At 70.7% G+C, this 48,982-nt stretch carries 43 protein-coding genes and 1 pseudogene (1 of these 44 cut by a window edge); 24 read left to right on the forward strand and 20 right to left on the reverse strand.

The genetic code is table 11. The features are described 5' to 3' along the window. Window positions 1-873, reverse strand: partial view of an MFS transporter gene (locus JOD52_RS16630; protein ID WP_204411315.1) — the 5' portion only. The gene continues 492 nt to the left of window position 1, outside the view; the window shows 873 of its 1,365 coding nt (coding positions 1-873); it begins with the start codon at window positions 871-873; its stop codon lies beyond the left edge, outside the window. 305 nt (window positions 874-1,178) lie between these two features. Between JOD52_RS16630 and JOD52_RS16635 the strand changes: the two genes are divergently transcribed. The 5 genes from JOD52_RS16635 (at window position 1,179) to JOD52_RS16655 (ending at window position 6,469) form a co-directional block, all read left to right on the forward strand. Then, window positions 1,179-2,018 (forward strand): IclR family transcriptional regulator, encoded by an 840-nt coding sequence (locus tag JOD52_RS16635; RefSeq protein WP_017823407.1) that lies wholly within the window; start codon window positions 1,179-1,181, stop codon window positions 2,016-2,018. Window positions 2,019-2,253: 235 nt separating this feature from the next. After that, window positions 2,254-3,282 (forward strand): siderophore ABC transporter substrate-binding protein, encoded by a 1,029-nt coding sequence (locus tag JOD52_RS16640; RefSeq protein ID WP_204411316.1) that lies wholly within the window; start codon window positions 2,254-2,256, stop codon window positions 3,280-3,282. A gap of 103 nt (window positions 3,283-3,385) precedes the next feature. Next, a complete protein-coding gene (locus JOD52_RS16645) occupies window positions 3,386-4,387 on the forward strand; it encodes an ABC transporter permease (RefSeq protein ID WP_204411318.1) in 1,002 nt (333 codons plus the stop codon). Beyond that, complete coding sequence (locus JOD52_RS16650; RefSeq protein WP_204411320.1) at window positions 4,380-5,708, forward strand: iron chelate uptake ABC transporter family permease subunit; 1,329 nt, start codon at window positions 4,380-4,382, stop codon at window positions 5,706-5,708. The genes JOD52_RS16645 and JOD52_RS16650 overlap by 8 nt, the downstream gene beginning before the upstream one ends. Then, window positions 5,705-6,469: an iron ABC transporter ATP-binding protein gene (locus JOD52_RS16655; RefSeq protein WP_017823403.1), complete on the forward strand. Its 765-nt coding sequence runs from the start codon at window positions 5,705-5,707 to the stop codon at window positions 6,467-6,469. Before JOD52_RS16650 ends, JOD52_RS16655 begins: the two co-directional genes overlap by 4 nt. Before the next feature lie 345 nt (window positions 6,470-6,814). Here the strand turns inward: JOD52_RS16655 and JOD52_RS16660 are convergent. Further along, window positions 6,815-7,363, reverse strand: a pseudogene (locus JOD52_RS16660) (aldo/keto reductase); the annotation flags it as partial. Window positions 7,364-7,487: 124 nt separating this feature from the next. On the opposite strand from JOD52_RS16660, the gene JOD52_RS16665 reads away from it, so the two are divergent. Both JOD52_RS16665 and JOD52_RS17900 read left to right on the forward strand, forming a co-directional pair. Then, window positions 7,488-9,170, forward strand: coding sequence for an LssY C-terminal domain-containing protein (locus tag JOD52_RS16665; protein WP_204411321.1), 1,683 nt, complete (start codon window positions 7,488-7,490; stop codon window positions 9,168-9,170). Between the two features lie 364 nt (window positions 9,171-9,534). Next, on the forward strand, window positions 9,535-9,954 hold the full coding sequence (locus JOD52_RS17900) for a hypothetical protein (RefSeq protein ID WP_204411323.1): 420 nt from the start codon (window positions 9,535-9,537) through the stop codon (window positions 9,952-9,954). Window positions 9,955-9,993: 39 nt separating this feature from the next. Here the strand turns inward: JOD52_RS17900 and JOD52_RS16675 are convergent, their stop codons facing one another. Together JOD52_RS16675 and istA are read right to left on the reverse strand one after the other, a co-directional pair. Further along, window positions 9,994-10,740, reverse strand: coding sequence for an ATP-binding protein (locus JOD52_RS16675; RefSeq protein WP_338124028.1), 747 nt, complete (start codon window positions 10,738-10,740; stop codon window positions 9,994-9,996). After that, on the reverse strand, window positions 10,737-12,299 hold the full coding sequence (gene istA, locus JOD52_RS16680) for an IS21 family transposase (protein WP_204408388.1): 1,563 nt from the start codon (window positions 12,297-12,299) through the stop codon (window positions 10,737-10,739). Before istA ends, JOD52_RS16675 begins: the two co-directional genes overlap by 4 nt. A gap of 170 nt (window positions 12,300-12,469) precedes the next feature. Here istA and JOD52_RS16685 point away from each other — a divergent pair, with 170 nt between their 5' ends. The 7 genes from JOD52_RS16685 to JOD52_RS16715 all read left to right on the forward strand — a co-directional run bounded on the left by JOD52_RS16685 (window position 12,470) and on the right by JOD52_RS16715 (window position 21,003). Continuing rightward, the gene (locus JOD52_RS16685; RefSeq protein WP_338124125.1) at window positions 12,470-14,290 is read left to right on the forward strand and encodes a PhoX family protein; all 1,821 of its coding nucleotides are present in this window, start codon (window positions 12,470-12,472) and stop codon (window positions 14,288-14,290) included. A gap of 494 nt (window positions 14,291-14,784) precedes the next feature. Continuing rightward, the gene (locus JOD52_RS16690) at window positions 14,785-17,874 is read left to right on the forward strand and encodes a DUF4040 family protein (protein WP_239551951.1); all 3,090 of its coding nucleotides are present in this window, start codon (window positions 14,785-14,787) and stop codon (window positions 17,872-17,874) included. Further along, window positions 17,871-18,203, forward strand: coding sequence for a Na+/H+ antiporter subunit C (locus JOD52_RS16695; protein ID WP_017823398.1), 333 nt, complete (start codon window positions 17,871-17,873; stop codon window positions 18,201-18,203). The genes JOD52_RS16690 and JOD52_RS16695 overlap by 4 nt, the downstream gene beginning before the upstream one ends. 34 nt (window positions 18,204-18,237) lie before the next feature. After that, window positions 18,238-19,746 carry a monovalent cation/H+ antiporter subunit D family protein gene (locus JOD52_RS16700; protein WP_204411327.1) on the forward strand — a complete coding sequence of 503 codons (1,509 nt, stop codon included), beginning with the start codon at window positions 18,238-18,240 and terminating at the stop codon, window positions 19,744-19,746. Then, window positions 19,743-20,354: a Na+/H+ antiporter subunit E gene (locus tag JOD52_RS16705; protein ID WP_017823396.1), complete on the forward strand. Its 612-nt coding sequence runs from the start codon at window positions 19,743-19,745 to the stop codon at window positions 20,352-20,354. Before JOD52_RS16700 ends, JOD52_RS16705 begins: the two co-directional genes overlap by 4 nt. After that, on the forward strand, window positions 20,351-20,611 hold the full coding sequence (locus tag JOD52_RS16710) for a monovalent cation/H+ antiporter complex subunit F (RefSeq protein WP_017823395.1): 261 nt from the start codon (window positions 20,351-20,353) through the stop codon (window positions 20,609-20,611). The genes JOD52_RS16705 and JOD52_RS16710 overlap by 4 nt, the downstream gene beginning before the upstream one ends. Continuing rightward, window positions 20,608-21,003 (forward strand): cation:proton antiporter, encoded by a 396-nt coding sequence (locus tag JOD52_RS16715; RefSeq protein WP_017823394.1) that lies wholly within the window; start codon window positions 20,608-20,610, stop codon window positions 21,001-21,003. The genes JOD52_RS16710 and JOD52_RS16715 overlap by 4 nt, the downstream gene beginning before the upstream one ends. Window positions 21,004-21,034: 31 nt before the next feature. On the opposite strand, the gene JOD52_RS17370 is transcribed toward JOD52_RS16715, so the two are convergent. Continuing rightward, window positions 21,035-21,973 (reverse strand): MFS transporter, encoded by a 939-nt coding sequence (locus JOD52_RS17370; protein ID WP_204411329.1) that lies wholly within the window; start codon window positions 21,971-21,973, stop codon window positions 21,035-21,037. Window positions 21,974-22,222: 249 nt separating this feature from the next. After that, window positions 22,223-23,203, reverse strand: coding sequence for an NAD-dependent epimerase/dehydratase family protein (locus tag JOD52_RS16725; RefSeq protein WP_204411331.1), 981 nt, complete (start codon window positions 23,201-23,203; stop codon window positions 22,223-22,225). On the opposite strand from JOD52_RS16725, the gene JOD52_RS17375 reads away from it, so the two are divergent. From JOD52_RS17375 to JOD52_RS16740, 4 genes are all read left to right on the forward strand, one after another. Continuing rightward, a complete protein-coding gene (locus tag JOD52_RS17375) occupies window positions 23,129-23,377 on the forward strand; it encodes a DUF5701 family protein (protein ID WP_239551952.1) in 249 nt (82 codons plus the stop codon). The two genes, JOD52_RS16725 and JOD52_RS17375, sit on opposite strands and share 75 nt — an antisense overlap. Further along, the gene (locus tag JOD52_RS16730) at window positions 23,371-25,551 is read left to right on the forward strand and encodes a dipeptidyl-peptidase 5 (RefSeq protein ID WP_204411333.1); all 2,181 of its coding nucleotides are present in this window, start codon (window positions 23,371-23,373) and stop codon (window positions 25,549-25,551) included. Before JOD52_RS17375 ends, JOD52_RS16730 begins: the two co-directional genes overlap by 7 nt. Further along, on the forward strand, window positions 25,548-26,135 hold the full coding sequence (locus JOD52_RS16735; RefSeq protein WP_204411335.1) for a hypothetical protein: 588 nt from the start codon (window positions 25,548-25,550) through the stop codon (window positions 26,133-26,135). The genes JOD52_RS16730 and JOD52_RS16735 overlap by 4 nt, the downstream gene beginning before the upstream one ends. Before the next feature lie 330 nt (window positions 26,136-26,465). Next, window positions 26,466-28,331, forward strand: a complete 1,866-nt coding sequence (locus tag JOD52_RS16740; protein WP_204411336.1) for a serine hydrolase domain-containing protein — start codon at window positions 26,466-26,468, stop codon at window positions 28,329-28,331. 200 nt (window positions 28,332-28,531) lie between these two features. Here the strand turns inward: JOD52_RS16740 and JOD52_RS16745 are convergent, their stop codons facing one another. Further along, on the reverse strand, window positions 28,532-28,999 hold the full coding sequence (locus tag JOD52_RS16745; RefSeq protein ID WP_204411338.1) for a lamin tail domain-containing protein: 468 nt from the start codon (window positions 28,997-28,999) through the stop codon (window positions 28,532-28,534). A 334-nt stretch (window positions 29,000-29,333) separates the two neighbouring features. Between JOD52_RS16745 and JOD52_RS16750 the strand changes: the two genes are divergently transcribed. Next, window positions 29,334-30,077: an EcsC family protein gene (locus tag JOD52_RS16750; protein ID WP_204411340.1), complete on the forward strand. Its 744-nt coding sequence runs from the start codon at window positions 29,334-29,336 to the stop codon at window positions 30,075-30,077. Window positions 30,078-30,294: 217 nt separating this feature from the next. Here the strand turns inward: JOD52_RS16750 and JOD52_RS16755 are convergent, their stop codons facing one another. The 3 genes from JOD52_RS16755 to JOD52_RS16765 form a co-directional block, all read right to left on the reverse strand. Beyond that, on the reverse strand, window positions 30,295-32,136 hold the full coding sequence (locus JOD52_RS16755) for an ABC transporter ATP-binding protein (RefSeq protein WP_376983425.1): 1,842 nt from the start codon (window positions 32,134-32,136) through the stop codon (window positions 30,295-30,297). Beyond that, entirely contained in the window at window positions 32,133-33,962 is a 1,830-nt protein-coding gene (locus tag JOD52_RS16760; RefSeq protein WP_204411343.1) for an ABC transporter ATP-binding protein, read from the reverse strand. Before JOD52_RS16760 ends, JOD52_RS16755 begins: the two co-directional genes overlap by 4 nt. 264 nt (window positions 33,963-34,226) lie before the next feature. Then, on the reverse strand, window positions 34,227-34,628 hold the full coding sequence (locus tag JOD52_RS16765) for a hypothetical protein (RefSeq protein ID WP_239551953.1): 402 nt from the start codon (window positions 34,626-34,628) through the stop codon (window positions 34,227-34,229). A 76-nt stretch (window positions 34,629-34,704) separates the two neighbouring features. On the opposite strand from JOD52_RS16765, the gene JOD52_RS16770 reads away from it, so the two are divergent. Next, the gene (locus JOD52_RS16770; protein ID WP_204411344.1) at window positions 34,705-35,529 is read left to right on the forward strand and encodes an alpha/beta hydrolase; all 825 of its coding nucleotides are present in this window, start codon (window positions 34,705-34,707) and stop codon (window positions 35,527-35,529) included. A 50-nt stretch (window positions 35,530-35,579) separates the two neighbouring features. Next, window positions 35,580-37,025, forward strand: coding sequence for an AAA family ATPase (locus JOD52_RS16775; protein ID WP_204411346.1), 1,446 nt, complete (start codon window positions 35,580-35,582; stop codon window positions 37,023-37,025). Between the two features lie 14 nt (window positions 37,026-37,039). Here the strand turns inward: JOD52_RS16775 and JOD52_RS16780 are convergent, their stop codons facing one another. From JOD52_RS16780 to JOD52_RS16805, 6 genes are all read right to left on the reverse strand, one after another. Next, window positions 37,040-37,420 (reverse strand): hypothetical protein, encoded by a 381-nt coding sequence (locus JOD52_RS16780; RefSeq protein WP_017823380.1) that lies wholly within the window; start codon window positions 37,418-37,420, stop codon window positions 37,040-37,042. Further along, on the reverse strand, window positions 37,417-38,538 hold the full coding sequence (locus JOD52_RS16785; RefSeq protein ID WP_204411348.1) for a serine hydrolase domain-containing protein: 1,122 nt from the start codon (window positions 38,536-38,538) through the stop codon (window positions 37,417-37,419). Before JOD52_RS16785 ends, JOD52_RS16780 begins: the two co-directional genes overlap by 4 nt. 2 nt (window positions 38,539-38,540) lie before the next feature. Beyond that, a complete protein-coding gene (locus tag JOD52_RS16790) occupies window positions 38,541-39,236 on the reverse strand; it encodes an ArsR family transcriptional regulator (RefSeq protein WP_204411350.1) in 696 nt (231 codons plus the stop codon). Between the two features lie 258 nt (window positions 39,237-39,494). Further along, window positions 39,495-40,085, reverse strand: coding sequence for a TetR/AcrR family transcriptional regulator (locus tag JOD52_RS16795; protein WP_204411352.1), 591 nt, complete (start codon window positions 40,083-40,085; stop codon window positions 39,495-39,497). Between the two features lie 210 nt (window positions 40,086-40,295). After that, window positions 40,296-41,114, reverse strand: a complete 819-nt coding sequence (locus JOD52_RS16800) for an ABC transporter ATP-binding protein (protein ID WP_239551954.1) — start codon at window positions 41,112-41,114, stop codon at window positions 40,296-40,298. Next, window positions 41,111-42,250 (reverse strand): ABC transporter permease, encoded by a 1,140-nt coding sequence (locus JOD52_RS16805; protein WP_204411354.1) that lies wholly within the window; start codon window positions 42,248-42,250, stop codon window positions 41,111-41,113. Before JOD52_RS16805 ends, JOD52_RS16800 begins: the two co-directional genes overlap by 4 nt. Window positions 42,251-42,708: 458 nt before the next feature. On the opposite strand from JOD52_RS16805, the gene JOD52_RS16810 reads away from it, so the two are divergent. Then, the gene (locus tag JOD52_RS16810; RefSeq protein ID WP_017823374.1) at window positions 42,709-42,999 is read left to right on the forward strand and encodes a YciI family protein; all 291 of its coding nucleotides are present in this window, start codon (window positions 42,709-42,711) and stop codon (window positions 42,997-42,999) included. Window positions 43,000-43,058: 59 nt separating this feature from the next. On the opposite strand, the gene JOD52_RS16815 is transcribed toward JOD52_RS16810, so the two are convergent. Genes JOD52_RS16815 through JOD52_RS16825 form a run of 3 tightly spaced genes read right to left on the reverse strand, consistent with a single transcriptional unit; the run spans window position 43,059 to window position 45,470 of the window. Next, window positions 43,059-43,973: a LysR family transcriptional regulator gene (locus tag JOD52_RS16815; protein ID WP_204411357.1), complete on the reverse strand. Its 915-nt coding sequence runs from the start codon at window positions 43,971-43,973 to the stop codon at window positions 43,059-43,061. A gap of 4 nt (window positions 43,974-43,977) precedes the next feature. After that, entirely contained in the window at window positions 43,978-44,697 is a 720-nt protein-coding gene (locus JOD52_RS16820; RefSeq protein WP_204411358.1) for a hypothetical protein, read from the reverse strand. Then, complete coding sequence (locus JOD52_RS16825; protein ID WP_204411360.1) at window positions 44,694-45,470, reverse strand: glycosyltransferase family A protein; 777 nt, start codon at window positions 45,468-45,470, stop codon at window positions 44,694-44,696. The genes JOD52_RS16820 and JOD52_RS16825 overlap by 4 nt, the downstream gene beginning before the upstream one ends. Before the next feature lie 155 nt (window positions 45,471-45,625). Here JOD52_RS16825 and JOD52_RS16830 point away from each other — a divergent pair, with 155 nt between their 5' ends. Beyond that, on the forward strand, window positions 45,626-46,915 hold the full coding sequence (locus tag JOD52_RS16830; protein ID WP_204411362.1) for a thermonuclease family protein: 1,290 nt from the start codon (window positions 45,626-45,628) through the stop codon (window positions 46,913-46,915). Between the two features lie 78 nt (window positions 46,916-46,993). Here JOD52_RS16830 and JOD52_RS16835 read toward each other — a convergent pair whose 3' ends face one another. After that, entirely contained in the window at window positions 46,994-47,890 is an 897-nt protein-coding gene (locus JOD52_RS16835; protein WP_204411363.1) for an ornithine cyclodeaminase, read from the reverse strand. Window positions 47,891-47,985: 95 nt separating this feature from the next. Here JOD52_RS16835 and JOD52_RS16840 point away from each other — a divergent pair. Then, a partial coding sequence (locus tag JOD52_RS16840) for an aminoglycoside phosphotransferase family protein (RefSeq protein ID WP_239551955.1) occupies window positions 47,986-48,982 on the forward strand: 997 nt, incomplete at its 3' end.

Consider the following 48,982-nt stretch of genomic DNA (forward strand, 5'->3'; position numbering starts at 1 on the left):
GAAGGTGCCGATGCACACCATCACCACGATCGCCGGCAGCACTGCCAGCAGCACCCGCTTGATCGACGGGGCGGGTGTGGAGGCCGATACCGGAGCGGGCGTGCGGTGCTCGGCGAAGGGGGCGTCCGAGGGGACGGAGCCGATGGCGGGCATCTCCCCGGTCACGGTGCGGGTGGAGGCACGATGCGGGGCGGTCGCCTCGGTGGTGCCGTCGCCGGTCCGCTCGGTGGCCCCGGCCCCGGCCCCGGCCCCGATCGCGACAGCGTGCTCGCTGCGCGGGGTGGTCAGCGCGAAGGGGATCCCGGCCAGCGCCACCAGCGCCGCGGCGATCGCCAGCGGGGCGGCGGAGAACGCGGTGGAGGCGGCGATGCCCACCAGGGCCGGGCCCAGCACGAAGCTCAGCTCGTCGACCGTGGATTCGTAGGAGAGGGCCGTTCCCAGGTCCTTGGGGTCGCGGGCCAGCTCCACCCAGCGGGCACGGGTGAAGGAGCCCACCGGCACCGCGGTCCCACCGGTGAACAGGCAGATCGCCCACAGCAGGGGGCCGTCCCAGGCCTGCAGGGCCGCCAGCAGCAGCAGGCCCAGGGCGATCGCATTGAGGGGGGTGAGGATCGTCAGCACGCGGCGCTGACCGGAGCGGTCGGCGGCGCGGCCGATGAGCGGGCCCGCCACGGCGCTGGCGGCAGCAACCAGACCGGAGGCCAGGCCACCGGTCGCGATCGAGCCGGTGGAGACGGTGATCGCCGTCATCGTGCCCAGCGGGATCATCGCGTAGGGCGCGCGGGCGGCCATCGCCAGCGCCATCCAGGAGCCGGAAGCGATCGTGGGCAGGGAGCGGTAGCGCGCAATCGCGCTGGAGGAAGAGGAGACCACGGAACCAGGTCTTTCGGAAGTGCCTCCCGCCAGGGACCAGGACGGGCCAGGGCCGATGGCCGCGCAGGCCGCGCGAGGCGGAGCAGCGGAGCCGGGCGGGCCGGTCGTGGTGCAAGCGGGTGCCCGCGTCCGCGCAGGCGGAGGGGCCGGACCACTGTACCGAGCAGCACGCTGCGCGCCCAGGGGGTCGGGGCAGGAGGAAAGCAGCATCACGCCCAGGGTGAGCAGCCGGTCGCGGTGCTGGGCCTGGGGAGACTGCACGGGGCACGGGGCACGGCGCACGGGGCGTGGGGGACGATGGGCGGATGACCATCCCGAACCCTGCACTGTCGGCCCTGGCCACGGCGTCGACCCCGCCCACGCCGTCGGCCCTGGCCTCCAAGGTGCCCGCGGCCGATGCCACCTTGCGGGTGCTGAGCCTGCTGGCCGGGCAGCGCGCCCCTCTGCCCGCCGCACGGATCGCCGCTGAGCTGGACCTGCCTCGCTCGACCACCTACGACCTGCTGAGCGTGCTGGTCGAGCACGGGTACGTGCTGCACCTGGCCCAGGAGCGTCGCTACGCGATCGGCCCCTCGGCCTACGAGGTGGCCGCCGGTTACGCCCGCCACGCACCGCTGGCCCGGGTGGGGCGACGCGTGGTGGAGCGCCTGGTGGATGCGACGGGGGAGTCCGGGCACCTGGCGAGCCTGTCCGGCAGTGACGTGCTCTACATCGTCGAGGAACGCGCGAAGGGACGAACGTCCCTGGTCACCGACATCGGGGTGCGGCTGCCCGCGCACCTGACCGCCACCGGTCGCGCGATGCTGGCCCAGCTCACCCCCGCGCAGCTGCGCACCCTCCACTCCGGGCGCGAGGAGCTGCTGCGCCGCACCGACGCGCCTTCACCGGCGACCCCGCGCCAGCTGCGGGAACTGCTGCGACAGGTGCGGGCCGACGGGGTGGCGTGGGAGTCCGGTGAGGTCACCGAGGGTTTCCGGTCTGTCGCGGCCGCCGTGCTGGACCAGGCCGGGTGGCCCGTCGCCGCTGTGGCGCTGACCTGGGAGGAGCATCGCGTGGACGAGGAGCAGGCGCAGCACCTGGCCGATCGGGTGCGGGAGGCCGCAGGGGAGATCGCGAGGATGGTCTCCGGGCGTCGGGCGGGGTGAGCGGGGGCGGGATCCCTTTTCGCAAGCCGCCCACGGGGCCGTCACCTGGAACTTTTCGTGACGACCGGCAACCGCAGCGATTTACGCAACGGGGGAGTGGCGTAATCGGGGCAGGTGAGGCTAGCCTAAGTACGGCCCGGTCGTGCAGCACGCAGGAGCGGGTGCACCCCAGCACCACCGACTGCATTCCGCCGGAGTGCACTGCCGTCGCTTCCCACCCCGAGAAGGAACCCTCATGACCCCGATCTCCCGCCGCCTGTTCGGTGCGACCTCCGTGGCCGCCACCCTGGGCCTCGCCCTGACCGCCTGCGGTGGCCCCACCGACGGCGCCTCCGGCAATGGCAGCGGCGCAGGAGGCGCAGGCTCCGACGCGGGCGGCGCCGAGGCCGGCACTGTCGAGGTCGAGGACAACAACGGCACCCACACCGTCGAGGTGCCGCCGAAGTCCGTCGTCGCCACCGACAACCGCACCTTCGAGACCCTCGAGGCCTGGGGCGTCACCCTCACCGCCGCCGCACGCACCCTGATGCCCGCCTCCAACAGCTACAAGGACGACGAGTCCATCATCGACCTGGGCAGCCACCGCGAGCCCAAGCTTGAGGCCGTCGTCGCCGCCGAGCCCACCCTGATCATCAACGGCCAGCGCTTCGCCGAGTTCCACTCCGACTTCGAGCGCCTTGCCCCGAACGCCGTGATCCTCGAGCTCGACCCCCGTGAGGACCAGCCCTTCGCCGACGAGCTCAAGCGCCAGACCACCGTGCTGGGCAGCATCTTCGGCAAGGAGACCGAGGCCGAGCAGCTCGGCGCCGACCTCGACTCCGCGATGGAGCGCATCACCACCGCCTACAACGGCTCGGACACCGTGATGGCCGTGAACGTCTCCGGCGGCGAGATCGGCTACATCGCCCCCGGCAAGGGCCGCACCCTGGGCTGGGCCTTCGACGCCTTCGACCTGGTGCCCGCCCTCGAGGTGGACGGCGCGAGCGACGACCACCAGGGCGACGACATCTCCGTGGAGGCCATCGCCGACTCCAACCCCACCTGGATCCTGGTGATGGACCGCGACGCCGCCGTCAATGCCGATGACCCCGCCTACGAACCCGCCTCCGAGGTGCTCGAGGCATCCGAGGCGCTCGCCGGTGTCACCGCGGTGGCCGAGGGCAATATCGTGTACATGCCCGCGGACACGTACACCAACGAGGGCATCCAGACCTACACCGAGTTCTTCGGCACCTTCGCCGATGCGCTCGAGAAGAAGGCCTGATCAGCCTGAGCACCATCCGTACCGTCCGTCACGGCGGCAGGGCCACGCGCCCTGCCGCCGTGCGGTGCGTCCGCCGCCTTGCCTCTCTTCCCCAGGTGCCCTGATGTCCACTGCGATCACCCCGACCGACGCTCCCCCCGGAAGGAGGCGCGGCCGCGAGAAGCTGCTCGACTGGAAGCTGCTGATCGGCATCGCCGCGGTCGCGCTGCTGCTGCTGGCCTCGCTGTTGACCGGGGTGTACGACGTGTTCGGCGCGGAGGACGGCGCCCAGATGTTCGCCATCACCCGCGTGCCGCGCACCATCGCCCTAGTGCTGGCCGGCGCCGCGATGGCCATGTCGGGCCTGATCATGCAGCTGATGACCCAGAACCGCTTCGTGGAGCCCTCCACCACCGGCACCACCGAATGGGCGGGCCTGGGACTGATCCTGGTGATGATCGCGGTGCCGTCCGCCTCGATCCTCACCCGCATGGTGGTCGCGATCATCTTCGCCTTCGTGGGCACCATGGTGTTCTTCATGTTCCTGCGCCGTGTCACCCTGCGCAGCTCCCTGATCGTGCCGATCATCGGGATCATGCTGGGCGCCGTGGTCAGCTCCGTCTCCAGCTTCGTGGCCCTCCAGTTCGACGCCCTGCAGAACCTCGGGGTGTGGTTCGCCGGGTCCTTCACCTCGGTGCTGAGGGGGCAGTACGAGGTGCTGTGGATCGTGCTGGTCGTGGGCATCGCCGTGTTCTTCGTTGCCGACCGGCTCACCGTGGCGGGCCTGGGCGAGGACATCGCCACCAACGTCGGCGTGAACTACCAGCGGGTGGTGCTGCTGGGCACCGGCCTGGTCGCGATCGCCACCGGCGTGGTCACGGTGGTGGTGGGCAACCTGCCCTTCCTGGGGCTGATCGTCCCGAACGTGGTCTCCATGATCCGCGGCGACGACCTGCGCTCGAACCTGCCGTGGGTGTGCCTGCTGGGCATCGCGGTGGTCACCGTGTGCGACCTGATCGGCCGCACCATCATCATGCCGTTCGAGGTGCCGGTGTCCCTGATCCTGGGGATCGTGGGCGCCGCCGTGTTCATCACGATGATCCTGAGGCAGCGTCGCCGTGGCTGAGCGCGACGACACCCGGATCAGCCGCCCCAGCAGCACCCGGGGCGGCAGCGCCGCGACCGATCACGCCGTGCGCCGGCGCCTGGGCTCCCCGCCCGCCGACGGCGCGGCCGACGTCTCCACCGCCCCCACCGACACCGCGATGGACCTGGGCGCCATGGGCGCCCCCACCTCCCGAGAGGGCAACCGCTGGGCAGTGCGCCGACGCGGCGCGGGCCGACGGGGCGCCGCCGGTGGCACGGGGGCGACGGGCCGCACGGGCTCGTCGGTTCGCAGCGACTCGTCGGGACGCACAGAGGCCAAGCCCGCCACCCGCCCGGGCCGCAGCAGCTCCGGCGCCTTCCCCGACGCCTCGGCCCATCGCCGCTACTGGTACGTGATGGGCGGCCTGGTGGTGCTGGCCCTCGCCTTCGGCTTCGGCCTGCTGGCCATCGGCAACCCCATGCCGCCGGGCTCGCGCGGCTTCTGGCTGATCGCCGAGCTGCGCGCCACCTCCATCCTGGTGATGGTGATCGCCGCGTTCTGCCAGGCCACCGCCACCATCGCCTTCCAGACCGTCACCAACAACCGCATCCTCACCCCGTCGATCATGGGCTTCGAGTCCCTGTACACGGTGATCCAGACCGGCTCCATCTACTTCCTCGGCGTGGCCGGGGTGATCGCCCTGCAGGGCACCGGGCAGTTCCTGGCGCAGGTGGCGATCATGGTGGTGCTCTCGGTGCTGCTGTACGGCTGGCTGCTGCGCGGCCGGTACGCGAACATGCAGGTGATGCTGCTGATCGGCATCATCATCGGCGGCGGGCTGGGCTCCGTCTCCTCCTTCATGCAGCGCCTGCTCACCCCCAGCGAGTTCGACGTGCTCACCGCCAGACTGTTCGGCTCGGTCACCAACGCCGAGGTGGAGTACCTGCCCTACGCGATCCCGCTGTGCCTGGTGGCCGGGGTGCTGATCTGGCTGAACGCCCGCACCCTGAACGTGATCGCCCTGGGCCGGGACGTGTGCATCAACATCGGCGTGGACCACGGCCGCCAGACCATCTACACCCTGGTGCTGGTCTCGGTGCTGATGGCCGTCTCCACGGCCCTGATCGGCCCCATGACCTTCTTCGGCTTCCTGGTCGCCACCCTCACGTACCAGCTGGCCGGCACCCACGACCACCGCCGTCTGCTGCCCGTGGGCGTGCTGGTGGGCTTCGTGGTGCTGGCAGGCGCCTACTTCGTGATGAACCACGTGTTCTACGCGCAGGGCGTCGTCTCCATCATCATCGAGCTCGTCGGCGGGACCGTGTTCCTGATCGTCATCATGCGGAAGGGTCGCCTGTGATCACCATCGACACCGTGAGCAAACGGTACGTCTCCAGCTCCGGCACCGTGGAGATCGGGCCGGTCTCCGTGCAGATCCCGCCCGGCGGGGTGACCGCCCTGGTGGGCCCCAACGGCGCCGGCAAGTCCACCCTGCTCACCATGGTGGGGCGCCTGCTCGGCATCGACGAGGGCGCCATCGAGGTGGCCGGGTACGACGTCTCCTCCACCGCCTCCAAGGACCTCGCCAAGGTGCTCTCGGTGCTGCGGCAGGAGAACCACTTCATCACCCGCCTCACCGTGCGGCAGCTGGTGGGCTTCGGCCGCTTCCCCTACTCCAAGGGGCGCCTGACCGCTCTGGACGAGCAGAAGATCAGCGAGGCCATCGACTTCCTGAACCTCGACGAGCTGGAGGACCGCTACCTCGACCAGCTCTCCGGCGGGCAACGCCAGCGGGCCTATGTGGCGATGGTGCTGGCCCAGGACACCGAGTACGTGCTGCTGGACGAGCCGCTGAACAACCTGGACATGCAGCACAGCGTGCAGATGATGGGCCGCCTGCGCGACGCCGCCCGGGAGCTGGGCCGCACCATCGTGGTGGTGCTGCACGACATCAACTTCGCCGCCCACTACGCCGATCACATCATCGCCATGAAGGACGGCGCCGTGGTGGAGCACGGGCCCGTGGAGACGATCATGGACGGCGCTGTACTGTCCCGCGTGTTCAACACCCCCGTGCAGGTGGTGGAGGGCCCCAACGGACCGCTGGCCGTGTACTACTGACGTACAGCTGAGCGCGGCGCGCTGCTGACGTACTGCTGCCCTGAAACACCTCTGCACCGCGGCCCTGAACGCCGCTGCACCACTGTCCTGAAGCCCAGCCGCACTACCAACCTGAGGTCTCGCGAAACCGCTGACCTGGGATCCAGTGCCCGGAACCGTTGACCGGGTACTGACTGCGACATCGTGAACAGTTCCCATGGGGTTCAACTGTTCACGATGTCGCAGTCGCCGTCACTGACCAGCCGGCGAGCTGGCGAGACGGTTGATTGTTCGGCCCGCCCGCGGGGGCGTAGCGACCGGCCTCAGTGCTCCGGACCGGGACCAGCTGGGATGGGACGGCCGGCGTCAGTGCCCCGAATCGGCCGGGTCCCGGCCCGCGCGGCCATCGACCCGGTCCAGAGCGTCGATCCGCTCCAATTCCTCGTCCGTCAGGCGCAGTTCCACCGCCGCCAGGTTCTCCACGATCCGTGAGGGTGTGACCGACTTCGGGATCGCCACGATGTCGCGGCCCAGGTGCCAGGCCAGCACCACCTGGGCGGGGGTGGCGTCGTGCTCCTTCGCGATCGCGGTGATCACCGGGTTCTCCAGCAGGTCGCTCCTGCCCTGGCCCAGCGGACCCCATGCTTGGGTGAGGATGCCGTTGCTTTGGTGGAAGGCGCGCAGCTCCCGCTGCTGGAAGTAGGGGTGCAGCTCCAACTGGTGGATCATCGGCACCACCCCGGTGGCGCCGATGATCTCCTCCAGCTGGGCCAGCGGGAAGTTCGAGACCCCGATCGAGCGCACCAGCCCCCGCTGCTGCAGCTCGATCAGCGCCCGCCAGGCCTCCAGGTACAGGCCCTGCTGGGGGAGTGCCCAGTGGATCAGGTACAGGTCCAGGTGCTGCAGCCCCAGCTTCTGGTGAGGGTGGGGCTGGCGGGCATGGTCTCCTCCGGATCATCGAGCGGTGCCGCCCACCCTACGATGGGCCCATGACGCGACACGGCGCTGCGGCAGGGGCCGCAGCAGCAGAGGCGGGGCGATGACCCCGGCCCGCGCGCCGCGCCTGGTACCGCTGGAGCGTCCGGTCCCTGCTGAGCAGCCGCAGTACGACCACCAGCGCGGGCACGCGCCGGTGCGCGGCGGCTTCGAGCTGTACGGGCTGCTGGACACCCTGTTCATCGTGGCCGGCCTGGTGCTGTCGGTGTGGCTGGCCGGTCTGTACCTGCTGGAGGGCTTCTCGCTCACCCCGGTGCGGATGCTGTACCTGGTGGGCTTCTGGCTGCTGCTGACCTACATCGCCCTGCCGCGCCTGCACCAGGTGATGACCTGGATCTACCTGCCGGACTACTTCATCGGCCGCACCCGCACCGTGGAGGGCGTGCTGTCGGACCCGATCAACCTGGCCTTCGACGGCGATGAGACGGACCTGCACGTGGCGATGCGCCGCGCCGGCTGGGTGCTGGCCGAGGAGCGCACCGTGGGCTCCGCCTGGGACATGGTACGGGCCACCCTGCTGCGCCGCTCGTACCCGGAGGCCCCCGTCTCGGACCTGTTCCTGATGGGGCGCCGTCACGACTTCACCTACCAGCAGGAGGTGGGCGGCACCACCGCCAAGCGCCACCACGTGCGCTTCTGGAAGATGCCGCGGCGGTTCTCCCTGCCCGGCGGCTACAAGGCCGACTGGCTGGCCGCCGGCACCTACGACCGCGCCGTGGGCTTCTCGTTCTTCACCCTCCAGTTCACCCACCGCATCGACGAGAACATCGACGTGGAGCGCGACTACGTGATCGACACCGTGCGCTACGCCGACCCGGCCGTGGAGGTGGAGGTGATCCGCGAGTTCAGCACCTCGTACCACCACCGCAACGGGCAGGGCGACCGGATCCGCACCGACGGCGACCTGCCGATCATCGACGTGGCCGGCGCCGCCGAACGCTCCGACGGCGCTACCGCGATGATGCTCGAGCGGCACCGCCCCACCGGCAGCAGCGTGTGGCGGGCCCGCGCCCTCTCCACCGCCCAGAGGGCACTCTCCCTCGGTGCCGGCACGCGGGACGCGGTCGATGCCCGCGATGCGCACGACGGCGCACGTAATGGGCACAGCGGCACAGGCAATGGGAACGACAGCGCAGGCGATGGGCACAGCGGCGCAGGCGATGGACGCGGCGGGGCCGACGCCCGAGGCGGGCACGAGAAGCAGTCGGCTCCGCGCCCGGACCTGTCCGGGGTCTGGCACGAGACGGTCGACGACCTCCACGACACCATCGCGAGCGCGGCGGACCACCACCTGCCCCCGCCCACCGTCGGGTTCACTGCGGCACTGGTGCTGCTGCAGGCCGTGCTGGTGGGTGCGCAATGGGTGGCCCAGGCCTTCGGCGTGGACCTGGTGGAGATGTTCGCCGACGCCGCCCTGGTGTTCCCCGAACCGGAGGACCTGGTGTGGCGGACGGTGTTCGTGGTGCTGCTGGCCCTGCTGGTCATCGGGGTGTTCCGTCGCAGCCGCTGGGCCCGCATCGGCCTGATGGCCCTGTTCACCGCCGACGCCGTGCTGCGCCTGCTGTTGGCCTCCACGGCCGGGGCCGACGCCACCCACGCCCTGCTGGTGGGGGCCGGCGCCTCCGCACTCGGTGTCATGGCGATCACCTCCGATGCCGCACGGCTGTGGGTGCAGACCCCGCGCCTGCCCTCCCGCTCCGGCAGACGCGCCTCCGCGAAGTCCTGATCTGCGGACGGGGCCCGCGGGCCGCCCTGGGCGATCGCGACCCGCAGCGAGTCGTCGAGTTTGTGGGGTATTCAGCGCAATAGCCCTCGCTATCCGCGGCTCGGTGCCGCGGGGCATTGCCAGACCATGACCTGAGGTTCACGCGCCTGTCACGGATGTGAGGGGACAGCGTCACCTTCGAGGAGGACCGTCGGCCGCGCCCGACATCCGGGCCGCGCCCGACATCCGGGCCGCGCCCGGCAGTCGGGTCAGTACCCGACATCGGGGCTGCGCCCGACAGCAGGGCCGCGCGCTCGGCAGTCGGGTTCGTGTCCCGCAGCACGGCCGTAGCGGCCCTGCAACTCTCTCCCCGAAGGATCTCCCCATGCCCCGTCTGAACCTCCCCCTGCTCATGGATGGCCACACCCGTGGCAAGCGCTCGGCCGTCACCTGCGCCCTCAAGTGCGGCAACCAGTGCGTCGGCAGCGACTGCAACACCTCCAGCAACGGCTACTTCCGGGACATCGCCGCCGGGGCGCTGTCCCGTCGCGCGCTGATCGGCGGAGGCACCGGGGCGATCGCCATCGCGCTGGCGGGCACGCAGGGGGCCATGGCCCACGGCCCCGTCGGCGCGAAGCCCGGGAAGGGCAAGGGCAACGGGAACGGGAAGGGCAACGGGAACGGCAAGGACAAGGCTGGCAAGCCCGGCTCGGCCCCGAACGGATCCGAGCTGAGTATTCGTAGTCGTGGGAGCCACCGAATCTTGCTCTTGGGGACCGCCGATCGTGCCGACGGGGGCCAGTAGCCGCCGCGGTGGGGACCACTGGCTCCCGCCGGCATCGGGTCACTGGGGCAGTGCGGTGTGTTCTCGCATGTTCCTGTCGCCGGTGTCGATCCAGATTGTGTTGTGCACGATGCGGTCCATGATCGCATCGGCGTGGACTGCTCCACCGAGCCGGGCGTGCCAGTCCTTCTTCGGGTACTGGGTGCAGAACACGGTCGAGCCGGTGTCATAGCGGCGCTCGAGCAGTTCCAGCAGCATCGAACGCATTCCCTCGTCAGGATGGTCCAGCAGCCACTCGTCGATCACCAGCAGCGAGAACGTGGAGTACTTCCGCAGGAACTTCGTCTGGCCCTGCGGCTTGTCCTTTGCCAGGGCCCAGGCCTCTTCGAGGTCGGGCATTCGGATGTAGTGGGCTCGGAGCCGGTGCTGGCAGGCCTGCTTCGCCAGCGCGCAGCCGAGGTAGGACTTCCCTGAGCCGGTGAAGCCCTGGAAGACCACGTTCTGTTGCCGCTGGATGAAGGAGCAGGTTGCCAGTTGCGCGATCACGTTCCGGTTCAGTCCCCGTTCCTCGACCAGATCCAGCCGCCGCAGGTCCGCTCCGGGATAACGCAGCCCCGCCCGGCGGATCAGACCCTCGACCTTTCCATGATTGAAGATGGAATGCGCCTCGTCCACGATCAGCTGGAGCCGTTCCTGGAACGACATCCCCAGCACGTGAGCCTCATCCTGGGCATCGATCGCGTCCAGCAGCGCGGTCGCGCCCATCTCGCGCAGCTTCCGCTTCGTGTCGTTATCGATCACGCTCACCGGACACCTCCGGCGTAGTAGTCGGCGCCACGGACGTATCCGCCGTCTTCCGCGGGTTCCTCGCGGGGTGGACGCAGGGCGGCGACCTTGTCCTGCCCGGTGGCCAAGATCGGGTGCAGATGCGCATAGCGCGGTGAACGGACCCGTCCCGTCAGCGCGAGTGCGCAGGCCGCCTCGACCCGATCTACGGAGAAGCGGCGAGAGAGCCGTAGCACCGCCAACGCGGGATCCAGGCCCTGTTCCACGATCGGCACGGACTCGAAGATCCGCTGGATCACGATCACCGTGGCCGGCCCGACCCGATCTGCCCACGCCCGCACCCTCTGCGCGTCCCAGGCCTGGAAACGCTCGCCCGCAGGTAGGTCCGCGTCGTTGGTGCGGTACTCATTGCTCGCGGTCTCCGGGAGCAGCAGGTGACTGGTCAGTCGCTGGCTGCCCTGATAGATCTCCAGCGTCCGGGCCGTGATGCGCAGATCGACCTTCGCGCCGATGTGCGCGAACGGCGCGGAGTAGAAGTTCCGCGCGAACGTGACGTGCCCGTTCCTGCCCACTCGTCGTCCGTAGTGCCATGTCGAGATCTCGTAGGGCACCGCCGGCAGCGGCGTCAGCAGCGGCCGCTCCTCCGCGTCGAACACGCTGGCGCGGGATCCGGGCCGCTTCTGGAACGGCTCCGCGTTATAGGCCTCCATCCGCTGCCCGATGGCGGCTGCAAGTTCGGGCAGGGACGTGAATCGCTGATCCCGCAGCCCGGCGATGACCCAGGTCGCGACGTGCGCGACGGTGTTCTCCACGCTCGCCTTGTCTTTCGGTTTCCGCACCCTCCCCGGGAGCACCGCCGCCGAGTAATGCGCTGCCATCTCGCGATACGCATCGTTCAGGACGATCTCGCCCTCGCGGGGGTGCTTCACCACACCGGTCTTGAGGTTGTCCGGAACGATCCTCGGGACCGTCCCGCCCAGCGCCTCGAACATCGCTACGTGCGCTCGCAGCCAGGACTCCTGGCGCATATCCAGCGCCGGGAAGCAGAACGCGTAACGAGAAAAAGGCAGGCAGGCAACGAACAAGAACACCTTCGAGACCTCGCCGGTGACCGGATCGGCCAGCTCCATCGTGGGGCCGGACCAGTCGACCTCCACGCTCTGGCCGGCCTTGTGACCGACTCTCGAAGCGGCACCGGTGACCATGACGTGGTGCTGGTAGGTGCGGCAAAACCGGTCATACCCCATCGCCGGATCCCCAGCCGCCGTGGTCGCGTCGAAGTACTCGCCGTGCAACAGCTTCAGCGTCACGCCGACCCTGGCCATCTCTCGATGGACCTGTTCCCAGTCCGGCTGTGCGAACACGCTCTCGTGCTCGCCCCGGCCCGGGAACAACCGGGCATACACCTGCTCATCGGCGACGTCCGCGATATCGCCCCACCCGATCCCTGCAGCGTCAGCGGCCTCGAACACCGCCCTCACGGACTTGCGGGACATGCCCTGCGAGGACGAAATCGCTCGCCCCGACAGACCTTCTGCGCGCAGCTGGAGCACCAGCTTCGCCCTGATCTTCCGTACCATTCCAGATTGCTCCTTCCGCCGCGTGCCCTATACACACGGCGGAAGGAGCGTAGACAGAGCGGCCCCAACGACACCACTGGTGGTCCCGAACGACGCCACCGCTACGGCAGCGACGTGGCACCCGAACCCTCGATCAGCGGACCCCAGCGAGGCGAATATTCACCGAGCTGGTGTTCGCCCCCATCGCCCCCGTGGATGCCGCGGTGGACGAGTTCACCGTCCCCGAGGGCTTCACCTGGCACCCGGTGATCCGCTGGGGCGACCCGATCTTCGAGGACGCCCCCGAGTTCGACTGGCACGCCCAGAGCGCCGAGGCGCAGAACCTGCAGTTCGGCTACAACAACGACTACACCGAGATCCAGGAGATCCCCGGTTCCGGTGGCCGTCGGGCGGTCATGTTCGTCAACCACGAGTACACCAACGAGAACATCATGGTGCCGCCCACGATGGATGCCGCCGAGGTGGTCGAGGTGGGCATGGCCGCCCACGGCCTGACCGTGGTGGAGCTGGAGCGCAAGAACCACAACGTCCCCTACGAGTACGTGCGCGGAGCCGAGCTGAACCGCCGCATCCTGCTGTCGGACACCTTCGAGCTGACCGGCGCTGCCGCCGGGTCCGACCTGGTCACCACCGTGGAGGACCCGGAGGGCCGCTACGTGCTGGGCACGCTGGGCAACTGCGCCGGTGGCCTCACCCCCTGGGGCACCGTGCTCTCCGGCGAGGAGAACTTCCACTCCTACTTCCGCGCCCCCGGCACCTCAGCCCAGGAGAAGCGCTACGGCCTGGCCGACAAGCCCACTGCTCGCGGCTGGGAGAACGCCCACGACCGGTACGACACCCGCAATGCCGGCTACGAGAACGAGGCCAACCGCTTCGGGTACATCGTCGAGGTGGACCCCTGGGACCCCACCTCCACCCCCAAGAAGCACACCGCGCTGGGCCGCTTCAAGCACGAGGGCGCCAACGTGATCATCGCCGAGGACGGCCGCGTGGTCGCCTACTCCGGTGACGACGAGCGCTTCGACTACCTGTACAAGTTCGTCTCGGCCAAGAAGTACGTCGAGGGCGACCGTGCCCACAATATGACGCTGCTGGAGGAGGGCGACCTGTACGTGGCCCGCTTCGAGGGCAACTCCCCGTCCGCAGAGATCGACGGCTCCGCAGCACTCCCGGCCGACGGCGCCTTCGACGGCACCGGTCAGTGGCTGCCGCTGGTGCTGGACGGCGCCTCCCAGGTGCCCGGCTTCAGCGTCGAGGAGGTGCTGGTCCACACCCGCCTCGCGGCCGACGCCGTGGGCCCCACCAAGATGGACCGCTGCGAGGACGTGGAGCCCTCCCTGCACAGCCGGCGCGTGTACGTGGCTTGCACCAACAACTCCAACCGCGGTGTCGGCTCGAACGCGGGGCCCGACGAGGTGAACCCCCGCACCCAGAACCGCGACGGCCACGTGATCGAGATGGACGAGCTGGGCGACCAGACCACCACCTCCTTCGCCTGGAACCTGCTGCTGGTGTGCGGCGACCCCGCCACCGACGAGAACACCTACTTCGCGGGCTTCCCGGAGGACCAGGTCTCGCCGATCTCCTGCCCGGACAACCTGGCCTTCGACTCCGTGGGCAACCTGTGGATCTCCACCGACGGCCAGCCCTCCGGCATCGGCTTCAACGACGGCCTGTTCCGCGTCACCCCCGACGGGGACGCACGTGGGAACGTCGAGCAGTTCCTGTCGGTGCCGCGCGACGGCGAGACCTGCGGCCCGATCATCCGCGACCAGGACCGCACCGCGTTCGTGGCCGTGCAGCACCCCGGCGAGGACGGCTCCTGGGGGGCGCACACCTCGTACTTCCCCGACTACGACGGCACCGGCCCGAAGCCGTCGGTGATCCAGGTGCTGCCCGCGAAGCCCGGCAAGGGCAAGGGGCGCGGCAACGGGAACGGGAATGGTCGCGGCAACGGCAACGGCAACGGCAAGGGGAACGGTCGGGGCTGACCTGGCCTCCGTCGCCCCCCGCTGACCCGCCCCCGTCCCCGCTGACCCACCCCCGTCCCCGCTGACCCGCCCCGCGCCGTCATGAGTGGAGCAGTTCGGTCGTTTCCCGGAGCTGGATACGACCGAACTGCTCCACTCGCGCGACGGGGGGCGCTGAGGTGAACCCACGACGCGAGGTCCTGTCGCGACCCTGCGCTGCCCGGATCCTGAGGGGGCGTGTCCCCCGGGATCCCGCCGCGAGACCGTCCCGGGGGCGTGCGCCAGGCAGTGATCCTCACCACCCCCGCGTCGCCCACCCCGTGGCTCGACAAGGCGCCCGCACCGTCCCCGCGCCGCCCCCGAGGCTTATTTCTCTCGCGCGCGCACGCGAGACAGGCCCTGACCGTCGGTGCCCTTCATCACTGGGAGAAGTCTTGGGGCAGGTTGTGACCTGTCGATAAGATCCTGGCCATGCCCCGCCACGATGCCACCTCCTGCCCTGTTCGGGGGTGGTGATGGTGTCCGTGCTGTGGACGGTGCTGATCCTGGGCGCCACGGTGGCGCTCACCCCGGTGCTCGACAAGCTGATGGGCCGCGCCGCCTGCTACGTGCTGGCCGCCCTCTACCTCGTCGCCGCCGGCGCGCTGATCCCCGCCTCCGCCGCCGTGCTGGCCGGCACCGATGATCCGACCACCGCCTTCTCCGTGCCCTGGGCACCCGCATGGGGGGTCGACTTCGCGCTGCAGGCCGACGGCGTGGGCATCGTGTTCTCGATGATCGCGCTGGTGATCGGCGCGGTGGTGCTCGTGTACTCGGCCCGCTACCTCGACCCCGGCAGGCAGCTCAGCTTCTCGCTGGTGATGGCCCTGTTCACCCTGTCGATGGTCACCCTGGTGCTGGCCGATGACCTGGTGCTGCTGTTCATCACCTGGGAGCTCACCTCCATCGCGTCGTTCCTGCTGATCGCCCGCAGCGGGGGAGCAGGCCAGGCCGCCTCCATGCGCACCCTGCTGATCACCTTCCTGGGCGGGCTCTCGCTGCTGACCGCGGTGTCGCTGATGGTGTGGCGCCTGGGCACCACGTCGGTCTCCGAGGTGCTCGCCTCGGACGTGTGGGCGCCCGGAGACGGCTTCACCACCCTGATCGCCCTGCTGGTCGCCTTCGCGGCCTGCACCAAGTCCGCCCAGTTCCCCTTCCACGTGTGGCTGCCCGACGCGATGGCCGCCGCTACCCCCGTCTCCGCCTACCTGCACGCCGCTGCGGTGGTGAAGGCGGGCATCTTCCTGCTGCTGCGCTTCAGTCCCGCCTTCCACGACGTGGTGGCCTGGAACGTGGTCCTCATCGTCGCGGGCCTGATCACCGCCTTCGTGGGCGGCATCCTCGCCCTCCAGCAGCCGGACCTGAAGAAGCTGATGGCCTACTCGACCGTCAGCCAGCTGGGCCTGATCGTCACCGTGATCGGGGTGGGTACGGAACTGGCGATCCTCGCCGCCATCGTGCACACCATCGCCCACGCCCTGTTCAAGTCGGGCCTGTTCATGATGGTCGGCGTCATCGACCACTCCGTGCACACCCGTGAACTGCGCCGCATGCCGGCGATGTGGCGCGCACTGCCGGCCACCTTCGTGGTCACCGTGCTGGGTTGCATGTCCATGGCCGGACTGCCGCCGATGCTGGGCTTCGTCTCCAAGGAGTCCCTGCTCACCGGCGCGCTCGATGCCCCCGGCGCCGCCTGGATCGGCTGGGTGGTGGCCTTCGGCATCGCCGGTGCCAGCGTGATCACCTTCGCCTACTGCGCCAAGATCGTGCTGGGAGCCTTCGTGGACGGCCGCGACCCCGCGCTGGACCCCGCCGATGACGCCAGGACCGACGAGACCGGGGCCGTGGTCCGTGCGACCGACGCGCACCGCCCCGAGCCGCTGCTGCTGTGGCCCGCCGCCCTGCCGATCCTGGTGGGCCTGCCCCTCGCGCTGGTGGTCGGGGTGCTGGACACCCCCGTCGGCCGGGCCGTGGAATCCGCCCTGGGCATCGAGGGCGCAGACCCCCACCTGGCCTTCTGGCACGGCCTGACCCCGGAACTGGCCCTCACCGCGGGCGTGATCGTGTTGGGCACCCTGATCGCACTGGGCCGCCGCCGCATCCTCCCCGCCCTCGAGGCGCGACCCTTCCCGTACGACGGCGCCCGGGTGCTGGGCGCGGTGGATCGCGCCGTGGAGAAGCTGGCAGCCGTGCTGGTGCGGCCCATCGCCTCCGACGACCCGATGCGCCACCTTGCCGCGATCGTGATCGCCTTCGCTGCGGTGCTGCTGGGCTCCCTGGCCGTGGTGCTCGACGACCTCGCCCCCCTGCAGCCGAACCTGAACCGCCCGATCGACGCGGTGCTGCTGGTGCTGATCACCGCCGCCGTGCTCGTGGTGTGCACGCGACGGGACCGGATCGGTGCGGCCGTGTCGCTGTCGGCCGTGGGCATCCTCGCCACCGTGCAGATCCTCTCGCTGGGCGCCCCCGACGTGACGCTGACCCAGCTGCTGGTCGAGTCGCTCACCATCATCGTGATCATGCTGGTGCTGCAGCGCCTGCCGCGCACCTTCGTGGCCCCGGGCCGCTCCGGCCGTCGTGGCGCCCTGGTGCCCGCCGTGCTGGTGGGCCTGGCTGCCGGCGCAGGCACGTTCATGTTCATGGGCCGCCGGGGTCGCAGCGAGATCGCCGAGTACTACATCGCCAACGCCGAGGAGATCACCGGCGGGCACAACATCGTCAACGTGATCCTGGTGGAGTTCCGTGCACTGGACACCCTGGGCGAGCTGTCCGTGCTGGGCATGGCGGGGGTGGCCATCGTCGCGGTGCTCTCCAGCGTGCGCGACAGGTTCATCGATCCCGGCACCGTCGAGCCGCCCGCGCCCGACGCCGATGCGGTGGAGCGCGCCGAGCACGACCGCGAGCCCGCGCTGCGTGAGGCGGGCACCGCCGCGCACCGCGCCATCACCTCCGCCTGGAGCAACTCCGCCGCCCTGCAGCTGATGGTGAGGGTGGTGGCGCCGATCCTCGCGGTCATCTCCGCCCTGCTGTTCTGGCGCGGCCACAACGCCCCCGGTGGCGGCTTCATCGCCGCGCTGGTGGGCTCGGCGATCGTGGCGCTGCTGTACCTGTCCACCTCCTCGGACCGTCAGATCGGGCCGCCCCGCGTACCGCTGCACCTGATCGGCGGCGGCATCGTGGTGGCCCTGGGTGCCGGGTTCCTCGGGTATCTCAAGGGCGGGTTCCTGGAGCCGCTGCACGGATACCTGTTCGGCGTGCACCTGACCACCTCGATGATCTTCGACGTGGGCGTGTACCTCGCAGTGCTGGGCCTGGTCATGATCGCGGTCAACCTGCTGGGCGTCAGCGGGTCCTCGTCCACCACCCCCTCGGGCGTGGACAGCGGCACCCGCGCCGAGGACGCCGTGGAGGGCACCCGTGAGCGTGTCGACGAGGCCGTCGAGGGCGAGCTGCCCGGGCCTCTGGAGACCACCCGTGGCGAGGAGCTGCCGGATCGTCGCCGGGTCGGTGTGCGCACCTCCCACCTCACCTCCGGCATCAGGCCGAAGGAGGTCGGACGACGATGATCATCTCCCTGACCGTGGCCGTGCTGGTGACCGGCGGTGTGTACCTGCTGCTGCAGCGCAGCATGGTGCGCGTGGTGTTCGGCATGACGCTGCTGAGCCATGCCGCCAACTTCATCCTGCTCTCCGCCGGGGTGCCCGGCTGGCGCGCCGAGCCGCTCACCGACGTGTCCGGCCGCCCCGAGATGGCCGACCCGCTGCCGCAGGCCTTCGTGCTCACGGCCATCGTGATCACCATGGCGGTCACCATCTTCATGCTGACCCTGGCCGTGCTGGGCCGTGACGACGACATGGCCGAGCACCCTGAGACGGGGGAGACGCGAGACTCATGATCCCTGCTGTGCTGTCGCTCCCTCCCTGCTGCCCATGTTCGTGGTCATCCCCCTGCTGGGGGCCGGCCTGCTGGTGCTGGCGCGGCAGCGCGCCGTCGAGGTGGCCCTGCTGATCGCGGTGCCGATCGTGATGCTGCTGGGCTCGATCTGGCTGCTGCTGTACCACCGCACCGAGCCGCCGCTGTCCCACGCGGTGGGCGGCTACGTGGACATGCTGGCGATCCCCTTCGTCTCGGACTCGCTCAGCGCACTGATGCTGCTGGTGACCTCCATCTCCACCCTGGCCGCCAGCGTGTTCCTGGTGCTGTCGGGGGAGTCCCGCTACCGCTTCGTGCCACCCCTGGTGCTGCTGCTGACCGCCGGCGTCAACGGTGCCCTGCTCACCGGCGACCTGTTCAACCTGTTCGTGTGGGTCGAGGTCATGCTGATGCCCTCCTACGCCCTGATCGCCGTGACCGGCACCTGGCGCAGGCTCGGCATCGGCCGCATGTTCGTGCTGGTCAACCTGCTCACCTCCACCGTCCTGGTGATCGGCGTGGGCTTCGTGTACGGCACCGCGGGGACCGTGAACATCGCGGCCCTGGAGGGCGCCGGCAGCGAGGACCCCGTGACTGCCGCAGCACTCGCGGTGGTGCTGCTGGCGCTGGCCGTCAAGGGCGGCATGGTGCCGGTGCACTCCTGGCTGCCGCGCGCCTACCCCGCCACCTCGGCCGGCATCATGGCGCTGTTCTCCGCGCTGCACACCAAGGTCGCCCTGTACGCGATGTTCCGCATCACCGCGGTCACCTTCTCGGACGGCCTGCCGTTCCTGTCGGTGCTGGTGGTTCTGGTGATCGCCACCATCCTGGTGGGAGCCTTCTCCACGGCGGGCTCGAACCGCATCCGCACCGCCCTCGCCCACCAGATGGTCGCCGGCGTCGGCCACATCCTGCTGGGCCTGGTGCTGCTGACCGAGATCTCCGTGGCCGCCGGCATCCTGTACCTGGTCCACCACGTGATCACCATGTCGGGCCTGCTGCTGACCACGGGCGCGATCGAGCACACCTACGGCTCCGGCCGCCTGGACCACATCTCGGGCCTGGCCCGGCGCGACCCCTGGGTGATGGCGGTGATGGCCGTGGGCCTGTTCAGCCTGGTGGGCCTGCCGCCCACGTCCGGCCTGTGGGGCAAGGTGGGCCTGATGCGGGCCTCCGCCGAGCAGGCCACCGCCGGTGACACCGTGCTGGGATGGGCGGCACTGATCGCGATCGTGCTGGCCTCCGTCGGCTCCCTGCTGGGCCTGCAGCGGATGTGGCGCGGCATCGCCTGGGGCGAGGACATGACCGTGTATCGTCCCGACGATCCCGCCCGCGGCCGCGGCAACCCTGTCGAGCTGCCCGCGGACCACCGCATCCCGCTGCGGATGCTGCTGCCCGGTGCCGCGATGATCGCGCTGTCCCTGGCCATCTTCGTGGGCATCGGCGCACTGATGTCCGCGGTGGACGCCGGCGCCCACGACCTGATGGACGCCCGCACCTATGTGGAGGCGGTGATGGGCGGATGATGCGCTTGTGGTACGGCCTGACCTACGTGCTGTGGATGGGGGTGGAGATCGTCAAGGGCTCCATCGACGTCGCCAAGGGCGCCTACAGCCGCGGCACGAAGTCCTCCCCGGCGATCGTGGAGTTCCCGCTGCGGTGCACCACCGACGCCGAGATCATCGCGATGGCCTCCTCGATCACCATCACCCCCGGCACACTGGTGGTGGGCACCGCCCACGGCACCGAGGTGGAGCACCCCAGCCTCTTCGTGCACGCCCTGTTCGCCGAGTCGCGTGAGCAGGTGATCGCTGACCTCACCGACATGGAGGACCGCCTGCTGACGGTGATGCGCGGCAAACACGGCGCCGGTGCGGACCCGCAGCGCGGCAGCGGCGGCTTCACCGACCCCGACTACGTCGACGGGCAGGCCGCCCAGAAGATCGACGACGGTGCCGCCCGGTCGGCCGCTCCGGCCGCGCCGGTGTCCCAGCACGCCACGTCCGGTGATCCCGCCCCCGGTGATCCCGCCGCACCGCGCGGGGTGGGCGACGTCGAGCCCGGCCGTGAGGAGCCGAACCGCAGCGATGCAGCTCGCAGCGACTCGGGCCGAGAAGAGGAGGGGGAGCGATGACCGTCATCCTGTGGCTGACCATTGCCATCCTGGGCGCCGCGATCCTGGTGGGCCTGTTCCGCGTCGCCACCGCCCCCGATGCCGCGAGCCGCGCCGTGGTCGGTGACCTGGTGTTCTTCTCCGCCATCGGCATCATCGCCGTGATCGGTCTGGTCAACGAGTCGGCGGCGTCGGTCGATGCCACCCTGATCGCCTCGGTGCTGGGGATCCTCGCCACCGTGGCCCTGGCCCGCATCCTCACCAGGGGGCGCCGATGAACCCCGTGCTCGACGTGCTGCTGACCGTCGTGATCGCCGTGCTGATGCTGGGCGGTGCCTTCTGGACGCTCACCTCCGCGCTGTCCATGTTCCATGCTCGCGACTCCCTGAGCCGGGTCAACGTGCTCTCGCCCGCCACCGGGCTGGGGCTGCCGATGATCGTGCTGGGCACCTTCCTGCAGCACACCCGGGTGGACGGTTTCGACGTGGCGACGCTGGTCAAGACGCTGTTCACGGTGGTCGCCCTGATCATCGTGTCCTCGATCGCCTCGAACGTGCTGGCCCGCGCCGCGTATCTCTCGGGCGCGCCGGTGGATCCGCGCACCGCCCCGCAGGACCTGGCCCGCGCGCCCGGCGAGGGCGACCAGGTGCCGCACAGCGAGGATCGCTGAGGCTGAACCCGGCCCAGTCCCGCACGGCTGTTCAGTGCGCGCGTGATCCGCGAGCGGCCAGGGCCAGCACCGCTACCGGCGCCAGCAGCAGCATCGCCACCGCGTTCAGCCCGGCGAAGCCCAGCAGTGACAGGATCACGCCCGCGCTGCCCGCACCCACGGCGGCGCCCAGGTAGGTGGCGGAGTCCAGCATCCCCTGAGCCGGCGCCCGCACCTGCTCGGGCACCGCACTGTTCAGCATCGCTGATCCTGCGATCATCACGAAGCTCCACCCCAGGCCCAGCAGGAACAGGCCCACCATCACCGCGGGTACCGAGTCCGCGCCGAGCATCCCGCACAGCAGGGCCGCCAGGATGATCCCGAATCCCGCGGTCGTCGTACGCCCGGTGCCCCAGCGATCCGCGAGCCACCCCACCAGCGGTGAGAACGCGAACATGCCCAGGGTGTGACCACTGATGGTCAGGCCGATCAGCTCCAGGCCGTGCCCGCCGTGCTGCAGATGCACCGGGGTCAGGGTCATCACGGTGACCATCACCGTCTGGTTCACCACCATCGCCACGAACGCCAGCCGCGCCGCCGGCAGGCCCATGATCGTGCGCAGGGTGCCCGTGCGCCGCTTGGCTGGGCTCTGCGTGCCCGAGCGGCTGCTGTCGGTTCGGCTGGAGGCAGTGCGGCGGCTGTCCGGTGCTGTCTCGACGCGTGGGCCGGCAGGGGAGTGCTCGATCGGCCGGTGCTGCTGCGCCGTGAGCAGCGGGTCCGGTCGCAGGCCGATCCCGATCACCAGGGCCGCCCCCGCCAGGCCGGCCGTCCCGATCAAGTAGGCCCCGGCCAGGTCCGGCAGGCCCAGGGCTCGCCCCAGCGCTCCGCCGGGTCCGGCCAGGTTCGGCCCCAGCACGATACCGATGGTGGTCGCCCACACCACCACCGCCAGGGAGCGGGCCTGCAGGTGGGGGCGTTCGATGTCGGCCACAGCGGCCGTACCGCATGGCCAGAGCCACCATCGGCCCGGCCAGCAGTGCCGTGCTGAGGGCGCCGATGGTGCCGGAGATGCCCGAGAGGGACTCGTCGCCGGTGACGCCGAAGGCCATCAGCGAGCCCATCGACACCCCGGCCCCGATGCCGATCCCGCCCAGCACTTGCGCGAGCAGCAGGGTGCGTCGGATGCGCTTCTGCGCCGCGATCAGCTCCGGGGCGTCCTGCCAGGTGGTGCCGGGCGTGCTCACCCCTGGTCCCCGTGATCCGCCTGCCACTGCGCGGCCTCGATCACCGTGGCCTCGATCGAATGCCGGGGGACGAAGCCCAGCAGGTTGCGGGCCTTGGCCATCGAGTGGTGCGGTGAGCGGGACACGTGATCATGCGTGAGGACGGCGTTCTCGGGGCCGACGGCCTGTTCCCACTCCTGCCAGGGCAGGAACTCCAGGCGGGCCTGGTGCCCGAAGTGCTCGGCCAGCAGTTCGGCGTAGCCGCGCAGGGTGAGGGAGGAGGTGGCCACCGCGTTGAACGCCTCGCCCCTGGCGACCTCCGGCTGCTCGAGAGCATGGTGGTGCAGGGCGGCCACGTCGGCCGCATGGACGTGCTGCAGCAGGCCCATGCCGTCGTCCGGGAGCAGGCAGGTGCCGTCGGCCCGCAGATGCCGCAGTACGTCGGCATCGAGGTTCCCGGCGGGGTTGATGGCCGGCCAACCGGGGCCGGAGATGTGGCCGGGGTGGATCACGGTGGCCGGCACCCGATCCTGCTCGCGCAGCCAGTAGTCCTCCAGGGCGGCCTTCGCGATCCCGTACTCGCCGAAGGGTCGTTTCGGGGTGGCCTCCGTGGTGGGCACGGTGGTGCTGCGGCCGTAGGCCCAGACGCTGCCGGTGTGCACCAGGTGCTGTCCGTCCAGGTGAGAGGCGAGGTGGCGGGCCTGGTCGAGGGTGAAGCAGGTCAGGTCCACCACCGCGTCTGGCTGGGTGTCGGCCACCAGGGTGCCGAAGCTGCCGTTGGCCCCGTTGGCCCCGTCGGCCCCGTCGGCCTCGGTCGTTTCGCGGTCGCAGGTCACGCGCTCCACCTGCTCCCAGGCCTCAACGTGGCCGGGATGGTCCAGGGCATAGGGGGAGCGGAGGCCTCGGGAGATCACGGTGACCCGATGGCCGCTGCGGACCAGGGAGGGCACCAGGAAGGAGCCGATGTGCCCGGTTCCGCCGATCACGGTGATGCGCATGGAAGGAGCGTAGTTGGTCGCGTTCCGACCAAGGAGCGCAAGGGTGCACCGAAAGTGGGCTGGTGCTGGGCGAACAACCGTCACACCTGGCTGGGGTTCGGCTCGGCGGCCTCGCGCTCTGCGGGGGTCGGTGCGGCCGGTGGCTCAGGTCACCTACCCTGGTCGCCATGGTGACGACTCTGCCCTACGGTTCCTGGCCCTCCCCGATCAGCGCTGAGCTGCTGGCCACCGGCGGTACGCGCCTCGGCTCGCCCCGGTTGGTGGGCAATGAGGTGTGGTGGACCGAGGGCATCGCCACCGAGGAGGGGCGCATGGCCATCGTGCGCACCCCCGGTCCGGTGGCGCTCCCGGGCGTAGGCGGGGACGGCGAGGGAGGCGCGGCGGGTGAGGGTGTCGCAGAATCCCCTGTCGCAGAATCCCCTGTCGCAGAAGCCCCCGTCGCAGAAGCCCCCGCACCCGTCACCGTGCTGCCCGCGCCGTACAGCGCCCGCTCCCGGGTCCACGAGTACGGCGGGGCCGCGTGGCTGGCGCTCACCGCGGCCGACCTTGTGGCCGACGGCTCCGACAACCCCCACGACCCCGAGCACCGCCCTGTGGTGGTGTTCGTGAACTTCGCCGATCAGCGCGTGTACTCCTTCATCGAGGGGGAGGAGCCACGCCCACTCACCCCCGTCGTCCCCGAGGTGCCCAGCGCCCACGGCCCGTCCCTGCGCTGGGCCGACCCCACCCCGGTGACGCTCGCCGACGGCACCGTGGAGGTGTGGTGGGTGTGCGAGGACCACACCGGTGGCGCGGACGGCCCCCGCACGGGGGAGGACGGCGCCCCGCACATCGAGCGCTACATCGCCGCGGTGCCCCTGGACGGCTCCGGCGCCGAGGACCCTTCGGCCATCCGCCGCGTCACGTCCGCCTCCCGGTTCGTAGCCTTCCCGCGACTCGGCCCCGACGGCATCCACGTGGCGTGGATCAGCTGGGAGCATCCGCAGATGCCGTGGGACGGCACCGAGCTGCACGTCGCGCCGCTGATCAGCGGCAGCGCCGGCACCGGTGAGGTGATCGCCGGGGACACCGGCACCTCGGTGCTGCAGCCCGAATGGCTCGACGACGGGCACCTCATGTTCATCTCGGACCGCTCCGGCTGGTGGAACCCGTGGGTGTGGTCGGCCGACGACGGCACCCGTCAGGTGCTGGAGGTGGAGCAGGAGTTCGCCGAGCCGATGTGGAGCATCGGAGCGACGTCGTACCAGGTGATCGACGCCGACCATGCCCTGGTCCAGTACGGCCGGGCCGCCACCGGCCTCGCTGTCCTCACCGTCTCCACCGGCGAGCTGGCCGGCCTCGACTGCCCGCTCACCGAGTACGTGGGGATGGAGCTGCGCGACGACGGCCTGCTGGCGGTCTCCGGCTCCTCGCCCACCCAGTTCGCCGCCATCTACACCGCACGCCTCGACACCGCTCGGCTGTCCCCGCTGACCCTGCTGCGCTCCTCCCGCACCGACGCCCCCGCCGAATCGGTGCTGCCCCGCGGCGAGACCATCGAGGTGCCCCTGCCGGACGGCGGCGTGGTCCACGCCATCGTGTACCGCCCCCGCCAGGAGTGCTTCACCGGCCCCGAGGACGAGCTGCCCCCGTTCATCGCCCGCGTCCACGGCGGCCCCACCGGCCACGTGCCCCCGGTGCTGAGCCTGCCGGTGGCCTACTACACCTCCCGTGGCCTCGGCGTGGTGGAGGTCAACTACGGCGGCTCCACCGGCTACGGCCGCGCCTACCGAGACCGGCTCAAGGGCCAGTGGGGCGTGGTGGACGTGGCCGACACCGTCGCCGTGATGGACCACCTGGTGGCCCAGGGCATCGCCGACGGCAAGCGCCTGGCGATCGAGGGCGGCAGCGCCGGCGGCTGGACCACGCTGGCGTGCCTGACCCGCACCAGCACCTTCGCCGCCGGGGTGTCCAGCTTCGGCGTGGCCGAGCTGGAGCGGTTCCGCCTGGACACCCACGACTTCGAGTCCCGCTACATCGACCAGCTGGTGGGCCCCTACCCGGAGCGCCGCGACCTGTACGTGGAGCGGGCGCCGCTCAGCCACGTGGACGAGCTCGAGGTGCCGGTGCTGCTGCTGCAGGGCGACGAGGACCGCATCGTCCCGCCCAGCCAGTCCGAGATGGTGCGCGATGCGCTCGCCGCCAAGGGTATCCCCCACGCGTACATCCTGTTCGAGGGGGAGCAGCACGGCTTCCGCAAGGCCTCCAGCATCATCCGCGCCACCGAGGCGGCGCTGTCGTTCTACGGCCAGGTGCTGGGCTTCAGCCCCCTGGACGTGCCGGTGCTCGAGCTGAGGACCACCGCATGAACCAGTACTCGCCGCCCCCGCAGCCCGGCCCGGGCCAGGAGGCTCAACCGAGCTACAGCCCGCCGCCCGCTCCGGGTACCGGCCCACAGCAGCAGTACGCGGGCCAGTGGTACGGGCACACTCCGCCACCGGTCGAGAAGTCGGCACCGGTCACGGCACTGTCCCGCCTGGGGATCATCCTGGTGGTGCTCCTGCTGGTGGGTGGGCTCCTGGAGGCGGCGGGATGGCTGCTGCCGCGTCTGGTGGAGAGCAGCCTGGGACAGTGGATCGCGCTGGGACTGTCGCTGGTCTACGTGGTGATCCTGCTGGCAGCCCTCGGAGTGGCACTGGCCTGCATGATCGTGGCTATCGTCGCCTTCGTGCGGCTGCCGTCGGGTAGGGCCCGCACTGGCGCCCTGCTGCTGGTCATCTCGGGGGCCGTCGCCTCCGGTGCCGTCACCAGCGGTGCTTCAGGGGATGGGCTGCCCCAGGCCGTGGCTATCGGCATGGCGGTGCTGCGAGGGTTGGGCGCTCTGGTCTCCGTCGGGCTCGCGATCGCTGGTCTGATGCGGTTGCGCGTCAATCCCTCTGCCCGGAGGCCGTAGGGGGACCATGTACATAGACCCGCCATGCACGGAGGGCCGCTATCGCCGTCGGAGCGGTAGGGCCCGGGGTGTCACGGAACTCGGGAACCCTGAGGTCGGGTGAGACCTGTCGCGACGGCATTCCACAATTGCAGGCGCGCTCCTCAACAATTGCGATCATGCAGTCATTGCTGCTGGTCACATGACTTCTGTGACCACGAAACGAGCGCTCTGATTTGCGACGCCGGCGTGCATGATTTGCGCGGAAGCGCCGATCCACCCCGGCCGCCGGTAGGCAACGGACCCCGCATCACGTAACGTGACGCGAGCCACAGACAAGAGGAGACGACGATGTCCGATCACACCCCCCATCCCTTGACCCGCCGTGCCGCACTGGCCGGGACCGCGATCACGCTCGGCGTGGGAGCCACCATCCCCGCCGCGCTCGCCGACCCCTCGGAGAAGGGCAGCGGCCGCGACAAGCCCACCCCGCGCAACGCCCGCGCGAAGGGAGCCGCCGGCCGCGACGGGCGGGGCTCGAACGGCGGTGACCTGCCCGATCCATGGGACCGCTCCGGCTCCCGCGACCGCACAGTGCGTGAGGGCAACCCCCGCTCTGTGGGACTGGACCCAGACGTGCTGGACCAGCTGCCCGGCATCATCCGCGCCGGCCTCGACAACGACCCGCCGCGCTTCTCCGGGGCCTCCCTGCTGGTGGCCTCCCAGGGCCGCATCGCCTACGAGTACGCCGACGGCTACGCGCTGCGCTGGAAGAACGCCACCGAGCAGCTGCCCGAGGACCAGTGGGTCCCCGCCCGCCAGGACACCATCTACGACCTCGCCTCCATCTCCAAGCTGTTCACCGCCACCGCGGTGATGCAGCTCGTGGAGCGCGGGCAGCTCTCGCTCGAGGACACCGTCGCCTCCCACCTGCCGCGCTTCGGCGTCAACGGCAAGGAGCAGGTGACGATCCAGCACCTGCTCACCCACGTGGGAGGGCTGCCGGCGTTCATCAACCTGTGGCAGGCCTACCCGGATGTGCCCTCCCGCATCGACGCGGCTCTGACGGTGAAGCCCACCGCCGCACCGGGCACGAAGTACGTGTACAGCGACCTGGGCCTGATCGCGCTGGGCCAGGTGGTCGAGGTGATCTCCGGGCAGGGCCTGGACGTGTTCGTGCGGGAGAACATCACCGCACCGCTGGGCATGGATGAGACCATGTACAACCCGCCCGCGGAGCTGCTGGACCGCATCGCCGCCACCGAGTACATGGCCGCCACCGGTGAGCTGGTGCGCGGCCATGTGCACGACGAGAACGCGTACTCGCTTGGCGGGGTGGCCGGTCACGCCGGAGTGTTCTCCACTACCCGTGACCTGGCCGTCTTCGCGCAGATGTTCCTCAACGGCGGCGCCTACGGCGGGGCCCGGGTGCTCCAGGCGAGCACCGTGCGCGACATGTTCACCGACCGCATCGCCGAGGTAACCGGACCGGGCGGTGCACGCCGCGGGCTCGGCCCGGAGCTGGAGGCCTGGTACTACCACGCGGGCCTCACCAGCCCCTACAGCGGTGCCCACACCGGCTTCACCGGCACCTCCCTGGTGATCGACCCGCTCACCGACACCGTGGTGATCATGCTGGCCAACTCGGTGCACCCCACCCGTGCCTGGTCCACCACCTCGGTGACCCGTCGCGAGGTCTCCACCTGCGTTGCCCACGCACTCGGCATCGTCCCGAAGAAGGTGCGCGACGGCTGGCACGCCGGAAGTCAGGACGCCACCACCGCCACCCTGGAGGTCGCCGTGGATCTCGACGGCAGCGCCACCGAGCTCACCGCCGAGCTGTTCTACCACCTCGAGGAGGCCTATGACCTGCTCACCCTGGAGGCCTCGGCCGATGACGGCACCACCTGGACGCCCCTGGCCGGCACCCTCACCTCGAAGGATTCAGGCACCATCGACGCCCCCACCGGCTCCCTGACAGGATGGGGCCGGCGAGCCCGGTGGGACGCCACGTTCCCGCTGGTGGCAGGTGGATCACCGCTCACCGGCGAGGTGCAGCTGCGCCTTACCGCCACCACCGACGGTCTCACCCGGGGTCTCGGTGTCTGGGTGGGCCGCATCCAGGTGCGGGCCGCCGGTGGCGGCAAGAAGCTGCTGGACACCCAGCGTGGCCGCGACCGGGATGCTTTCGTGGCCGACGGCTGGGTGAAGGAGTGAGCGGGCTGCTCTCGCCCTGGATCGCGGTCCTGGCCGCCCTGGTCGTCCTGGGCGTGGCCCTCGCGTTCCGCCGGCGGCCCGAACCGCGGTCCGAAGACAGGACGCCGACCGACGGAGACTGACAGCCGCCGTCGGCCCCTGCCCGCACGGCGCGGTGTCGGCGTGCGGGTCGACGTGGCGCCGGGTGGGCCGGTCAGGCTTCAGCAGGTCTTGGTGGAACCACCGCGGGGGTACTTGCAGGACTCCAGCAGCTTGCCCGCGGCATTGAAGGTACGTGCGGTGTCGCCGGTGTTGTTCCAGATGTAGCTGGCCTTGCCCCAGTACAGGGTGGTGGCAGAGTTGGTGCCCTTGCCGGAGCGGATGGTGACCGTCTTCCCGGCAGCCAGTTTGTAGTTCTTCGGGAAGGTGAACACCTGCGGCCCGTCGTCGCGCACCTTGTATCCCGTGAGGTTCAGGGTGTTCTTTCCGACGTTCTTTACCTGGATGTACTCCTGGTTGTAGCCGGCGTTGTTGGCCTTGTCGGCGCCGGGCGGGTCGAAGTGGATCTTGACGATGTCCAGGGGCTTGACTACGGCAGCCTCCGCCGCGGGCATGCCCGCGAGGGGGACGGCCAGCAGGGCCAGGGCCGCCAGAGCAGGGGTGATACGGGTACGCAGGGATACGCGCATAGGAATCTCCGGATGGTGCGGGGGACGACGGATCGCGACCGGGCGCTCGGCGCTGCCACCACCATCGGTGGCTCGCTTCGTCGTCCGAGGCCGCACGGTGGGGACCGGCAGGGGCCTGGTCGAGCCCGGGGATCTCAGCATAAGACCGGTCGGCCCGCGCGTGCAGGACCTATGACCGGGCTCATCCGACCGAATGCACGGTCCCGGGGTGGCGCGAGCGTACGCGACCAGCGATGATCGACAGGTACGCCGCAGGGTGCGGCGGGTCGCCAGAGCTGCGAGGCAGCGATCGTGACCGCCGCGCCCGCGGTCCCATCGACAGGACGGAGGCGACATGGGCATCTTCGGCTTCATGCGTCGTGACGAAGGCACCAAGACCACCCGCTCGGCCATGAAAGAGGTTCGCAGGGGCAAGGCCGCCAAGGGCCGCGGCAAGAAGAAGGCGGAGGTCGAGCAGGAGTCCGGTGGTGCGCTGCAGCGCATGGTGGAGTCGTTCCGCGATATCGGCCTGGACGGGAAGATGAGCTTCTCCTCCGCGCAGACGGTCGCGGACAAGGCCCTCAAGGGGAACCGCAATAACCCCGAGAAGGCTGTCCGCAAGATCATCCGCTCCCACCGCCGCGGCGTCACCGTGGGCGGCTTCGTCACCGGCCTGGGCGGTGTCGTCACCCTGGCCGCCCTGCTGCCGGCGAACGTGTTCGAGTTCTACGTGCAGGCCACCCGCATGGTGGGCGCGATCGCCGCGGTGCGCGGCTACGACCTGGACGACGAGGAGATCCGCACCCGCGTGCTCGCCGCCCTGGTGGGCGAGGAGTCCGACGACATCCTGGCCAGCGTGGGCCTGGGCCCCGTGGCCGGCGTCGCCACCCGTCAGATCACCAAGCGCCTGCCGGCCTCGCCCTCCACCGCGGTGGCCCGTGCCATCGGCGGCCGCGTGCTGCGCCGCTTCGGGCTGCGCTCGGTGAAGCTGTTCGGCAAGGCCATCCCCGGTCTGGGCGGCCTGATCGGTGCCTGGGGCGACCGTCGTGCTCTGAAGAAGATCGCTGACGCCGCGCTGAAGGACTTCCCGCAGATCTGAGTCGCGGGGGCTGGGCGGCCACCCGCATGGACCCCCGTCACCCACCCCCATCACACCGAGCCGTGGTTTGTGAGGCTTATCCGCGCGGATAAGCCCCACAAACCACGGCTCGGTGTGTCCCGGCGGCGGACAGGGTGTGGAAGTGCGTCCCGGGGGCGGGCAGGGTGCGGGCGAGGACTTACAAGGGCCCCGCGCCACTACATAGGGTCCTGCGCCACTACATGGAGTCCTGCCACGCCTGGTACAGCGCCGCGAAGCGCCCACCGGCAGCGACCAGCTCCTGTGGGGAGCCGTCCTCGACCACCTCGCCGCCGTGCACCACCAGCACCCGGTCCGCGATCATCACGGTGGTCAGGCGGTGAGCGATGATCAGCGAGGTGCGGTGACCCAGCAGTGAGGTCAGGCCCTCCTGCACCATCCGCTCGGAGGGGATGTCCAGTGAGCTGGTGGCCTCGTCCAGGATCAGCACCTTCGGGTCCGCCAGGAACGCGCGGGCGAAGGAGATCAGCTGCCGCTGACCTGCGGAGACCCGCCCGCCGCGCTTGTTCACGTCGGTGTCGTAGCCGTAGGGCAGCTTCTCGATGAACTCGTCGGCCCCGATCGCCTCGGCGGCGGCGCGGATCTCCTCGCGGCTCGCGCCGGGCTTGCCGAGCGCGATGTTGTCGGCCACCGTGCCGGAGAACAGGTACGCCTCCTGGGTGACCATCACGATGTTGGCGGTGAGGTCGTGCATGGACACGTCCCGCAGGTCCACCCCGTCGAGCTTCACGGCGCCCTCGGAGGGGTCGTAGAAGCGGGAGATCAGCTTGGCCACGGTGGACTTCCCGGCGCCCGTCTGTCCCACCAGGGCGACGGTCTGGCCCGCGGGGATGTGCAGGTCCAGGGGCTTGAGCACCAGGGGACCGTCCTCGGAGTACCGGAAGGAGACGCCCTCGAAGTCGATGCGGCCTGTGGAGGCCGGCAGCGGCGTGGGCTGCGCGGACTCCTTCACATGGGGCTGCTCGGCCAGCAGGTTCGCGATCTTCTCCAGGGCCGCGACGGCGGACTGGAAGGCGTTGTAGAAGTTGGCGATCTCGTCGACCGGCTGGAAGAAGCGCCGCGAGTACAGCACCAGTGCCACCAGCACACCTACCTGCAGGTCACCGGAGAGCACCCGGAAACCGCCCACCACCAGCACCGCGGCGATGGTGACGTTGGCGAGGATCCGCAGCGCCGGCTGGTAGATGCCGAACACGCGGATGGAGCGCAGGGAGGCGTCGCGGTAGTCCTGGGCGAGCTGATCGAACTCGGCCTGGTTGCGCTCCTGCTTGCGGAAGGCCTTCACGGCGCGGATCCCGGCCATGGCCTCCACGAAGTGCACGATCAGCCGTGCGGAGTGGGTGCGGATCGCCCGGTACTCGCGGCTGGAGCGGCGCTGGAACCACACGGTCAGCCACACGCCGGGCACCAGCATCAGCAGCATCACTACGCCGGTCACCCAGTCCATGCCCACGATCAGCACGATGGTGAACACCATGGACAGCGTGGAGCCCACCATGATGCTCACCCCGGAGTCCAGCAGCTCCCGCAGGGCCTCCATGTCGGAGGTCTGCCGGGAGACGATGCGGCCGGAGGTGTAGTGCTCGTGGAACTCGAGGTCCTGCTTCTGGGTGAAGCGGAACACGCGTCGGCGCAGGCTGAGCAGCATCTTCTGCCCCACCACCACCGACTGGCGCACGTACCCGAAGGTGAGCACGCCGCCGATGATCGCGGCGGCCATGTGCAGGGCGGTGGCCTGGAGGACCTTGGTGCCGTCGCCCTCCATCAGGGCGGGCAGGCCCTCGTCGATGCCCCAGGCGATGATCGCGGGCCCGGCCACCACGGCCGCCTGCGCGATTACCACCATCACCGCCATCAGCACGAACTGGGCCTTGACGGGGCGCAGCAGCTCCATCAGCAGGGTGAAGGAGCGCTGCCGGGAGAGCTTCGCCTGCTCGGCGGTCATCTCCTGCTGGCCGTCGCCGCTGTTCTCCTGGTCGCGCTTGTCGTCGCCGGGGAGGGCGGTGGTGGGGGTGCTCATCGCTTCGGCTCCGTCCACAGCCCGCGCAGGTCCAGCTCGCCGGTGATCGTCTCGATGTCGCGGTCGCGCCGGGCCTCCTCCTCCTGGTTGGCGATCACCCAGCGGTAGCGCGGGGAGCTCTCCATCAGCTCGGCATGGGTGCCGACGGCCACCACCTTCCCGTCGTCCAGCAGCGCCACCCTGTCGGCGAGGGCAACGGTGGAGGTGCGGTGGGCGACGATCAGGGTGGTGGTCCCCTTCAGCACCTCCCGCAGGCGGCCGGTGACGGTCTCCTCGGTGCGGGTGTCCAGGGCCGAGAGCGGGTCGTCCAGCAGCAGCACGGCAGGCCGGGCGGCGATCGCGCGGGCCAGGGCCAAGCGCTGCCGCTGCCCGCCGGACAGGCTCATCCCCTCCTCGCCGATGCGGGTGTCCACACCCTCGGGAAGGTCATGGGCGAAGCCCGCGTCGGCCGTGTCCAGGGCCAGCTGCAGCAGCGCCTCGGACTCCTCGTCGCTGAGGGAGGCGTCGGCGCCCAGCAGCACGTTCTCCCGCACCGAGTCGGAGAACAGTGTGGCGTCCTCGAAGGCCACGGCGGTGAGGGTGCGCAGTTCGGTCAGGTCCATGTCGCGTACGTCCACACCGTCGATGCTGATGGAGCCGGCCGTCACGTCGTACAGGCGCGGCACCAGCTGCAGCAGCGTGGACTTGCCGGAGCCGGTCACGCCGACCAGGGCCATGGTCTCGCCGGGACGCACCTCGAGATCAACGCCGTCCAGCACGTCCTGGACGTGGTCAGGGGCGTCCGCGTACCGGAAGTGCACGCCCTCCATGCGCACCTCGCCGCGGGCATCCGCGGGGTCGACGCGGCGGGGCTGCTCGGGCGAGACGATGGTGTTCTCCTCGTCCATCACCTCGTAGTGGCGGTCCAGGGCGGTGGTGGCGTTGACGGCCTGGCCGAACAGCATGCCCAGCGTCCGCACGGGGCCCACCACCAGGGTGGCGGTGGCGAAGTAGGAGGCCAGCTGGCCCACGTTCATGTCGCCGCGGGCGGTGAGGTGCAGACCGAGGAACAGGGCCACGCCGAGGGCCAGCTCCGGCAGCATGAACATGAACATGTCGAAGCGGGCGATCGCGGTGGCCTTGCGCACCTCGGTGCGGCGCAGCTCCTCGGCCTGCTCGGTGAAGCCCTCCAGGGCCGAGGGGCCGCGGCCGAAGGCCTTCAGCACGCGGATGCCCTGCACGGACTGCTCGATGGTGGTGGCCAGGTCGCCGTTCTGGTCCTGCGAGAGGCGGGAGAGCACCGAGTACTCGCGGTGGAAGCGGTAGGCGATGACGCTGACCGGGATCGCCGCCACGATGAACACCAGCGCCAGCAGCACCGAGGAGCGCATCAGCAGGAGAATGCCCACGATGATGGTGACGGCGCTGGTCACGGCCATGATCATGCCGAAGGCGATCCAGCGGCGGATGGTGTTGATGTCGCCCATCATGCGCGAGAGCAGCTGGCCGGAGCCCCAGTTGTCGTGGAAGGACACCGGCATGTGCTGGACCTTCGCGTAGAACCGCACCCGGATCTGCTTCTCGACCGCGGTGGAGGGGGCCACAGCGAACACGCGCCGCAGGTAGATCAGGGCGGCCTCGAGGATGCCCAGGGCCATCACCATCGCACCGCCGGTCCACACGGTGGCGGCCACGGCGGAGGTCTCCAGGCGGTTGACCACGAACTCGAGCACCTGCGGGATCAGCAGGGCCACGATGGAGGCAGTGAGGGCACTGAGCAGGCCCAGGTAGAGGCGGAAGCGGATGGGGCGGACCGTCTGCCAGAGGCGGCTCATGGTCGCGAACATGGGGAAGGGATCCTCGGGGGAAAGTAGTGGGGGATGGTCCCGGGGCGGGCGAGGCCGATCGGGGGACCGGCCGTCGGGACGAGAACCCAGCCTAGTCAAAGATCGGATCGATTCACAGGGCTGCCCCGCCTCCCTGTGCCTCGGTGCGCACTCCGATGACCAACGCCGGGACGGATCGGTGGTCGAATGCCCGGATTCGTCGTCGGTGCCCCGCAGGCGTCCCGCGGATCGTCAGGGCCGTGACGGAGCAGGCGGGGGGAGGGATCAGTCCTCGGCCGGCTCCCATTCGCTGTAGGCCGCGTCGGACAGCAGCGCCGACGCCCCGGCGGACACCCCGGCCACAGTGAGCACCGCAGGCCAGGCCCCGATCTTCTTGGCCAGCGGGTGGGACAGGCCGAAGCCGAGCAGGTAGGTGGCACCCAGTACCGCGGTGGTGGCGGGGCCGCGGCGGGCCAGCCACGTGCGGCCGGCCCAGATCCCGGCCGCGGCCAGCACCACGCCGCCCAGCGGGCGGATGCCCGTCTCTCGGGCGGTGACGTACCCGCCGATCAGGCCCACGGCGACCACGGGCGCAGTGTTCACCTTCTCGGCGGGCTTGAGGGCCACGGCGTTCGGGCCGGTGTGGGGCAGGGACGGGGTGCGGGAGGTGCTGCGCGAGTTGTTCATGATCCGAGCGTATGCCGCCAAGCCGTGAGGATCACGGATACTGGCAGCGACCGTCACCGCCCGGGAGGAACCACCGATGATCCGCATGCGCATGGACCTGTTCGCCGAGTCGCTCCAGATGGGCACCTCGGCGGTGGTGCTGATGCCGCAGGCCGCCGCCGGGATCGGCATGACCGGCACCGATGCGCCCGGAGCCGGGGGCACGTCAGGGGCCGACGGGCGCGACGGCGACGGTGGCGCCTCGAACGGGGTGCCGGTGCTGTACCTGCTGCACGGCCTCAGCGACGACTGCACCATCTGGGAGCGCCGCACCTCGATCGAGCGCTACGCCACCGAGAAGGGCATCGCCGTGGTGATGCCCGAGGTGCGCCGCTCCTTCTACACCGACGAGGCCGTGGGCGAGAAGTACTGGACCTGGGTGGCCGACGAGCTGCCGCAGCTCATCGCGCGCACCTTTCGTGTCTCCACCGCCAGGGAGGACACCTTCGTGGCGGGCCTGTCGATGGGCGGCTTCGGGGCGTTCAAGCTGGCACTGAACCGGCCGGGGCAGTTCGCTGCTGCCGCGAGTCTGTCCGGGGTAATGGACCTGGCGGGCCTGGACCTGTCCGAGCACGCGGGGAGCATGGCCCGGCGCATCTGGGATGGCCGCGACATCGCCGGCACCGAGGACGACCTGCTGGGGCTGCTGCGTGCTGCCCACCCCGGGCAGATCCCGCCGCTGTTCCTGGACTGCGGGACCGAGGACTCCCTGGTGGACGGCAACCGGGCGTTCATCGCGCTCGCCGAGGAGCGCGGCCACGATCTCACCAGCCGCCTGCGGCCCGGTGCCCACACCTGGGAGTTCTGGGACGAGGGCATCCGCGACGTGCTGGACTGGCTGCCCATCCGCGGCCTGAGCTGAGGCCGATCAATTCCGGTGCGGTAGCCCGCTGCCGTCCGTACTGTGAGCCCATGACCGCGAACGACGCTCAGGCAACTCCGCTCACCCCCGACCTCACGCAGCTGCTACACACCCTCAACGAGGTGGTGGAGCTGGCGCAGCAGGCGGATCGTCGACCGCAGACCGAGCGGATGTCGGTCGTCGTCCCCGCACACCTCGGCGAGACGTGGACCGCGGCACCGGAGGAAACGTTCCGCTTCGCCGCCGTGCGGGCCGACGAGGTGTGGGCCGCGGTCTCGGCAGTCCTGGACCTCGAGGGTGATGACGCCGCCGTATGGGGACTGGGCGACGAGAACGGGGGCGGTCTGAGCTCCCTGCGCAGCCTGGTCCATGCCGATTTCACGTACCCGAGCTTCCCGCTGACGGGCCCCACCTACACCACCCTGACCTTTCCGGACGGGCCCATCGTGCGCACGCCCATCGTCGCCGTCGCCCGCGCCATGCGGGACGGTGCCCCGCAGGCGATCCTGTTCTCGGCGGCCCAGGACCAGGAGCGCGGGATGCTCACGGTGCTGGGCGACGGGGCCGACGCCACACTCGCCGCGGTCCACGAGGCCATGGCCGCGAGCTCGCTGCTCACCGGCCAGGTGGTGGAGCTGCATCTCGACTTCGATGACATCCATGGCACGCACTCCGCACTGACGCTGCTGCCGCGCCCCGAGGTGACGACCGACCAGATCGTGCTGCCCGAGGGACTCCTGGAGCGGGTCACCGACCACGTGCACGGCATCCACGACGCGGCCTCCACCCTGCGCGAGGCCGGCCAGCATCTGCGCCGCGGCGTGCTGCTGTACGGCCCGCCCGGCACCGGTAAGACCCTCCTGATCAGGCATCTCATGTCCCGCCCGGATGTGACGGCGGTGGTGCTGCGCACCCTGGACAACGGGCAGATGCGGGCCGCGATGGAACTGGCCCGCGCCGCGCAGCCGGCACTGCTGGTGGTGGAGGACACCGACCTGCTGCTGGGCGAGGGCCCGCACGGCTTCGAGATGCATGCCCTGCTGGAGGAGCTGGACGGCCTGGGCGGCGACGCGGACATCGCGGTGGTGCTGACCACCAACGACCCCGCCGCCCTGCTGCCGTCCCTGAACCATCGGCCCGGCCGCATCGACCTGCAGGTCGAGGTGCCGCTGCCGGACGTCGAGGCCCGCGAGAAGCTGTTCGCCCTCTACGGCGCCCCGCTGGACCTGCCGTCGGTGGACCTGCTGGCCGCCGCGGAAGCCACCGACGGTGCCAGCGGTGCATGGATCCGCGAGGTGGTGCGCCGCGAGGTGCTCGCTGCGGCCCGGGACCACCGGGCCCCGTCCGGTGCCGGCCTGCTGGAGTGCATCGCCGGGATGCGCCGCGATGACGAGGCCGTGCTGTCCTCGGTGCGCGATGCCGCCGACGACCTCGACGACGTCGAGGAGGACGGTTTCGACGAGGGCGGTTTCGACGAGGGCGGGGACTACCGGTAGAGCGTTCCCGGCACTCAGCCGCCCAGCAGGGCCAACGCCAGCAGCAGTGCGTAGAACACTCCTTCGCCGATCAGCCCGGCCACCTTGGGCCGGCCGAGCAGGCGGGCCTGCATCTTCGTCGGCTCCGCGGGAGGGTTGGTGCTCGACGCCCGCCAGGTCGCCACCGCGATGCCGCTGAGCAGGGCGAGGGCCAGCAGCCACACCGCCCACCACAGCGAGGAGTCCACCAGGCCCACCAGGCCCATGATCCCGATCAGCGTCCCGCAGGAGATGCCCTCGGAGAGGACCCGTCGCGGATGGTGGTGGTAGCGCCACAGCCGGTACGTCGCTGCCAGGATCATGATCCCGAAGATGATCGGGAGCACCAGCGGAGCGAATTCGCGGATCAGGTTCACAGTGCCACCTCCCCGGTGAGGACCTGCAGGGCGATCGCATCGAGAGATCGCGCGGTGTCGCTCAGCATGACGATCCCCCGACCGGTCCCCTCGTGCCAGCCGACGAAGGCCGCGTAGCCGCCGGTCATGCCGTTGTGCCAGATCGTGGGATCTCGTTCGTCGATGGGGTCGTGCATCCAGTTCACGGCCACGCTGCGGCCGCCGTCGGGCCCTTCATGCAGCAGATGCCGGGAGAAGTCACCTCCCGGTCCGCTTCCGTCCATCACCGCCAGCACGTAGAGCGCCATGTCGGCCCCCGTGGACCAGATGCCGCCGGCCGGCGCCGCACCGTTCATGGTCCACGGCGCGGCCCTCAGGCCCGCCCGGGTGTGCCCGCGCTGAGCACCCTGGTGAAGGTTCTCCGACAGGATCGGGGCGTAGGTGCTGGTCAGCCCCAGGGGTTCGGTCACGCGTTCGGCCAGCAGCTGCTCGTAGGGGACACCGGTGGCCTTCGCCACCAGCAGGCCTTCGAGTGCCACCCCGTGGTTGGAGTAGGACATCTCCCCGCGGTCCGACGGCGAGACCGCCAGGGCGTCGGCGATGACCTGTTCGGCGTCCCGGGTGGCGTAGGGGTCGCCGCGCAGGAAGCTGGACAGGAACGCCCTGCCCAGCCATGGCGTGGCGACCGAAGGGATGCCGGCGGTGTGGGAGGCGAGTTCGGCGAGGGTGACGTCGGCGATGCCGCTGCCGGCAGCCGCCGAGCCGAGCACGTCGGCCACCGTGGTCTCGTAGGTGAGCTCGCCGCGGTCCACCGCGTCGGCCAGGAGGGCCCCGGTGAAGGTCTTGGAGACCGAGCCGATCTCGAAGCGTCGCTGCGGGTCGGCGCCGAAGCCGGCGAAGCGGGGCTCGGCGTCGGGGTCCAGCAGGACGACCGAGACGGTGCGATGGCCGCGCAGGTGCTCGGCGAGGGCGGAGGTGATCTCCTGGTCGCCCTGGGGTTCGCCGAGACCGGCGGGGCGCGGCGCGGTCGCGGCGGTCATGCCCAGCACCGCCGCCGCTGCGGGGACGCCGGCGGCCAGGACCGTGCGCCGTGGGAACGTGGCGGGGTCTGCGGGGCGGTCGTGGCGCTCAGGGGGCATGGTCAGCCATTCTCTAGTGCGGTGATGATCGTGAGCAGGGGGACCACCCGGCTGACGGGCACGGTCCAGGTGCCACGGCGGGGGCTGGTGACCCAGCCGCCGTTCTGCAGGGCGGAGAGGTGGTGGTAGGCGACGCCGGTGGAAGCCAGTTCCAGCTCGTCCACCAGCTGGGCGACGGTGTGCTCGGCGTCCAGGAGCTTGCGCATGATCGCCAGGCGCAGGGGGTGCCCGAGCGCGGCGACCGACTCGGCGTGCTCGGCCCAGTCGCTGGCCAGCAGGTGCTCCGTGGGGCGCCCCCACTGGTACTCCACGTGGCCCTGGCCCACGTCCACACTGCCCGTGTAGACGACGCCGCCGGGGGCGGGCAGGCGTTCCTTGAGGGCGCGCAGTGCCCAGAATGGGTCATCGCCCGCGGGGGTCTCGTGGGCCGGGGCGGTGGAAGCTTGTGAGGGTGCGGCGTCGGGGGCTTGCGAGGGTGCGGCGTCGGGGGCGTTCGAGGCCGGGGTGCCGGTCGACGATGCGGAGGGGGCCTTGAGGTCGGGAGTGCGGGGGGCGGAGCTGGGTGCGTCACTCGCTGCATCAGAACGATGCACCAGCTCCGTCAGCTCTTCGACCAGCTGCTCGAGCGTGGCCACGCGGTCCTTGAGGGGTGCGCCATCGTCAGGCTGCGTGGGGGGCGCGGAGTCACGCTCGTCCATGCTGGCCTCCTTGTCACGATTATTTGGAACTACGGAAAATTGTAACAGGGGGTCGTGGGCATGGTGATCGGAGGCGACGTGGCGTCGCGGGGAAGGGCGGGAAGGGTGGGAGGCGGCCAGTGCACCGAGCCGCGGATTTTGGGGCCTATCCGGCCCGGGTAAGCCCCGAAATCCACGGCTCGCTGGGGACTGGTCAGGTTGGGGGAGCGGGGCAGGCTGGGGGGACTGGTCTGTCTGGCGAAGGAGGCGGGGGAGAGCTCAGCGGGTCGGCCGGGAGTAGGCGTCCACCATCGGACGCAGCACCGTCTCCAGGTGCTTGATGACCTGCGGGGCGCTCTGCCCGGCATCCAGCATCCGGGTGCCGCTGTGCACCATCGCGTTGATCAGCTCGGCCACGTCGGCCGGCTCGGGCACGTCCAGCTCGATCAACGTCGCGACCAGCGGTTCCTGCACGGCGCGGTGCATCTGCTCGGCCTGCTCGCCCACGTCCTCCCCGGGCGCTACCGCTGCCAGTGCGGTGCCGATCGCATGGGAGCCCTCGGCCACCAGCTCGATGTTGACCGCGGCGTAGGCGAGGATCCGCTCGCCCGGGGTGGGGGCGGTCCGCATCGCGGAGGCGATGCGCTCGGTCCAGCGGGGGAACACGTCCTTGACCAGGGCCTGCAGCAGCTCCTTGTGGGAGGAGAAGTACTGGTACACGCTGGGCCGCGCGAGCCCAGCCCGTGCTGCCACCTGCGCCATCGTCGGCGCCTCGCCGGTCTCCTCCAGGATCGCATGGGCCGCATCCAGCAGCGCGCGTTCCTGGGCGGCGCGATGCTCCGCCACGGAGGGGGCAGAGATGCGCGGCATGGCAGGCCTTTCGGGGAGAGTCCGCGGTCCGGCGGCCCGTGCGGACTCAGGTGAGTTCGCTGCGGGCCGCCGACGGCGGGGAGAGCAGTGCTGGTCAGCCCCAGGATACGGGGCCCAGGCGAGGACGGGGACAGAGTTCCCGTCGCGGCGGAGGGGTCACGCAGACCCGGTTCCCGTCGCGCCGTGGGGCTCACATAGGCCCGGAGGGGGTCAGGCAGGGTTGCCCAGGCGCCCGTCGACCATCTCCAGCACTCGGTCGCAGTGATCGAGCACGTCGTGGTCGTGGGTGACCATCACGGTGGCCACCCCTTGCTCGCGGGACTGGGCGGCCAGCAGCTGGACCACCTCGCGGCTGCGAGCGCGGTCCAGGGCGGCGGTGGGCTCGTCCACCAGCAGCAGCGCAGGCCGCGTCACCAGGGCGCGGGCGATGCCGACGCGCTGGCGCTCGCCACCGGAGAGGGCGCCGGGACAGTTGTGGGCGCGGTGCTCCATGCCCACCGATGCCAGCAGCGGTTCCGGGTCGAAGCCGCGCCCGTCGGCCCCGCGCCCGCTGGTCCTGCTCCCGTCGCTCGAGCTGCCGGCCTTACCGGCCAGGCGGTGCACCAGGCGCAGCTGGTCGGCCGCGGTGAGGGCGGGGATCAGGTTCCCGCTCTGGAACACGAAGCCGATGTTATGACGGCGGAACCGCGCCAGGCGTCCCTGGCCGCCGAAGCCCTTGCGCAGAGCGGCCACGTCCTGGCCGTTGATCAGCACCTCACCACTGGTGGGGGCCGAGAGGGTGCCGGCCACAGCCAGCAGGGAGGACTTGCCGGCGCCGGAGGGGCCGACGATCGCCAGGAACTCCCCGGGTTGCACATCGAGGTCCACGTCGTCCAGGGCGGTGACCTGCGAGTCCCCGTCACCGAGGGTGAGGTTCACGTTCCGCAGCGACAGGGCGGGGGTGGGCCCGCCGGCCGGTGCCTCGTGGGTCAGGCTCTCGGTCGCGCCGGCCGCGGCGAAGGGGTGGGTCGTGGTGGTGGTGTGGGTCATCGGTTGCCTCCCAGGGCGGTGACGGGTTCGATGCGCAGCACGCGCAGCACGGAGATGGTGGCGCCGGCCAGGCCGCAGGCGATCGTGACCGCGGTGGCCACGGCGATGGGTGCGGGCTCCAGGGAGAACGGCATGCCCTCGGGCATCGCGTTGCCCAGCAGGATCCCGGCGCCCACGCCCACGCCGGTGAAGATCACCAGCAGCAGGGCGGCCTGGGCCAGGGAGTCGCGCAGCAGGTAGCCGCCGGAGGCGCCGATGGCGCGTAGCACGGCGAGCTCCTGGGTGCGCTGGATGGTCCACACGGTGAAGAACGCACCGATCACCAGGGCGCAGATCGCGTAGAGGAACCACTGGATCATGCTGAGGGTGAGGGTCTCGGCCTGGTAGCCGGGGGAGGCGTTGAATGACTCCTCCAGCGGCATCGCGGTGGTGGTCGCCGCGGCGTCCCCGGCGGCGAGGTCGATCTCGTCGTCGGCGGCCTGCAGGGCCACCACGCTGGCGGTGTCGGAGTCCAGTGCGTCCAGCTGCTCTGCGGTGGGAGCGCCGGGCTGGGCCTGGCCGGAGATCAGCAGGCGCCAGGTGTCCAGCGGCAGGTACATAATGTCCACGTGCCCGAAGGTGGCCTGCCCGTCGGTGAAGCCCACCACCGTCAGCTCGGTGTCCATGCGGTCCACGGTCAGCACGGTGCCGATCTCGATGCCCTCGCTGCGAGCGGTCTCGGAGAGCACCACCTCGTGCGGAGCGCCCAGGCCGTGCCCGACCGACAGCTCCGGCTCCAGGGCGCTGCCCGGTTCGATGCCGAACAGGGAGAGGTCGGCCTGGGTGCCGTCGGTGGTGGTCACGTTGATCATGCCGGCGCCGACGGGCTCGGCGAGCTCCACGTCGGGGCGGTCCTTCCAGGCGGTGATCTGTTCGGAATCCACCACCGAGCGGGAGAAGGCGTTGTCGGTCTTGGTGCCCTGGTCGAAGGCGAAGGCGGTGACCGGCAGCTTCTTCAGGCCGGAGACGCCGTCGTTGACGAGCCCGGCGGACAGGCCGGACAGCATCACCATCAGGATCGCGATGAGGGCGATGACCGCCCCCATCAGGCCGAAGCGGCCGCGGGCGAAGCGCAGCTCGCGTAGTGCAAGGAACATGGGGCGGGGTCCTCGGTGGGTCGTGGTGCGGGGGGTTGTGGTGCGACGGGCGGCCGACGCTGTGATGCCAACGCGGCGTCGGCATCATGTCAACGGTATGTCGGTTAAAACGTCGGGGTCCATCTGAGGGGTCCGACAGAGGTGCGGTTCACATGGGAGGTCGGGTTCCGGGAGCGCGCTGGAGTGCGGGGCGGGGCGTCGATGGGAGGCGCGCCGGACGGTTCTGATAACCGAGCCGTTGATTTTGGGAGGAATGAGGCCGGATACCCCTCAAAGTCAACGGCTCGGTGAGCGGGAGAGTGAGGGGGCGGGTGAGGAGGGCGGGGAGGGGGGAGACGGGGGTAGCCAGCGCAAGGACACCGGCGAGGGCAGAACTGATGGACCTGTCCCGGGTCAGACCACACGGGGCGGTAACGTCGGCCCTGACGTCACATCCACCCGCCCCACGAGGAGACCCCATGCCCACGTATGCCGTCACCTACCGATATGTCGACGACGCCGCGAAGCTGGATCAGTACCGCGCAGAGCACCGCGCCTTCCTGCGCGAGCAGTACGAGGCCGGACGCCTGCTGCTGTCCGGGCCGCTCACCGACGGGGACGCGGCAGCACTGCTGATCGTGCGGGGGGACGACATGCAGGACGCGCAGTCCGTGCTGGCCGACGACCCGTTCCGCCGGGAGGGCCTGATCGCCGAGGCCACCACCCGTGGCTGGAACGTGGTGATCGGGGAGTTCGCCGCCCTGGGCTGACCTGCCACGGTGCGGTGTCGCGTATCAGGAGTGCGCCGGGGCCGCCCCGGCGTCGCGGCTCAGATGTGCGCGGCGCAGACGGAGCGCTCGTTCGCCACCGACACCAGCGCATCCCGCAGTGCGCCCACTGCCGGGATCGACAGGGCGCCCTTGCGGTTGATCAGGCCGATGGTGCGGTCCTCGAGGTCCGGCAGGGCGCGGGCGATCACGCCGTCGGAGCGGTAGGCCTCCAGTGCCGTCTCCGGCAGCAGGGCCACCCCGCCGCCGTGCACGATCAGGCGCTGCACCACGATGGCGTCATCGGTGGAGTGCCGCACGCGCGGTTCGTACCCGGCCCGTCGGGCGTTGACCAGTAGGTTCGCGCGGCAGCGCTCGCAGCCGGCGATCCACTGCTCCTCGGCGAGGTCGGCCAGGCGCAGGTCCGGATTATCTGCACGGGGGTGATCCTCCGGCAGCACGGCCAGCACCCGGTCCTCCATCAGCCCTGTCCACTCCAGGGTGCCCTCGGCATCCACATCGGTGCCCGGGTAGCGGAACACCAGTGCCAGGTCCACCTCGCCCTCGCGCACGGCCACCACCGCATCCGGCGGCTCCAGCTCCGAGAAGGTGACGTCCAGCTCGGGGCTGGTGCGGTGCAGCCGGGCCAGCGCCGGCGGCAGCAGCACCGCCGCGGCCGAGGGGAACGTCGCGAAGCGCACCGTGCCGCGGCGCAGGGCAGTGATGTCGGCCAGCTCCTCCTCGGCGGCGTGGAGCTGGGCGGCGATCGCCTCGGCGTGCAGGGCAAGGCGCCTGCCGGCCTCGGTGGGCGTCACCCCGGCCGAGGAGCGTAGCAGCAGCTGGGTGCCCACTTCCTTCTCCAGCGCGGCCAGGTGCTGGGAGACCGCAGGCTGCGTCCACCCCAGTTCGCGCGCACCGGCACCGATGGAACCGTTGCGCACCACGGTGCGGAAGATCAGCAGTCGACGGGGATCCATGGGCTCATCGTACGGACACGTGGCTGCCCGGCTCCTGCGCATCGCCCCGGGCGCCCTGCGGTGAGGCGGCGGTGGGCGGTGCGGCAGCGCTCGGCGGCGATACGGCGGTCGGCGGTGGGGCGGCGGCCCGGTGGGCTTCACGACGCCACCACCAGGCGGCGACGGTGGCTCCTGCCAGCCCGGCGGTCACGTCGCCCACAGTGTCCAGAGGCGCGATGTACACGCGCGGATCCACGGCATGGTGGCCCCACCACTCCAGCATCTCCCACACCCACGCGAGCCCTGCGCCGAACAGGACGATCAGCCATGGGCGAGGCGCACGGCGGCCCCGCACCCCCACGTCGAACATCCACGCCACCAGCACCGACACCACCGCAGTCAGCGCGAAGTGCACCGGCAGGTCCCACCAGCTCCACCGCTCGTACAGGAACAGGTAGGAGCTGATCGCGGCGACCAGTGCGGTCACCGAGGTGGCCACCTCCCACACCCAGGGCAGACGCCAGCGCCAGGCCAGCACCTGGCCCAGGGCCACCAGCATCGCTACAGCTGCTTCGACCCACATGCCGGCTGCAGCGAGCCCGATGGCGAGGACCAGGCCGGACCACCGCACCACCAGTCGCAGCGAGAGAGGCACGTGCCCCGCTCTCGCGCCGACGGGATAGTCGGAGCTGCTGGGACGGGCGGAGCTGCCGGAACGGTCGGAGCTGCTGATGGACGTGCTCATCGAGAGTCCTGTCCGAGGGCGCGACCGTGGCGGAGCCGGTGCTCCCAGCGCTCCCAGGGCTTCTCGTCCGCCCAGGCGCGTGCGAGCGTGGTGAAGGCGCGACGGAAGCGCACGTCGGCCAGGCTTCCCCATCGCATCGCGCGGGGGGACATGTCCACCGCCACGGTGCGGACGAAGCGCACGGTCTCGTGCGGCCGCACCTGGAAGGACAGGTCCATGTCGTCGTGCACCTCGGCGCTGGCGGAGACGCCCCCGCGCACCCCCTGCCACCAGGTGCGGCGCATCGACATGGTGGTGCCGAACAGCGGCACATGCCCCAGCGCGGCGCCGGTGGCGACGATGTATCCGCCCAGGTAGAGCGCGGAGGTGACGATGTCCAGGGGGAACGGGAGCCGGAACCGGGCGGGCCCGGTGACCGCTACGACCTCACGATCGCGGGTAGGTGCCTGATAGGCGGCTCGGTGGGCGGCCACCCAGGTCGGCCCGGGGCGGGAGTCGGCGTCGCAGCGCAGGATCAGATCGCCACGGGCTGCGTCGTACCCGATGGATGCCGCAGCCGCGATCCCGGGCCGCGGTTCGCTCAGCACCCGGCAACCGGCCTGGGCCGCGATGCGGGCGCTGTCATCGACGGAGCCGTTGTCCACCACGATGATCTCCAGCGGCGGCACCGTCTGCCGGGCCAGGGCGTCGAGCAGCCCGCGCAGCTCGGCCGCGTCGTCCTTCACCGGGACCACGACGGAGCAGGTCGGGTGCGCGGCGACGGGACTGGGCATGCCCGGAAGTAGACCACGGGCAGATCAGAGCCACGTGGGATGTGATGGGGGGCACCTTGGGTCCGGTCCTCGTTCGTCGGTGCCGTGCGCGACGATGTTCCCAGGTGGAGCCCGGGTGACGGTGCACGGGCCACGAAGGAATGAGGGCAGGATAGATGGGTGCGTCCACGGGCGGGCTGACCGGCTGGAAGAAGGTCTCCGCGATGGGCTTGGTGAGTGTGCTCGCCATCGCGGTCGGTGTGAATGTGCTCGCCGACGACGACAACCGCGGGGAAGTGGTCCGTGTGGTCGACGGCGACACCCTGATCGCCGAGGTCGCTGGGCAGGAGCTCACGATCCGGCTGCTGAACATCGACACCCCGGAGACCAAGCATCCCGACCATCCGGTGCAGTGCCTGGGCCCGGAGGCCACGGCCTTCCTCACCGAGAGGCTGCCTGCGGGCACCGAGATCGAGCTGGAGTACGACGAGGAGCGCGAGGACCGCTACGGGCGCACCCTGGCCGGTGTCGTCGAATCGGACTCCCTGGTCAACGCGGAGATCGCTGCTGCGGGGCTCGGCGTCCCGGTGCTGTTCGAACCCAACGACAGGTTCCTTCGTGAGGTCACCGAGGCATCCGAGGACGCGCGCGAGAACGCCCGGGGCCTGTTTTCGCCGACGATCGACTGCACCATCCCGGCCCAGGTGGCATCGCTGACCTCCGCGCTGGACGGGATCCCCACGGGGGTCGACGGCGATCCGGCGACCCCGCTGGTGGCGGCAGAAGAACTCGTGGCGGATGTGGACGCCCTGGCTCTCGGTCTGGAGGCGGAGGGGCTGCCCGGTCTCGGCCATGCCGTCATGCTCGGCTCTGGGATGGACCGGTTCCTCTCCGAGACGCGCCGTGAGGTGCGCGACCTGGGACGGGGTGCTGAGTCCACGCGGGACACCCTTCGTGGTGAGAAGAAGGCGTACGACGAGGAGCAGGAGCGGCTCCGCGAGGAACGTGAGCAGCGCGAACGCGAAGAGCGGGAGCAGCGCGAACGTGAGGAGCGGGAGCAGCGCGAACGTGAGGAACGCGAGGAGCGCGAACGGGAAGAACGGGAGCGCCAGGGGCAGGAGCGTCCCAAGGCGAAGGCCCCCGCCCCGAAGTCGTCCGGCTCGACCTCCCAGAGCTCCGGGAAGAAGTCATCGAGCGCGAGGTCGGGTGCGAAGAGCGGCTCGTCAGGCTCCTCGTCCGGCTCCAGCGGGAAGAAGTCCGGTGGGTCCGGCAATAGTTCCGGAGGTGGGTCCGACTCCGGGAAGGGTGGGAAGAAGTCCGGTGGGTCTGGCAGCGGTTCCGGGGGCAAGAAGTCCGGGTCCGGCTGCACGCCCTACGGCCCGGAGATCCCGTACTCCGACGACGGTGGGTACACCGGCAAGCGGTACGGAATGCCCGGTGGCAAGACGTTCCGGAAGTGCTCGTGACCAGCAGTTCCGTGTGAGGGGTCCGCTGCCCGCGGAGCGCGCTGCCTGGGGTTCCCCCTCGCCTTCGGCAGGTGCCTCCTAGCCCTCCGCGTTGCGCACCACGGCATCGGCCAGCACCACGTCACCCAGGCCGCTGCCCAGGTTCTGCGCCACCACCAGACCCGAGGGCCTGCCCTCCCGCAGCAGGTCACCGGTGGCGCCGGTGGCGCGCGGGTAGTCCTCACCGTGCTTGAGGGGGCGCAGCATCTCGTACTGCTCGGGGTCATCGGCCACCACCGTGCCGGTGCGGGCAAGGGCCGCCCCGGCGGTGGAGGCGTAGTCCAGGGGCAGCAGGGTGGCGTCGGCGGCCACCTCGCCGGGCTGGATGTCACTGCCGGTCAGCCCGATCGGCAGGCCGCTGATCACCACACCCGCCCCGGCGAGGGCGTCGGCCCGGTCGGTGGTGGTGCGGATCTCCAGGCCGGGGGTGTGCTCACGGCCCCAGGCCACCAGGTCCTCGAGTGCCCCGGCCCGGCGCCCCCACACGGAGAGCGGGCCGCGTCCCAGTGCCTCGATGACGCGGGCGTGCGAGCGCGCCTGCACCCCGGTTCCCAGGAAGGCGATCGGGCGGTTGTCCAGCGCCAGGGAGGCGCCGGTGACGGCGGCGGTGCGCAGGGCGGTCAGCTCGGCGGCGTCCATGATGGCGCGGGTGGAGCCGTCGGCCCCGGACAGCACCATCAGGCCGTCGATCATCTCCTTGCCGTGCTCACGGTTCGAGGGGGTGATCGTCACCCACTTGATGCCCAGCAGGCCGCGCTCCGGCCAGGCGGCCGGCATGGCGTTGGCGAAACCGCCCTCCTCGTGCACCACCTGCGACTTCGGGGTCACGGAGGCGGAGCCGTCGGCCAGCGCCAGCAGGGTGTCGCGCAGCAGCTCCACGGCATCGGCGGGGGAGGGCAGGAGTTCACGGACCTGGTCGTCGCGAAGATGGATCATGCCTCGACGGTAACGCGGCAGGCGGAGCGAGGGCGGGGTCATCCAGGGTGCTCGTGCTCCGCTCCACAGAGCTCACGTCCGCCTACGCTGGGACGATGATCCGGATCCCCGAGGAGTTCGCCGCGCGCATCGCGGGCCGTGCGCCCGACACAGCACTCGGCAGCACAGGCCTCGGCAGCGCGGGGACCGGCAGCGCGGGGATCGACGGCGACGCCTGGCTGGCCGGGCTCCCGCAGCTCGCCGCCCGCTTCGGCGAGCAGTGGGACCTCACGGTCGACGGGGACCCCTGGTACGGAGAGAACGCCCTGGTCATCCCGGTGATGCGGGAGGGTGCGGAACCTGTCGTCCTGAAACTCACCTGGCCGCACGTGGAGGCCCGCCACGAGCACCTGGCCCTGCGCGCCTGGGACGGCCGCGGAGCGGTGCGGCTGCTGGCGGCATCCCCCGCAGATCAGGCGCTGCTGCTGGAACGCCTGGACGGTTCCCGGGATCTCACCACCGTGCCGATCCTGGAGGCCTGCGAGGAGATCGGTCGGCTGTTCACCGTGCTGGACCGTGCGCCGCTGCCGCAGGTCGACACCGTCGAGCAGAAGGCCGAGCGCTGGCGAGAGGAGCTCGCCGACGCGGGGCCCCTGGTGCCGCGCCGCCTCACCGAGCAGGCCCGCAGCACGCTGGTCAACCTGCTCGTCGATGCACCGCCGGCACGGCTGGTGCACGAGGACCTGCACGACCTGAACGTGCTGGCCCCGCTCGGCAGCGGCCCCGGCCCCGGCATCGGCCCGCGGCACAGCGGAGCAGGCAGCAGCGGTGAGGGCAGTGCCCCGCGCGGCACCTGGCTGGCGATCGACCCGAAGCCCGTAGCGGGGGAGTGGGCCTATGCCGTGGCGCCGATCGTGTGGAATCGCGAGGATGCCGCCGACCGCGCCCACTCCCTGCGCACCCACGTGCGCCTGCGCGCCGAGGTGGTGGCCGACGCCGCCGGGCTGGACCTGGACCGGGTGCAGGCCTGGACCCTGGTGCGCCTCACGGTCAACGCCGTGTGGGCCGCGCAGTACCCGCAGGCCGAGCACTTCCGGGGCCGCATGATCGCTC

This window comes from Brachybacterium muris (assembly GCF_016907455.1).
Classification (GTDB): Bacteria; Actinomycetota; Actinomycetes; order Actinomycetales; family Dermabacteraceae; genus Brachybacterium; species Brachybacterium muris.

Coding starts and splice junctions, on each gene's coding strand:
- JOD52_RS16635 (WP_017823407.1), top strand. CDS start 1,179: ATGACCATCCCGAACCCTGCACTGTCGGCCCTGGCCACGGCGTCGACC.
- JOD52_RS16640 (WP_204411316.1), top strand. CDS start 2,254: ATGACCCCGATCTCCCGCCGCCTGTTCGGTGCGACCTCCGTGGCCGCC.
- JOD52_RS16645 (WP_204411318.1), top strand. CDS start 3,386: ATGTCCACTGCGATCACCCCGACCGACGCTCCCCCCGGAAGGAGGCGC.
- JOD52_RS16665 (WP_204411321.1), top strand. CDS start 7,488: ATGACCCCGGCCCGCGCGCCGCGCCTGGTACCGCTGGAGCGTCCGGTC.
- JOD52_RS17900 (WP_204411323.1), top strand. CDS start 9,535: ATGCCCCGTCTGAACCTCCCCCTGCTCATGGATGGCCACACCCGTGGC.
- istA (WP_204408388.1), bottom strand. CDS start 12,299: ATGGTACGGAAGATCAGGGCGAAGCTGGTGCTCCAGCTGCGCGCAGAA.
- JOD52_RS16690 (WP_239551951.1), top strand. CDS start 14,785: ATGGTGTCCGTGCTGTGGACGGTGCTGATCCTGGGCGCCACGGTGGCG.
- JOD52_RS16695 (WP_017823398.1), top strand. CDS start 17,871: ATGATCATCTCCCTGACCGTGGCCGTGCTGGTGACCGGCGGTGTGTAC.
- JOD52_RS16700 (WP_204411327.1), top strand. CDS start 18,238: ATGTTCGTGGTCATCCCCCTGCTGGGGGCCGGCCTGCTGGTGCTGGCG.
- JOD52_RS16705 (WP_017823396.1), top strand. CDS start 19,743: ATGATGCGCTTGTGGTACGGCCTGACCTACGTGCTGTGGATGGGGGTG.
- JOD52_RS16710 (WP_017823395.1), top strand. CDS start 20,351: ATGACCGTCATCCTGTGGCTGACCATTGCCATCCTGGGCGCCGCGATC.
- JOD52_RS16715 (WP_017823394.1), top strand. CDS start 20,608: ATGAACCCCGTGCTCGACGTGCTGCTGACCGTCGTGATCGCCGTGCTG.
- JOD52_RS17375 (WP_239551952.1), top strand. CDS start 23,129: ATGGCCGCTGCGGACCAGGGAGGGCACCAGGAAGGAGCCGATGTGCCC.
- JOD52_RS16725 (WP_204411331.1), bottom strand. CDS start 23,203: ATGCGCATCACCGTGATCGGCGGAACCGGGCACATCGGCTCCTTCCTG.
- JOD52_RS16730 (WP_204411333.1), top strand. CDS start 23,371: ATGGTGACGACTCTGCCCTACGGTTCCTGGCCCTCCCCGATCAGCGCT.
- JOD52_RS16735 (WP_204411335.1), top strand. CDS start 25,548: ATGAACCAGTACTCGCCGCCCCCGCAGCCCGGCCCGGGCCAGGAGGCT.
- JOD52_RS16740 (WP_204411336.1), top strand. CDS start 26,466: ATGTCCGATCACACCCCCCATCCCTTGACCCGCCGTGCCGCACTGGCC.
- JOD52_RS16745 (WP_204411338.1), bottom strand. CDS start 28,999: ATGCGCGTATCCCTGCGTACCCGTATCACCCCTGCTCTGGCGGCCCTG.
- JOD52_RS16750 (WP_204411340.1), top strand. CDS start 29,334: ATGGGCATCTTCGGCTTCATGCGTCGTGACGAAGGCACCAAGACCACC.
- JOD52_RS16755 (WP_376983425.1), bottom strand. CDS start 32,136: ATGAGCACCCCCACCACCGCCCTCCCCGGCGACGACAAGCGCGACCAG.
- JOD52_RS16760 (WP_204411343.1), bottom strand. CDS start 33,962: ATGTTCGCGACCATGAGCCGCCTCTGGCAGACGGTCCGCCCCATCCGC.
- JOD52_RS16765 (WP_239551953.1), bottom strand. CDS start 34,628: ATGAACAACTCGCGCAGCACCTCCCGCACCCCGTCCCTGCCCCACACC.
- JOD52_RS16770 (WP_204411344.1), top strand. CDS start 34,705: ATGATCCGCATGCGCATGGACCTGTTCGCCGAGTCGCTCCAGATGGGC.
- JOD52_RS16775 (WP_204411346.1), top strand. CDS start 35,580: ATGACCGCGAACGACGCTCAGGCAACTCCGCTCACCCCCGACCTCACG.
- JOD52_RS16785 (WP_204411348.1), bottom strand. CDS start 38,538: ATGCCCCCTGAGCGCCACGACCGCCCCGCAGACCCCGCCACGTTCCCA.
- JOD52_RS16790 (WP_204411350.1), bottom strand. CDS start 39,236: ATGGACGAGCGTGACTCCGCGCCCCCCACGCAGCCTGACGATGGCGCA.
- JOD52_RS16795 (WP_204411352.1), bottom strand. CDS start 40,085: ATGCCGCGCATCTCTGCCCCCTCCGTGGCGGAGCATCGCGCCGCCCAG.
- JOD52_RS16800 (WP_239551954.1), bottom strand. CDS start 41,114: ATGACCCACACCACCACCACGACCCACCCCTTCGCCGCGGCCGGCGCG.
- JOD52_RS16805 (WP_204411354.1), bottom strand. CDS start 42,250: ATGTTCCTTGCACTACGCGAGCTGCGCTTCGCCCGCGGCCGCTTCGGC.
- JOD52_RS16810 (WP_017823374.1), top strand. CDS start 42,709: ATGCCCACGTATGCCGTCACCTACCGATATGTCGACGACGCCGCGAAG.
- JOD52_RS16815 (WP_204411357.1), bottom strand. CDS start 43,973: ATGGATCCCCGTCGACTGCTGATCTTCCGCACCGTGGTGCGCAACGGT.
- JOD52_RS16820 (WP_204411358.1), bottom strand. CDS start 44,697: ATGAGCACGTCCATCAGCAGCTCCGACCGTTCCGGCAGCTCCGCCCGT.
- JOD52_RS16825 (WP_204411360.1), bottom strand. CDS start 45,470: ATGCCCAGTCCCGTCGCCGCGCACCCGACCTGCTCCGTCGTGGTCCCG.
- JOD52_RS16830 (WP_204411362.1), top strand. CDS start 45,626: ATGGGTGCGTCCACGGGCGGGCTGACCGGCTGGAAGAAGGTCTCCGCG.
- JOD52_RS16835 (WP_204411363.1), bottom strand. CDS start 47,890: ATGATCCATCTTCGCGACGACCAGGTCCGTGAACTCCTGCCCTCCCCC.